General features: G+C 70.9%; 44 protein-coding genes (2 of these 44 cut by a window edge). 19 read left to right on the forward strand and 25 right to left on the reverse strand.

The features are described 5' to 3' along the window. The 8 genes from ACIGJO_RS20820 to ACIGJO_RS20855 all read left to right on the forward strand — a co-directional run. Window positions 1-134, forward strand: partial view of an exopolysaccharide biosynthesis polyprenyl glycosylphosphotransferase gene (locus tag ACIGJO_RS20820; protein ID WP_399960065.1) — the final stretch only. 1,357 nt of this gene lie to the left of the window's left edge; the window shows 134 of its 1,491 coding nt (coding positions 1,358-1,491); its start codon lies beyond the left edge, outside the window; its stop codon occupies window positions 132-134. Window positions 135-136: 2 nt separating this feature from the next. After that, window positions 137-1,495, forward strand: a complete 1,359-nt coding sequence (locus ACIGJO_RS20825; RefSeq protein ID WP_399960068.1) for an O-antigen ligase family protein — start codon at window positions 137-139, stop codon at window positions 1,493-1,495. Then, entirely contained in the window at window positions 1,492-3,273 is a 1,782-nt protein-coding gene (locus tag ACIGJO_RS20830) for a lipid II flippase MurJ (protein ID WP_399960070.1), read from the forward strand. The genes ACIGJO_RS20825 and ACIGJO_RS20830 overlap by 4 nt, the downstream gene beginning before the upstream one ends. Further along, the gene (locus ACIGJO_RS20835) at window positions 3,263-4,111 is read left to right on the forward strand and encodes a polysaccharide deacetylase family protein (protein WP_399960072.1); all 849 of its coding nucleotides are present in this window, start codon (window positions 3,263-3,265) and stop codon (window positions 4,109-4,111) included. Before ACIGJO_RS20830 ends, ACIGJO_RS20835 begins: the two co-directional genes overlap by 11 nt. Next, complete coding sequence (locus tag ACIGJO_RS20840; RefSeq protein ID WP_399960074.1) at window positions 4,108-5,244, forward strand: glycosyltransferase; 1,137 nt, start codon at window positions 4,108-4,110, stop codon at window positions 5,242-5,244. The genes ACIGJO_RS20835 and ACIGJO_RS20840 overlap by 4 nt, the downstream gene beginning before the upstream one ends. Further along, window positions 5,241-5,918 carry a lipopolysaccharide biosynthesis protein gene (locus tag ACIGJO_RS20845; protein ID WP_399960076.1) on the forward strand — a complete coding sequence of 226 codons (678 nt, stop codon included), beginning with the start codon at window positions 5,241-5,243 and terminating at the stop codon, window positions 5,916-5,918. The genes ACIGJO_RS20840 and ACIGJO_RS20845 overlap by 4 nt, the downstream gene beginning before the upstream one ends. Further along, complete coding sequence (locus ACIGJO_RS20850; RefSeq protein ID WP_399960078.1) at window positions 5,915-7,063, forward strand: GNAT family N-acetyltransferase; 1,149 nt, start codon at window positions 5,915-5,917, stop codon at window positions 7,061-7,063. The genes ACIGJO_RS20845 and ACIGJO_RS20850 overlap by 4 nt, the downstream gene beginning before the upstream one ends. A gap of 201 nt (window positions 7,064-7,264) precedes the next feature. Next, a complete protein-coding gene (locus ACIGJO_RS20855; RefSeq protein ID WP_399960080.1) occupies window positions 7,265-7,555 on the forward strand; it encodes a chaplin in 291 nt (96 codons plus the stop codon). Window positions 7,556-7,684: 129 nt separating this feature from the next. Here ACIGJO_RS20855 and ACIGJO_RS20860 read toward each other — a convergent pair whose 3' ends face one another. Beyond that, complete coding sequence (locus ACIGJO_RS20860; RefSeq protein ID WP_399960273.1) at window positions 7,685-8,545, reverse strand: tyrosinase family protein; 861 nt, start codon at window positions 8,543-8,545, stop codon at window positions 7,685-7,687. Between the two features lie 19 nt (window positions 8,546-8,564). Further along, window positions 8,565-9,113 carry a tyrosinase family oxidase copper chaperone gene (locus tag ACIGJO_RS20865; RefSeq protein ID WP_399960082.1) on the reverse strand — a complete coding sequence of 183 codons (549 nt, stop codon included), beginning with the start codon at window positions 9,111-9,113 and terminating at the stop codon, window positions 8,565-8,567. Between the two features lie 220 nt (window positions 9,114-9,333). Between ACIGJO_RS20865 and ACIGJO_RS20870 the strand changes: the two genes are divergently transcribed. The 3 genes from ACIGJO_RS20870 to ACIGJO_RS20880 all read left to right on the forward strand — a co-directional run bounded on the left by ACIGJO_RS20870 (window position 9,334) and on the right by ACIGJO_RS20880 (window position 14,540). Beyond that, entirely contained in the window at window positions 9,334-10,611 is a 1,278-nt protein-coding gene (locus ACIGJO_RS20870; RefSeq protein WP_399960084.1) for a cytochrome P450, read from the forward strand. Between the two features lie 162 nt (window positions 10,612-10,773). Next, the gene (locus tag ACIGJO_RS20875) at window positions 10,774-11,946 is read left to right on the forward strand and encodes a glycoside hydrolase family 26 protein (RefSeq protein ID WP_399960086.1); all 1,173 of its coding nucleotides are present in this window, start codon (window positions 10,774-10,776) and stop codon (window positions 11,944-11,946) included. 113 nt (window positions 11,947-12,059) lie between these two features. Beyond that, on the forward strand, window positions 12,060-14,540 hold the full coding sequence (locus ACIGJO_RS20880; RefSeq protein ID WP_399960088.1) for a SpoIIE family protein phosphatase: 2,481 nt from the start codon (window positions 12,060-12,062) through the stop codon (window positions 14,538-14,540). A gap of 46 nt (window positions 14,541-14,586) precedes the next feature. Here ACIGJO_RS20880 and ACIGJO_RS20885 read toward each other — a convergent pair whose 3' ends face one another. Further along, window positions 14,587-15,987, reverse strand: coding sequence for an MFS transporter (locus tag ACIGJO_RS20885; protein WP_399960090.1), 1,401 nt, complete (start codon window positions 15,985-15,987; stop codon window positions 14,587-14,589). A gap of 147 nt (window positions 15,988-16,134) precedes the next feature. Between ACIGJO_RS20885 and ACIGJO_RS20890 the strand changes: the two genes are divergently transcribed. Then, window positions 16,135-17,100 carry a helix-turn-helix domain-containing protein gene (locus ACIGJO_RS20890; RefSeq protein WP_399960092.1) on the forward strand — a complete coding sequence of 322 codons (966 nt, stop codon included), beginning with the start codon at window positions 16,135-16,137 and terminating at the stop codon, window positions 17,098-17,100. A 31-nt stretch (window positions 17,101-17,131) separates the two neighbouring features. On the opposite strand, the gene ACIGJO_RS20895 is transcribed toward ACIGJO_RS20890, so the two are convergent. Beyond that, a complete protein-coding gene (locus ACIGJO_RS20895) occupies window positions 17,132-18,592 on the reverse strand; it encodes an APC family permease (RefSeq protein ID WP_399960094.1) in 1,461 nt (486 codons plus the stop codon). Between the two features lie 252 nt (window positions 18,593-18,844). Between ACIGJO_RS20895 and ACIGJO_RS20900 the strand changes: the two genes are divergently transcribed. From ACIGJO_RS20900 to ACIGJO_RS20910, 3 genes are all read left to right on the forward strand, one after another. Beyond that, window positions 18,845-20,293, forward strand: a complete 1,449-nt coding sequence (locus ACIGJO_RS20900; RefSeq protein ID WP_399960097.1) for an aldehyde dehydrogenase family protein — start codon at window positions 18,845-18,847, stop codon at window positions 20,291-20,293. A 176-nt stretch (window positions 20,294-20,469) separates the two neighbouring features. Beyond that, window positions 20,470-21,900, forward strand: a complete 1,431-nt coding sequence (locus ACIGJO_RS20905; RefSeq protein WP_399960099.1) for an NAD(P)/FAD-dependent oxidoreductase — start codon at window positions 20,470-20,472, stop codon at window positions 21,898-21,900. 81 nt (window positions 21,901-21,981) lie between these two features. Beyond that, window positions 21,982-22,515 carry an Lrp/AsnC family transcriptional regulator gene (locus ACIGJO_RS20910; RefSeq protein WP_399960101.1) on the forward strand — a complete coding sequence of 178 codons (534 nt, stop codon included), beginning with the start codon at window positions 21,982-21,984 and terminating at the stop codon, window positions 22,513-22,515. Between the two features lie 23 nt (window positions 22,516-22,538). Here the strand turns inward: ACIGJO_RS20910 and ACIGJO_RS20915 are convergent, their stop codons facing one another. Next, the gene (locus ACIGJO_RS20915; protein ID WP_399960103.1) at window positions 22,539-23,270 is read right to left on the reverse strand and encodes a DUF6585 family protein; all 732 of its coding nucleotides are present in this window, start codon (window positions 23,268-23,270) and stop codon (window positions 22,539-22,541) included. Between the two features lie 154 nt (window positions 23,271-23,424). On the opposite strand from ACIGJO_RS20915, the gene ACIGJO_RS20920 reads away from it, so the two are divergent. Continuing rightward, window positions 23,425-24,336, forward strand: coding sequence for a LysR family transcriptional regulator (locus ACIGJO_RS20920; protein ID WP_399960275.1), 912 nt, complete (start codon window positions 23,425-23,427; stop codon window positions 24,334-24,336). Between the two features lie 112 nt (window positions 24,337-24,448). On the opposite strand, the gene ACIGJO_RS20925 is transcribed toward ACIGJO_RS20920, so the two are convergent. The 8 genes from ACIGJO_RS20925 to ACIGJO_RS20960 all read right to left on the reverse strand — a co-directional run bounded on the left by ACIGJO_RS20925 (window position 24,449) and on the right by ACIGJO_RS20960 (window position 41,866). Beyond that, window positions 24,449-24,940, reverse strand: coding sequence for a hypothetical protein (locus tag ACIGJO_RS20925; protein WP_399960105.1), 492 nt, complete (start codon window positions 24,938-24,940; stop codon window positions 24,449-24,451). Next, window positions 24,937-31,803 (reverse strand): RHS repeat-associated core domain-containing protein, encoded by a 6,867-nt coding sequence (locus ACIGJO_RS20930; RefSeq protein WP_399960107.1) that lies wholly within the window; start codon window positions 31,801-31,803, stop codon window positions 24,937-24,939. Before ACIGJO_RS20930 ends, ACIGJO_RS20925 begins: the two co-directional genes overlap by 4 nt. 122 nt (window positions 31,804-31,925) lie before the next feature. Continuing rightward, entirely contained in the window at window positions 31,926-35,567 is a 3,642-nt protein-coding gene (locus ACIGJO_RS20935) for a LamG domain-containing protein (protein ID WP_399960109.1), read from the reverse strand. A 23-nt stretch (window positions 35,568-35,590) separates the two neighbouring features. Then, the gene (locus ACIGJO_RS20940; protein ID WP_399960111.1) at window positions 35,591-37,105 is read right to left on the reverse strand and encodes an FG-GAP repeat domain-containing protein; all 1,515 of its coding nucleotides are present in this window, start codon (window positions 37,103-37,105) and stop codon (window positions 35,591-35,593) included. Between the two features lie 91 nt (window positions 37,106-37,196). Then, a complete protein-coding gene (locus tag ACIGJO_RS20945; RefSeq protein WP_399960113.1) occupies window positions 37,197-38,768 on the reverse strand; it encodes a VCBS repeat-containing protein in 1,572 nt (523 codons plus the stop codon). Between the two features lie 481 nt (window positions 38,769-39,249). Next, on the reverse strand, window positions 39,250-39,678 hold the full coding sequence (locus ACIGJO_RS20950) for a pyridoxamine 5'-phosphate oxidase family protein (protein ID WP_399960116.1): 429 nt from the start codon (window positions 39,676-39,678) through the stop codon (window positions 39,250-39,252). A 320-nt stretch (window positions 39,679-39,998) separates the two neighbouring features. Further along, window positions 39,999-40,748, reverse strand: a complete 750-nt coding sequence (locus tag ACIGJO_RS20955; RefSeq protein ID WP_399960118.1) for an NPP1 family protein — start codon at window positions 40,746-40,748, stop codon at window positions 39,999-40,001. A 464-nt stretch (window positions 40,749-41,212) separates the two neighbouring features. Continuing rightward, complete coding sequence (locus ACIGJO_RS20960; RefSeq protein ID WP_399960120.1) at window positions 41,213-41,866, reverse strand: TetR/AcrR family transcriptional regulator; 654 nt, start codon at window positions 41,864-41,866, stop codon at window positions 41,213-41,215. Between the two features lie 171 nt (window positions 41,867-42,037). Between ACIGJO_RS20960 and ACIGJO_RS20965 the strand changes: the two genes are divergently transcribed. Further along, window positions 42,038-43,072: a medium chain dehydrogenase/reductase family protein gene (locus ACIGJO_RS20965; RefSeq protein ID WP_399960122.1), complete on the forward strand. Its 1,035-nt coding sequence runs from the start codon at window positions 42,038-42,040 to the stop codon at window positions 43,070-43,072. Between the two features lie 54 nt (window positions 43,073-43,126). Here the strand turns inward: ACIGJO_RS20965 and ACIGJO_RS20970 are convergent, their stop codons facing one another. The 8 genes from ACIGJO_RS20970 to ACIGJO_RS21005 form a co-directional block, all read right to left on the reverse strand. Further along, window positions 43,127-43,777: an SGNH/GDSL hydrolase family protein gene (locus ACIGJO_RS20970; protein ID WP_399960124.1), complete on the reverse strand. Its 651-nt coding sequence runs from the start codon at window positions 43,775-43,777 to the stop codon at window positions 43,127-43,129. Between the two features lie 109 nt (window positions 43,778-43,886). Then, complete coding sequence (locus ACIGJO_RS20975) at window positions 43,887-44,738, reverse strand: sugar phosphate isomerase/epimerase family protein (protein ID WP_399960126.1); 852 nt, start codon at window positions 44,736-44,738, stop codon at window positions 43,887-43,889. A 253-nt stretch (window positions 44,739-44,991) separates the two neighbouring features. Next, on the reverse strand, window positions 44,992-46,419 hold the full coding sequence (locus tag ACIGJO_RS20980) for a chondroitinase-B domain-containing protein (protein WP_399960128.1): 1,428 nt from the start codon (window positions 46,417-46,419) through the stop codon (window positions 44,992-44,994). Between the two features lie 156 nt (window positions 46,420-46,575). Beyond that, window positions 46,576-48,009 (reverse strand): polysaccharide lyase 6 family protein, encoded by a 1,434-nt coding sequence (locus ACIGJO_RS20985; RefSeq protein WP_399960130.1) that lies wholly within the window; start codon window positions 48,007-48,009, stop codon window positions 46,576-46,578. A gap of 45 nt (window positions 48,010-48,054) precedes the next feature. Further along, window positions 48,055-49,410 carry an alpha-L-fucosidase gene (locus ACIGJO_RS20990; protein ID WP_399960132.1) on the reverse strand — a complete coding sequence of 452 codons (1,356 nt, stop codon included), beginning with the start codon at window positions 49,408-49,410 and terminating at the stop codon, window positions 48,055-48,057. Window positions 49,411-49,563: 153 nt separating this feature from the next. After that, complete coding sequence (locus tag ACIGJO_RS20995) at window positions 49,564-50,430, reverse strand: carbohydrate ABC transporter permease (RefSeq protein WP_399960134.1); 867 nt, start codon at window positions 50,428-50,430, stop codon at window positions 49,564-49,566. After that, window positions 50,427-51,401 carry a carbohydrate ABC transporter permease gene (locus ACIGJO_RS21000; protein WP_399960136.1) on the reverse strand — a complete coding sequence of 325 codons (975 nt, stop codon included), beginning with the start codon at window positions 51,399-51,401 and terminating at the stop codon, window positions 50,427-50,429. Before ACIGJO_RS21000 ends, ACIGJO_RS20995 begins: the two co-directional genes overlap by 4 nt. Next, window positions 51,398-52,726 (reverse strand): extracellular solute-binding protein, encoded by a 1,329-nt coding sequence (locus ACIGJO_RS21005; RefSeq protein ID WP_399960138.1) that lies wholly within the window; start codon window positions 52,724-52,726, stop codon window positions 51,398-51,400. The genes ACIGJO_RS21000 and ACIGJO_RS21005 overlap by 4 nt, the downstream gene beginning before the upstream one ends. Window positions 52,727-53,215: 489 nt before the next feature. Between ACIGJO_RS21005 and ACIGJO_RS21010 the strand changes: the two genes are divergently transcribed. Further along, window positions 53,216-54,226, forward strand: coding sequence for a hydroxyacid dehydrogenase (locus ACIGJO_RS21010; protein ID WP_399960140.1), 1,011 nt, complete (start codon window positions 53,216-53,218; stop codon window positions 54,224-54,226). A gap of 145 nt (window positions 54,227-54,371) precedes the next feature. Here the strand turns inward: ACIGJO_RS21010 and ACIGJO_RS21015 are convergent, their stop codons facing one another. From ACIGJO_RS21015 to ACIGJO_RS21030, 4 genes are read right to left on the reverse strand one after another with little or no spacing between them, the layout of a single operon-like run. Next, a complete protein-coding gene (locus ACIGJO_RS21015; RefSeq protein ID WP_399960142.1) occupies window positions 54,372-55,175 on the reverse strand; it encodes an SDR family NAD(P)-dependent oxidoreductase in 804 nt (267 codons plus the stop codon). A gap of 55 nt (window positions 55,176-55,230) precedes the next feature. Then, complete coding sequence (locus tag ACIGJO_RS21020) at window positions 55,231-56,013, reverse strand: SDR family NAD(P)-dependent oxidoreductase (protein WP_399960144.1); 783 nt, start codon at window positions 56,011-56,013, stop codon at window positions 55,231-55,233. Further along, window positions 55,970-56,734, reverse strand: coding sequence for a GntR family transcriptional regulator (locus ACIGJO_RS21025; RefSeq protein WP_399960147.1), 765 nt, complete (start codon window positions 56,732-56,734; stop codon window positions 55,970-55,972). The genes ACIGJO_RS21020 and ACIGJO_RS21025 overlap by 44 nt, the downstream gene beginning before the upstream one ends. Window positions 56,735-56,767: 33 nt before the next feature. Beyond that, window positions 56,768-57,322 carry a VOC family protein gene (locus ACIGJO_RS21030; RefSeq protein ID WP_399960149.1) on the reverse strand — a complete coding sequence of 185 codons (555 nt, stop codon included), beginning with the start codon at window positions 57,320-57,322 and terminating at the stop codon, window positions 56,768-56,770. 138 nt (window positions 57,323-57,460) lie between these two features. Between ACIGJO_RS21030 and ACIGJO_RS21035 the strand changes: the two genes are divergently transcribed. Further along, window positions 57,461-57,671 carry the beginning of a thiamine pyrophosphate-dependent enzyme gene (locus ACIGJO_RS21035; protein ID WP_399960151.1) on the forward strand. It continues 1,994 nt past the right edge of the window, so only the first 211 of its 2,205 coding nucleotides appear in the window; the start codon lies at window positions 57,461-57,463; the stop codon falls past the right edge of the window.

Below are 57,671 nucleotides of genomic sequence, written 5' to 3' on the forward strand. Positions count from 1 at the left end.
GTCTGCGCGGCGACACCTCGATCGAGGAGCGGGCTCGCTTCGACAACCGCTACATCGAGACCTGGTCGCTCTGGCAGGACGCGTGCGTGCTCGCCCGCACCGCCGGCTCCCTCTTCCGGCTCGGAGGCAGCTGATCATGGCCGTCGCGTACCCCTCGGCGCCCCCCGCGCCCACCGTCCCCCGCGCTGCCGCGGGCCGGTGGAGACACCAGTGGCCCCTGCTCCCGCTGGTCGCCACCGTGCTGCTGCCGGGCGTCCCGATGCCGGCCGCGGGACCGGCCGCCTGGCCGGACATCCCCCCGGCAGACATCGCGTCGGGCATCGCGGTACTCCTGTGCGTGGGACGACTGCTGTACCTCGGGCGGCGCCCCCTCACCGCGGCGGCGGCCCTGGTGCTGGGAATCCCCGCCCTCGGTTTCGCCGTGGCGACGGTCACCGCGGCGGACCCGTCGGCCGCGCTGCCCGGACTCGTGCGCTACCTCCAGGTCTTCGTCCTGGTGCCCGCCGCGGTGTTCCTCCTGATCAGGGACGCCCAGGGCTTCCGGGTCCTCACCGGCGCGCTCGTGCTGCTCGCCCTCGTCCAGGGCGTCACGGGAGTCCACCAGTACGTCACCGGCACCGGTGCCTCGTACCGGGGTGAGGAGATCCGGGCGGTGGGCACGTTCGGCCCCGGCGACATCATGGGAATGGCCACCGTCGTCGCCTACGGCCTGCTCGTGGCCTCCGCCCACGCGCTGCGCGCGCCCCGGGGCGCACCCTCCTGGCTCCGGCCGTGCGCCGGCTTCACCGCTGTCGCGCTGACCGTTCCGCTCGCGCTGTCCTTCAGCCGGGGCGTATGGATCGCGACAGCGGCGGCGGTCGTCGCGATCCTCGTGCTGACCGGCCGGCGGCAGGCCACCCGCTCCCTCGCCGTCCTGTGCGCGGCCGGGGTGGTACTCGTCGGAGGCCTCGGCATCGGCTCCGGGATGATCTCGCAGCGGCTCGACAGCGTCACCCGCGTGGCCTCGGACCCCGACCGGTCGGTCAGCGACCGGTACGCCCTGTGGGGAGCCGCGGCGGGGATGTGGCACGAGCAGCCCGCGACGGGGGTCGGCCTCAAGGGCTTCCCCGTACACCTCGACGGGCACGCCACGATCGGCCTGTCCGCGGGCAGCGACACCGAGGGCGCCGGCCAGGCCTACCGGAAGCAGGCACTGCTGTCGCCGCACAACATGTACCTGCTGGTGCTCGCCGAGCAGGGGCTGATCGGGCTCACCGCGGTGCTGGCCGGCTGGGGCGCGATCCTGGCCGGTGCCGTGCGCAGGCTGTTCCTCGCCCGGTCCCGGGGTCACGCGGCGGTGGACTGCGGGCTGGCCGCCGTCGGCCTGATGATCTGGCAGAGCGTCAACTTCCTGTACGCGGACATCGGCGGCCCGACGACCGTGCTCAGCGGAGTCGTTCTCGGGCTCGCCGCCTGGTGGGCACTGGCCGAACCGGAACAGGTGAGTGCCGCGTGAGCGATACCGGCACGGGAACGCAGGCCGGGCCGCGTCCCCTCGCGGAGAGCGCCCCCGGCACTCCCCCGCCACCCGAACGGCCGGCCGCACCCGGGCAGTCCGCCCTCCGGCGGGCCGATGTCTCCACCGGCCCGGCCGCCGCCACCGCTCCTGTCCGGACCGCGGGGAGTGCTCCCGGCACCGACGACGGGCCCCCCGGGCTGGGTTCCTTCCTGGCCAGGGCCGCCGCCGCCACCGCCGCGCTGACGGTTCTCGGCGCCCTGCTCGGGCTGGTCCGGGACCAGGCCATCGCCCGGTACTTCGGCGCGAGCGAGGCGAGCGACGCGTTCCTCATCGCCTGGACCGTGCCCGAGATGGCGGCGACCGTACTGATCGAGGACGGCATGGCCCTGCTCCTCGTCCCGGCCTTCAGCCTGGCCCTGGCCCTGCGCACGGCCGCACCCCGGGACGGCGTCCTTGCGGAGGACCCGGTACGGACACTGGTTGCCGGGACCCTTCCCCGGCTGTTCGCCCTGCTGGCCGGCGGCGCCGCGCTGCTGATCGCGGGCGCTCCCTGGGCCGTGGGCGTTCTGGCGCCCGGTCTGGACGACCCCCGGCTCGCGGTGGACTGCACCCGGATCACCTCCGTCACCGTGCTCACCTTCGGCATCACCGGCTACTTCAGCGCCGCGCTCCGCGCCCACCGCAGCTTCCTGCCGCCCGCCGGGGTCTACGCCGCGTACAACATCGGCATCATCGGCATGACCCTGGCGCTCCACTCGGCCTGGGGCGTCCGCGCCGTCGCGGCCGGGGTCGCCGTCGGCAGCCTGCTGATGATCCTGACGCAGCTGCCCGCCCTCCTCCGGCTGCTGCCGCGCCCGTGCCGCCGGAACCGTCCGTCCCGTGCCCGGCGTCCCCGCGTCACGAGGAGCGCCGTCCCGCCGCTGGGTGCCGCGGTCCTCGCCCCGGTCGTCCTGTTCGTGGTGAGCCGTCAGTCGCAGGTGCTCGTCGAGCGGGTCCTCGCCTCCACCCTGCCCGCCGGTGCCATCTCGCATCTGAACTACGCGCAGAAGGTCGCGCAGATGCCGATGGTGCTGTCCCTCATGATCTGCACGGTGACCTTTCCCGTGGTCGCGCGGGCCATGGCCGACGGGGACCGGGCCAGGGCCCGCCGCCGGGTCGAACGGGATCTCGCCCTGGCCGCGACGGTCGTGCTGCTCGGCACGGCGGTCGTCCTCGGGTACGCGCCCCTGATCATCGAAGTGCTCTTCCAGCGCGGCGCGTTCGGCCCCCGGGACACCGCGGCCACGGCCGAGGTCATGCGGGTCTACGCCGCGGGGCTGCTCGGCCACTGTCTCGTCGGCGCGCTGAGCAGGCCGTTCTTCTCCGCCGGCCGGCCCACCTGGTTCCCGGCCTTCGCCATGGTCACGGGGCTCCTGGTCACCACGGGCGCCGGGTACGCCCTGACGTTCCGTTTCGGCGTCAACGGCATCGCCGCGGCCAACGCCCTCGGCATCAGCACCGCGGCGCTGCTCCTGCTGACGGGGCTCGGTACCCGTGTGATCGCGATCCGGGTCCGGACGGTCGCCGCCTCCCTGGGCCGGCTGACATGCGCGGCCGCCGTGGCGGGGGCGGCGGGCTGGGCCGCCGCCCCCGCGGTGACCGGCCCCGTGCGGAGCCTGGCCACGGGCTGTGTTCTGGTCCCCGTCGTGTTCCTGCTGGCCGGGCTCGTCCTCCGGGCCCCCGAAGTGGTTCATCCGCTGGCTCTCATCCGACAGAGGTTCTTCCATGGCCGCTGACCCTCCGGCACCTCGCGCCGGCTCCCCTTTCTCCCGGCTCCGTCCGGCCGCCCGCGTCCAGCCGTGGATCCTCACCTACCACTCGGTGGGCGACCCGCGGCACGACCCGTACGGCATCACCGTCTCCCCCGGCCGGCTCGACCGGCAGCTGGCCTGGCTGCGCAGCAGGCGCCTGACCGGGGTCGGGGTCTCCGCCCTGCTGCGCGCGGACGCCGTCGCACGGCGGAGGCTGGTCGGGCTGACCTTCGACGACGGGTACGCGGACTTCGTCCAGGAGGCGCTGCCGGTGCTGCGCCGCTACGGGTGCACGGCGACGGTCTTCGTCCTGCCCGGCCGGCCGGGCGGCTCCAACGAATGGGATCCGCTGGGCCCGCGCAGGCCCCTGCTCACCGCGCGGGAGATCCGCCGCGTCGCCGACGCCGGTATGGAGATCGGCTCGCACGGCCTGTTCCACCGGCATCTGACGGCGCTGGCGGACGAGGAACTCCACGCGGAGACGCACCGCAGCCGGGAGCTGATCCACGAGATCACCGGCACGGCGCCGGAGGGCTTCTGCTATCCGTACGGCACGGTCGACCGGCGGGTGGCGGACGCGGTGCGCGACGCGGGCTACGGCTACGGCTGCGCGCTCGCCCCCGCCGCCCCGCTCGGCGCGCTCGCCCTGCCCCGTACGCACGTCAGCCACGCGGACCGGGGGCTCCGGCTCCGGGTGAAGGAGCTGCGGCATGCCTGGCGGTACAGCAGCGGGTACGGCCCGGAGAGCGGTCCGCGTCCCCGGACCGGCCCGCCCGCCGGCGACGGTGCCTCCCCGGCCGCTGCGACGGGCGGGCACCGGTGAGGGTCCTGCACATCATCACCGGGCTCGGGGTCGGGGGCGCCGAGCAGCAGCTGCGGCTGCTGCTGCGTCATCTGCCGGTCCACTGCGATGTCGTGACGCTCACCAATCCGGGTGCGGTCGCCGCGGGCCTGCGGGCGGACGGTGTGCGGGTGGCTCATCTGGGCATGGGCGGCAACCGCGACGTCACGGCCGTGGGCCGGCTGACCCGGTTCATCCGCGCGGGCGGGTACGACCTCGTCCATACGCATCTGTACCGCGCCTGCGTCTACGGGCGGATCGCCGCGCGTCTGGCCCGGACCCGCGCCGCGGTCGCCACCGAGCATTCGCTGGGACGGGCGGAGATCGAGGGCCGCCCGCTCACTCGCGGCACCCGCGCGCTCTACCTGGGGACCGAGCGGCTCGGGTCGGCGACGGTCGCCGTCTCCGCCACGGTCGCCGGACGGCTGCGGGACTGGGGCGTGCCCGCCGCGCGCATTCACCTCGTGCCCAACGGCATCGACGCGGACCGATTCCGCTTCGACGCCCGGGAACGGCGTACGACCCGGGCGCTGCTGGGCGTACCCGCCGACGCCTTCGTGGTCGGCGGGGTGGGCCGGCTGGTGCCGGGCAAACGCTTCGACGTGCTGGTCCGCGCGGTCGCCGCGCTGCCCGGCGCCCGGCTCCTGCTGGCCGGGGAGGGACCCGAGGCCGGGTCGCTGCGGGCGCTGGCCGGCCGGCTCGGCGCCCTGGACCGGATCCGCTTCCTCGGCGCGTGCGAGGCCGAGGGGTCCGGTCCCGCTCCCGGTGTCGCCGCGCTGCTGAGCGCCATGGACGTGTTCGTCTCGGCGTCCCGCGAGGAGTCCTTCGGTCTGGCGGCGGTCGAGGCGCTGGCGGCCGGGCTGCCCGTACTGCACGGGGCCTGCCCCGCGATCGATGACCTGCCCGCCCGCCTCGCCCCGGGAGCCACCCGCGTCACCGGCGGTGCCGGGGAACTGACGACGGCCCTGCGGCACCGGATACGGACCGCGTCCCACCGGCTGCCGCCGCCCCCGGCCGTCGCCCACTACGACATCAGGCGCAGCGGCGAACGCCTCATGGACATCTACACGCACGCCCTCGACACCGCCCCACCGACCTGGAGAGCACACTCATGACCGAGTCGCCCGAGAAGCAGCCGCCCGCCCCCGGCCCCGACCGCCGGCGGCGCGCCCTCCCGCGCCGGCCCCACTGGTGGCCCCTGCCCGTCTGCGTCGTGCTGGGCGCGGCATGCGGTCTCTCCTACGGCATGTTCAAGTCCCCCGAGTACGCCGCCACCAGTTATGCGCTGGCGGTGGCCGAGGAGGGCTCCGATCCGGCGGCGGCCATCGGCTACGCCCAGTCCTACGGCCGGCTCGCCACCAGTGACGCGACCCTCTCGTACGCCCATGGGGCCGCCGGGGAGCCCGCGGCGGTCCTCCGCTCCCGGGTGGCCTCGGAGACCTCGCCCGACTCGCCCATGATCGCGGTCACCGGAACATCGGCCGATCCGCGCCGGGCGGCCGACATCGCCAACGCCGTCATCGAGGCCCTCGTCGTCGGCAGTGATCACGTCGCGGCGGACACCGGGGTGAAGCTGATCAAGTTCACCCACGCCATGACACCGGACCGGGCGGTCTCCCCGTCCGTTCCGGTCGGCACGGCCGTGGGGGCGAGCGCGGGCGGACTGTCCGGCGGGCTCGTCCTCCTCGTACGGCCCCGCCGGAAGGGCTGGACCGTCTCCGCCCAGGTCCCCGGACCCGCGACCGCCGGTGAGCCCGTCACCCCGGGCGACCGCGAGCTCGTACGATGACCGCCCCCGAACCCGGTGGCCTCTGCGTCACGCTCTGCCGCGATCCCCGGGAGTTCGGCGTCCTCGCCGGCCAGTGGGACGCGCTGCACCGCCGCTGCGCCACGGCCACGCCCTTCCAGAGCCACGCCTGGCTGCACTCGTGGTGGCTCTCCTACGGTCAGGAGGGCCGGCTCCGGGTGGTCCTGGCACGCCGCGGCGGCCGGCTGGTCGGCGCGGCACCCCTGATGCTGGTGCACCGGCCGATGCCGCTGCTCGTGCCCATGGGCGGCGGCATCTCCGACTTCTTCGACGTCCTGGTCGACGAGGACGAGGCCGGCCGCGCTGTGTCGGCCCTGGCGCGCGGGCTCGACCGGGCCGCCCAGCACACGGTGATCGACCTGCGGGAGGTGCGGCCGGACGCGTCGGCGCAGCTTCTGTTCGGGATGTGGCCGGGGTCCAAGAGCCGGCTCACGGACTCGACGTGTCTGGAGCTGCCCGCCGTACCGGTCGACGCACTCGTCCGGCGCATGTCCAGCTCGCGCGCTCAGCGGGTGCGGGCCAAGCTCCGCAAGGCCGACGCGCTCGGGATCGTGTGCGAGCCGGTGCCCGAGCAGGGGGTGCCGGCCGCGGTCGGCCGTCTGCTGCGGCTGCACGAGCTCCAGTGGCGCGGACGGAACGTCAACCCGGAGCATCTCACGGCGCGCTTCCACTCCCATCTGGTGCGTGCCACCCGGCGGATGGTCCGGGACGGCGAGGCGTCCCTCACCCAGTTCCGGATGGGGGGCGAGGTGGTCGCGGTCAATATGGCACTGCACTCCGGCCGTCTGACGGGGGGCTACCTCTACGGGGCGCATCCCTCGCTCAGGGACCGGAAGGTGGACATGGCGTCCCTGCTGCTGCGCGATACGGCGGGGCAGGCCGCCGGTACCGGGCGCGATGTGCTGAGCCTGCTGCGCGGATCGGAGCAGTACAAGAGCCACTGGCAGCCGGTCGCCGTGGTCAATCAGCGGCTGCTGCTGGCCCGTTCCGCTCTGGATCCGCTGCTGCGGCTGCGCGCGTCGCAGGTGAGCGCGCGGGAACTGGCGGCACGGACCGTGCGGGCGCGCTTCCCCGCCGCCCGGGACTGGCACGCCCGGCTGACGGGCCTCGCCGCCGTCGGACGGTGACGCGGTCGCCGGGCCACCGGTGACGATGCCTGCGGCCGGCGTCCGGTGCAGGCACCCGGAGCGGGCCCGTCGGCAGGCATTCCGGGCAGGCCGGAGATATCACCTATGCGTTGATCCGTTACCGTCTGCCGACTTTCGCGTTGTCAGTGAATGCGGGGCCTCGCGCTCCGCGGTCAACCGCAATACCTACAAGGAGTACTGATGTCGCGTATGACCAAGGTTGCCGCCGTGATGGCGGGCACCGGTGCCCTGATCGCCGGCGGCGCCGGCCTGGCGTCCGCCGACGCCGGTGCGTCGGGCGTCGCCGCCCACTCCCCGGGCGTCATCTCGGGCAACGTCGTCCAGGTCCCCGTTCACGTGCCGATCAACCTCTGCGGCAACACGATCAACGTGGTCGGGCTGCTCAACCCGGCCTTCGGCAACACCTGCGTGAACGCGTCCGGGGAGCACCAGGAAAACGAGGACGACGGGGCATACGGCTACGGCCACTGATCTCCCCGCCGGAACGGCCGGTCTCCCTTCCGCCGGCGGAAGGGAGACCGGCCGTTCCCCGTGCCCCGTGCACCGCGCGCGGCCGGCGCCGGGGCGGTCCTCCCGGGCACCGGCTCCGGAGACCGGCCCTCACACGTAGTGGTAGAAGCGGGTGTGGTCCAGAAGCTGCGAGGGCGCGACATCCCACGGCGGCATCCGCTCGTCCAGGCCGAAGACCCGGCCGCGCTGCACCCCGGGGGACGCCGGCTTCCTGCCCGGCAGGTAGGCGGAGCCGGGATGCGCCTGCTGCCAGCGTGCCCAGAGCAGGTCGATGAAGGCGTGATGCAGCCAGAAGACCGGGTCGTCGGGCGAGGCGGCCCCGGCCATCGGACCACCGACCCACTGGTGCACCCGGTTGTGGTTCGCCACCGGGCGTGAGTTCCTGATGCCCCAGCCCTCGATCCGGTTCCGGAAGCCGGTCTCGCTGACGCTGTTCCACGGCTCCGCGTCATAGACCGGGTCGCTCATCGCCCGGTCCACGTCCTGCTTGCTGGGCAGCGTGATCGGGTTCTCGGGCCTGCCGAGGTTGCGGGAGAGGAAGCGGTCCTCGGTCGTGCCGCCGCTCGTGGGCCAGTTGCCCTGCGCGTACGCGAACGCGCCGGTCGTGACCTGCCGGTCACCGGCCCTGCCGCTGCCGCCGAGGAAGTCCTCCGCCCACAGGGAGGAACTCGGGGTGTTGTCCCGGGTCCAGTCCCAGTACGGCACCGACACCCCGGGATCGACCGACTGGAGGGCCCGTTCGAATTCCAGCAAGTACCTCCGGTGCCAGGGGAAGAAGGAAGGTGTCATGTGCGCGGGCCGGAGCCGGTTCTCGGTGTCGGACACATAGAACTCCTGGTGCATGACCACGAACTCGTCGTACCGCCCGGAACGTTTGAGCCGCAGGAGCGCGTCGACCAGCCGCCGCTTCTCCGTCCTGGTGAGATCGCGCTGGTTCTTCCGGTTGTACACCGTCACTCGTCCTCCTGGATCACATGCTGTGGGTGGAAGGCAGGGACAGCTGGGCGCGTCCCAGTTCATCGACCGCGGTGCGGGCCGTCTCGACCAGCGTCGGGAAGGACTCGTAGTGGTTGACGTGGCTCAGATAGGTCCCGTCTGCGCGAGTCATGATGTGCAGCGGTCTGCCGTCGATATGGACCTCGATGTCCTGCGGGCCTGCGACGGGATGACCCGCGTGCACCGGCGCCGCGGCGGCCTCCGCGGGCGCCCCGGCGGTCGTCGTCCCCCGGATCTCGCGGCCCCGGTACATCTCGGCGAACCGCTCCGCGCGCGGCCGGGCCTCCGGTTCCGGCCGTGCCGCTGTGACGGCGCCGGCCCGCGACACGGGCCCCGCCCCCGGTGCCGCCCCGGCGCCCGGCGCGGCACCGGCGCCAGGTGCCGGATCGCCGTCGATGACCGGCGCGAGCACGGCGGCCGTACCCGCGACCATGCCCACTGTGAACGCGGCACGCAGAACGATGCGACGGGTCGGGACGCGCTCCTGGGCCGGGGGGCCGCTCGGTTCCGTGGTCAAGGCCATGGATTGGCCACCTTCCTCTCGTTGGCTCTTCCGGGCGTCGCGGAAGTCGAAGCCGGCGGCGGGGAGCCGCCGGTGCGGTCGCCGTCCGGACACCGCGCGCCCGCCGGGTTCCGGCAATCGCGTGATGTGCCGGGGCGAGAACTCCCTGTCCTCCGCGTCGTTCGCGTGCCGGCGGGCCCTGGGCCGGAACATGGCCTGCGAACTCGTGGAGGTGGTGGGCATGAACGTTCCGGCACAGCTGTCCGGGGACCGGGTACCGCGCCTGGAGGAGGTGAATCCCGCCGATCCGCTCTTCTGGCGCCTGCCGCGCCCGGAGCGGCTGCGGGCATTCGCTCTGCTGCGGGAGCTCGACGCGCCGGTGGAGTTCACGCCCCGTCCGGGCGCCTCGCGCACCTTCGGCAGCGCCTTTTACGCGCTGGTGAAACACGCGGACGTACGGGCCGCCAGCCGCAATCCGCAGATCTTCGCCAGCGCGCCCGGCGTCACCACACCGGAGCCGGCGCGCTGGGCGCGCGCGGTGTTCGGGAACTCCATGGTCAACATGGACGGCGCCGAGCACGCGGCCATGCGCCGGATCATCTCCCGGTCCTTCACTCCGCGGCTGCTCGCGGCCGCCGAGGAGAACATCCACAGGGCAGCCCGGCGGCTGGTGGACGAGATGGCCCGCGAGTCCCCCGGGAACTTCATGCCGTCGGCCCCCTCCCGGCTGCCGCTGGAGGTCATCTGCGACCTGATGGGCATCCCCGGGCACTGCCGTCCGGGCATCGCCGAGCAGATCGATCACGCCTCGGAGCACGTCGGTGTCGAACGCCGGGGCCGCGCCCGGCTGCGCGTGCCGGGGCGCGGTCTGCGTTCCCTGGCCCGCATGCAGTTCGTGATGGCGAAACTCGCCCGTGAGCGCCGCCGCCGCCCCGAGGACGATCTCGTCTCCGCCCTGGTCCGTGCGGACATCGACGGCGAGGCACTGTCCTCGCGCCAGCTGGGGGCCTTCTTCTCGCTGCTGCTCGTGGCCGGTGTGGAGACCACCCGTAACGCCATCGCCCATGGACTGTCCCTGCTGACCCTTCATCCGGACCAACGCGAACTGCTGGAATCCGACTTCGACCGGCACATCGACAGCACCGTGGACGAAATTGTCAGGCATTCGACACCGATCATCCAGTTCCGCCGGACCGTCACGGCGGAATACACCCTGGGTGGACGCACATTCCTCCCCGGCGACAAGGTCGCCCTCTTCTACGCGTCGGCCAACCGCGACAGAACCGTATTCACCGACCCCGACACCTTCGATATCACCCGTTCTCCCAATCCCCACCTGGGATACGGCGGAGGCGGTCCTCATCACTGCCTCGGCGCACACCTGGCACGGCTGGAGATGAAAGCCCTGCTGCGAGAACTACTCACCAGGAAGAACGTCTTCCGACAGGTGGGAGACACGGAGCTCGTCGATTCGAATTTCGACAACCGGGTACGCCGCCTACCCTTCACCTTTCAGTAGCCAAACCCACCACCGAAACCCTTCCGCCAGGGATTCACTTGAATGGACCGGCCGAAACGCCAGAAATCATCAATGGCACATTCGCACCCTGTGGTAACCGATGATGAATCCTCGTATACCGGCCGGCCGGCCGGAGTTCCACCGGAGCCAGGAGGGGCGTTCATGCCCGCAAAGCGCCGTCTCATCAGCGCGTGTGTCGCGGCCGCAGTGCTCAGCGTCCTGGCCGGCGGCGGAATCGCCGGGCAGGTCCCGCCGGATCCCGACACGGTCGACGGTGCCGCCCCGGGCCCGGCGGGCACCGCGCGTACCGCGCACGGCGCGTATCTGGACTACGGACCGGCCGGGGTCCGGAGAATGGCGGGCCTGTCCCGCTGGCTCGGCGGAACGGAGCTGCGCGCGGGACACAGTTACCTGCCGGGCGATCTCTGGGTGAACATCGAGGGCCGTCCGGAATTCCTGCGTTCCTGGGCGGCCTGGCGGCAGGCGCAGGACGACCGGATGTTCGTACTGAACACACCCATGCTGGAGCGGAACGAGGACCGTGTTCCCGATTCCGAGGTCCGCACCATACTGCGCTCGGGGGCCGACGGGGACTACGACGGGCATTTCCGGAAGCTGGCGGAGCGGCTGGTCTCCCTGGGCATCCCGGACACCGTGATCGTGCTCGGCTGGGAGATGAACGGCACCACGTACACACATCGCTGCGCTCCCGATCCCCCGGCGTGGAAGGCGTACTGGAGAAGTATCGTCACCGCCATGCGCGAGGTACCGGGCCAGCGGTTCCGCTTCGATTTCGCGCCGAGCAGAGGACAGGACGCGGTCCCCTGGACCGACTGCTATCCCGGCGACGACGTGGTGGACATCATCGGCATGGACTCCTACGACCAGCCCCCCGGCGAATCGTTCGACGAGCAGGTCAATACCCCCTACGGACTGCGGAAGCACGTCGACTTCGCCGCGGAGCACGACAAGCCCATCTCCTATCCGGAGTGGGGGCTCTTCCGCAACGGCGACAATCCCGAATACATGCGCCGCATGCTCACCTGGATCGATGAGCACGACCCGGTGTACCAGACCGTCACGGATTACTGCCCGCACGGCGTGTGGCAGTGCGCGGGCAATCCCGAGTCGACGCGGGTGTACCGCTCCATGCTCGCCTCGATCGCCGGGCCACAGACCCCGGGCACCCCTGCTCCCACGCCCACCCCGGCCCCCGTTCGGCCCACACCCGCCGTGCCCGCCCCCGCCCTCGGGCGCAGATGGTGCATCACCCTTCCCTTCGGCGACTGGTTCGGCCACTGGCTCAGGGAACGCAGGATCTGCGTGCGCTACTGACCGGCCGGGGAAACGGCCCCGAGTACGCCGGCCGCGGGCCACCCCGCGGCCACGCTCGTGCACATTCCCGGGTGACGCGGGACCATGGAAGCCTAGAAACGGTGGTGAGGTGCATGGCAGCCGCCAGTGAGGAGCCCGGGGCGGGCTCCGGCGCCGCGCCCGCCACGGGGCCGCAGGCGCCCTTCGAGGCGTCCAACGACGCGACGGCGGTGCTCTCCGGGGACGGGACGGTCATCGGCTGGACCCGGGGGGCCGAAGACCTGCTCGGGTACCCGTCGGACGAGATGACCGGCCGGTCGGCGGCCGTGCTGCCGGCGGACGCCCCCGACCCGATCCGCACGGCCGCGATCGCCGAGCGGTGCCGGGCGGGGACCGGCTGGAGCGGGCTTATTCCCCTGCGCCACCGTGACGGCCGCCGGGTCGATGTGGAACTGCGGGTGTCCGCGTCCTTCCTGATCGGGGGGCGCGAGAGCTTCCTCGTCTCCGGGCGCGAGCGCAAGCCGCAGTGGACGATGCGCCAGTCCGTGCTGGAGGGGTTCCTGACGCGCTCGCCGGTCGGCATGGCGGTAATGGACACCGATCTCCGCTACATCTGGCTGAACGACACCCTGGAGCGTCTGGGCGGGGTCCCCCGTGAGGAGCGTCTGGGCCACCGCATGAGCGATGTGCTGCCGGGACTGAGGGCGGAGCGCATCGAGGAGGTGATGCGCGGGGTCGTGGAGACCGGTGTACCGGTCAACGACTACGAGTACCGGGGGTGGAGCTGGGCCGATCCGCATCGCCCGCACGCCTACTCGGCCTCGTTCTTCCCCCTGGTCGACGGGGACGGGACCGTCATCGGTGTCTCCTACCTCGTCCTCGATGTCACCGACCGGTGGAACGCCCGGCGGCTGCTGTCTCTCGTCAACGAGGGCGGGGCCCGTATCGGCAGCACCCTGGACGTCATGCGCACCGCTCAGGAACTCGCCGACTTCGCGGTGCCGCGCTTCGCGGACCTGGTCTTCGTCGACCTTCTGGAGCCGGCCGTCAGCACCGGGGACCCCGAGGCGTGGCGGTCCGGCGCACCGGGGCCGGAGTCCGGTCCACTGCTGCGGCGTGCCGGGATGCGTTCGGTGCGGGAAGGCTGCCCGGAGGCCGTCGCGCGGATCGGGGAGCGGGTGTACTTCGCCGCCCCGGCGCACGACCTGAGCTTCCTGGCCGAGGGGGAGCCGGTGCTCATCCCGGTGATCTCCCCGGGGAGCCGCCTGTGGGACGTGGGCCGGCCCGGGAGGACGGCGAAGATCCGCGAGTTCGGGCTGCACTCCCTGATCTGTGTACCGATGCGCGCGCGGGACACCGTGCTGGGCCTCACGACCTTTCTGCGGTCGCAGAACCAGGTCTCCTTCGCGGAGGAGGACGTGGCACCGGCCCGGGAACTGGTGGCGCGGGCGGCGGTCTCCCTGGACAACGCCCGCCGCTACACCCGGGAGCACACCGCGGCGCTCACCCTTCAGCACAGTCTGCTCCCGCACACCCTCCGCGGCGGAACGGCGCTGGAGGTGGCCTCCTCCTATCTGCCCGCGGACGCGAAGGACGGGGTCGGGGGCGACTGGTTCGATGTCATCCCGCTGTCCGGCGCCCGGGTCGGGCTCGTCATCGGCGATGTCGTGGGCCATGGCATCGGCGCCGCCGCGACCATGGGGCGGCTGCGCACGGCCGTGCAGACCCTGGCCGACATGGACCTGGCGCCCGACGAGCTGCTGGCCCGGCTCGACGATCTGGTGCTCACGCTGAGCCAGGAGGAGTCCGCCGACCAGGCCGCGGCCCCCGCCAGTACGACGGTGCTGGGCGCCACCTGTCTCTACGCCGTCTACGACCCGGTGACGCGGCGCTGCAGCATGGCCCGCGCGGGACATCCGCCTCCCGTGATCGTCACCCCGGACGGGGAGGTCAGCTTTCCCCAACTGCCCGCCGGTCCCCCGCTGGGACTGGGCGGGCTGCCCTTCGAGGCGATGGAGATCGAGCTGCCCGAGGGCAGCCTGCTCGGCCTGTACACCGACGGTCTGATCGCGGGAACCGACCGGGACGTCGAACACGGCATGTCCCGGCTCGGCCGAGCCATGGCACGGCGGGACCTGCCCCTGGACACCCTGTGCTCCACCACCGTCGAGCAGCTGCTGCCCGTGCCGCAGCCCGACGACATCGCGCTGCTGCTCGCGCGCACCCATGCCCTGAGCAGCGACCAGGTCGTCTCGTGGGACGTGCCCTCCGAACCGTCGGCCGTGGCCGGTACCCGAGCCCGCGCGGCCCGGCAGCTGGAGGCCTGGGGGCTGGGCGAGCTGGCGATGACGACCGAACTGATCGTCAGCGAACTGGTCACCAACGCGATCCGGTACACCTCCGGGCCCGTACGGCTGCGGCTGCTGCGCCAGTCCGTCCTGATCTGCGAGGTCTCCGACTCCGGCAGCACCTCGCCCCGTCTCCGGCACGCCCGCACGACGGACGAGGGGGGACGCGGTCTGTTCCTCGTCGCCCAGCTCTCCCGGCGGTGGGGCACCCGCTACACGCCTCACGGCAAGATCATCTGGGCCGAGCAGAACCTTCCGGAGGACTGAGGGCCCTCCACCGCCGGAGCACCCGTGGCCTTCCGGACGAAAGGGCCTACCCCCTGATCCGCCCGGCGGCCTTGATCCGGGCGGCCGCGGGCAGCCCGAGCAGCAGGACGACGCCCGCGGCCACGGCGTACGCGAGATGGTGTCCCGACAGCGAGGGGGTCCCGGATCCCGCGCTCGCGGCCACCCCGGCCAGGACCGCCGGGCCCACCGCGCTGCCGATCTGGAGGGCGGTGACCGTGACCGCCGACGCGGTGCCGTGGGCCGCCTCCCCGACCCCGCCCAGACCGGTGACGGTGATCGCGGGAAAGGCGAGTCCCTGTCCGGTCCCGGTGATGACGAGTCCGGCGAAGACCGGCCACCAGTAAGAGGAATGAGCACCGGTCAGGCACCAGAGCAGGACCCCGCCCGCGGTGGCCGTCAGGCCCACGGCCAGGACGGGGCGTGCGCCGAACCGCGGGATCAGCCGGCCGGACACCAGCGCCGCGCCGGTCACGGCCAGGCTCACCGGCAGCACCGCGAGCCCGGACGCGGCGGCCGTCATCCCCCGCACCTGCTGGAGATGGAGCGGCAGCAGGAACAGCGAACCACTCACGCAGAAGTAGAAGGCCGTCCCCACGAACGCGGCGGTGCGGACACCCGGGACGCGCAGCAGCGCCCGGTCCAGGAGAACCTCGTCGGCGGAGCGGGTGCGGCCGCGCCGCCACCACACGGCACCGGCCCCCGCGGCGGCACCGAAGGCGATCAGGAACAGTCCGTCACCCGGCCGCGTCGCCAGGTCCGCACCCAGCACGAGCAGGACGATCGCCACGACGAGGGCGCCGCCGCCGACCGGGTCCAGGCGGCGCGCCCGTTGCGCCGTGCCGGCCGGCAGCCACCGTACGGCTGCCGTCACGGTGATCACGGCGGCCGCCGCCTGCAGGGCGAACACCCCGCGCCAGCCCAGTGCGTCGGTGATCACACCGCCCAGGACGAGCCCGGCCCCGTAACAGCCGGCCTGCGCGGACGCGTAGATGCCGAGCGCCCTGGACCGGGCGGCACCCGCCGGGTACAGCCCGGTGACCAGGGCGGTGGCCGCGGGCATGGTGACCGCCGCGCCCGCACCCTGCACCACGCGGCCGACGGCGACCAGCCAGAAGGCCGGGGCGAGGAGGGCCAGCACGGCTCCGGCCGCCAGCATCAGCAGCCCCGCGGCCAGCACCCGGCGCCGCCGGAACCGGTCGGCCAGGGCACCGCCGCAGAGCAGCAGTCCGGCGAACGCGAGCGCGTAGCCGGTCACCGCCCAGGACAGGTTCTGCGCCGAGGTGCCGAATTCGGCGCCCAGGGACGGCAGTGCGCTGTTGAGGACGGCGACGCTTCCGGCATCGAGCCCGGCGGCGGCGCTGAGGACGAGCAGGGGCAGGTACCGCGGGGCCGCCGTCGGGCGGTCGAGTACGGGGGCAGTGGACATATGCGGGCTCCGGGAGGCACGGACGATGCTGACATCGCACAGTCTTCGCAGGCCGGAAGGGGTGGACCAGACACCGGTCGGGGGTAGCCCCGGCAGGGCCACCCTCGGGGCCTCCGCCGTCGCGCCGGAGGGGGACAATGGGGCGGTATGGATCTCGTACCCCCGGCGCCAAGCTCCCCGGACCCTGTGCCGGCACCGCATTCGACGACCCCGGCCGCGGCGCCCGCCCTGGGCCCCGTCCCGGCGCCGTCCGCTTCCGGCGTCGCTCCGTCGCCGCTTCCCGCGCTGGCGCACTTCCTTCGCTCGCGCCGGGCCCGGCTGACGCCGGAGAGCGTGGGCCTGCCGCGTTCCGGGGTGCGCCGGCTGCCCGGTCTTCGCCGGGCCGAGGTCGCGGTGCTGGCCGGGATCAGCCCCGAGTACTACACCCGGCTGGAACAGGGCCGCCAGCGTCATCCCTCGGCGGAGGTCCTGGACGCGCTGGCCTCGGCGCTGCGCCTGGACGCCGACGCCCGGCGCCATCTGCACCGCCTCACCGTCCGCGCGGCGCGGCGTACGGGACCGGGGGACGGCCCGGCCGGGGACTGCTCTCCCGTCCCCGGGGCGACGCTGCGCCTGTTGCGGGCGACCACGGTGTGGCCCGCCTATGTGATCAGTCCCGTGCGTGACGTGCTGGCCTGGAACGACGCGGCGGTCCGGCTGATCACCGACTTCGCCGCGCTGCCCGTCGCGCACCGGAATCTCGCCTGGTTCGCCTACGGCGACCCGCGCGCCAGGGAGCTCTTCGTGGACTGGGACGCCGTGGCCAGGGGCAACGCGCACCGGCTGCGCGATGCGCTGGCGGCGGATCCCCATGACGCGCGGGGCAATCGCCTGGTGGCCGAACTCACCGCGCACAGCCAGGAGTTCGCCGCCGCCTGGGAGGACCACGACGTACGCGGGCCGGGCACCGGCCACAAGGACCTCGACCATCCGTCGGCGGGCCGGCTGCGGCTGGACTACACGGTGTACGTGATCCCCGGCGCGCGGGCCCTCGAACTGGTCGTCATGACGGCCCCGGAGGGTTCGCCCTCGCACCGGGCGCTGGTGCGGAGCGCGGGCTCCGGACCGGGCTGAACGGGCTCGCCCGGTCCGGAGCCGCCCGGGGTCACTCCGGACGGCCGTCCGCGTCCCGCCGGTCCTGCACCTTGATCCGGTACAGCCACAGCAGGACGGCCGCCACCAGCACGGCGAGTGCCACCCCCAGCTCCGTGTAGCCGCCGTATCCGGTGATGGAGAAGCCGGTCGCGCCCACCACCAGCACCACGGTGAGGAATGCGGCGAGCGCCCAGGCCAGCGGGACGAAGAAGCGCGGCAGCCGGATGGGACGTACCGCGTCGGGACGGTCCTTGCGCAGCAGCGCGAACCCGGAGACCGCCAGCACATGGGTGAGGATGTAGCCCAGGTTGCCGGTGACGATGATGGCCAGCGGGGTCTGGAGCACCGTCAGCACGAAGACGTTGAGGACCAGGGCCACCAGCAGTGCCCTGGCGGGTACGCCGCGCCTGTTCAGCACGCCCACCTGCTTGACCGTGAGCCCGGACTTGCCCATCTCGTACAGGACCCGGGAGCCGTCGGCGAGCCCGGTGATCATGATGAGCAGCAGGGAGGCGATGAGGAAGACCACCATGAGGTCGGAGGCGCCGCCCACCAGGTCCTGGAAGGCGCCGATGTAGAAGGTGGTGGGCTCCTCGGCGATGGCCTTCTCACCCACGTACCCCGACAGGGTGAGCGGGAGCAGGATGAAGACGCCGAGCGAGAACAGCACACCGGCCCGCAGCGCCCGGGTGGTGTCGCGCACGGTGTCCTTGTACTCGGGCGCGAAGGTCGCGCACACCTCCACGCCGAACGAGGTCCAGGCCATCACGTAGAGCCAGACCAGCGCCTCGCGCAGACCCGCCGCGCCGTGCAGGTTCCAGTGCAGGCCCTCGGCGCTCCAGTCGCCGGAGAACAGCGGCAGGACGATGAAGACCGCGAGCGGGATGAGCAGGGCGCCGCCGGTGACGTAGACGACCCACATGGCGACGTGCAGGCCGATCATCGCCGCGCCGAACAGCAGGAGCATCACCGCCAGGCCCACCGCGATGGGGAAGTCGACCTTGAGCGGTCCGAAGTCGACGCTCCAGTCCTGGCCGGGGAACCACTGGGCCCGGACGAAGGAGCCGATGAGCCCGGAGTAGACGGCCAGCGCCGTGGTCCAGGGGAACCAGTAGCCGATGCTGGCGATCGGCCCCACCACGGGTGCCCGCTTCTTCCAGCCCTGCGTCGCGTAGTGGGCTATCCCGCCGGAGGACTCGGGGAACATCGCGGCCAGTTCGGTGTAGATCCAGTTGGTCGCGGTGGCGAGCGCCATCGAGACGGCCCACAGGGCGATCGCGCCCCAGGCGCCGAGGCCGCCGATGGAGGCACCGAGCGAGGCGATGAGCGCGGCCGGCATGGTCAGCGACATCGCGAAGCCGTCGAACCAGCTCATCTTCCGGGGCAGTGCGGTGGCGGCCGGGCCGTCCGTTCCCGGCTGTCCGGGCGATGGGGAGGCGGGTGGCGGCGGGTTCTTCGACTGGGCTGACATGGCGATCCCCTCAGGGTGGACGCAGACAGAAGTAGCGATGAGGCCTGGTTATAGGTCAAGCGAAAATCGCCTGTCAATACTCACGAACAAGCAATGTTTGACTTCTACATTTGCTGAATCAGCAGTCTTGACAGTTTCTGTTTGCTCAGAGAGTCTCCAGACATCGCTTCGCACCGGACCCTGGGCCGAGCGGCCCCGGGGCCCGTATCCCCGGCCCGCCCCCGGGCCCGCACAGGACTGAGAGGCCATCGCATGAGCACCCCGACCGCCGCCCGGCACCAGCTCTTCATCAACGGCTCCTACACCGACGGCTCCTCCGTGACCGACCACGAGGTCATCAGCCCCGCGACGGGCGGACTCGTCGGCACCTTCCCGCTGCCCGTCGCCGCCGATGTCGATGCCGCGGTGCGCGCCGCCAACCGGGCGCAGCCCGCGTGGGCCGCGACCAACGTGTGGAAGCGCGCGGAGCTCTGCCACCGCATCGGCGACGAGCTGAGCGGCCGGGTCGACGAACTCGCCCGCCTCCAGTCGCTGGAGCAGGGAAAGCCGCTCGCCGAGTCCGTCTCCGACATCGAGGAGGCGGCGAAGCTCTTCCATCTGCACGCCGAGGACGCCGTACGGCTGCACGGCGAGACGCTGCCGTCCACCGACAGCACCAAGCGGATGTTCACGTTCCATCGCCCGGTCGGTGTCTGGGGCATCATCACGCCGTGGAACTTCCCCCTGCTGATGCTCGCGGAGTTCGTCGCCCCCGGGCTCGCCACCGGCAACGCCCATGTCGTCAAGCCGCCGGCCAACACCCCGCTCACCGTCCTGCGGGCGATGGAGGCGTTCGTCGCCGCCGGGCTGCCCGACGGCCTCGTCAACATCGTCCCGGGCGAGGGGGAGACCGGCGACGCGCTGGTCCGTCACGAGGGCATCCACGCGATCGGCTTCATCGGGTCCACCGAGACCGGCGCGAAGATCCAGGCGGCCGCGGGACTCAAGCGCTCCATCATGGAGTGCTCGGGCAACGGTCCCCTCGTCGTCCTGGCCGACGCCGATGTCGAGGCCGCCGCGAAGGCCGCTGTGGACGGCGCCTACCCGTGCGCCGGACAGGTCTGCTGCGCCACCGAACGCGTCATCGTGCACGCCGGCATCCACGACGCCTTCGTGGAGGCAGTGCTGCGTGAGGCCCGGCGCATCACGTTGGGCGATCCGTTCGACCCGAAGACCGTGCTCGGACCGCTCAACAACGAGGGCGTCGCGGCCAAGATGGACCGCCACATGGCCGACGCCCGCGAGCGCGGCGCGCGTGTCCTGCTCGGCGGCAGGCGCGCCCCGGGCCACCCCACCGATCTGTACTACGAGTTCACCGTCGTGGACGGAGTGCCGGAGGACAGCCTGCTCTCCCGCGAGGAATCCTTCGGACCGGTCGTCCCGATCATCACCGGCCAGGACGAGGACGATCTGCTGCGCATCGCCAACGACGACAGGCTGGGTCTCCAGGGCGCCGTCTTCACCCGCAGCATGACCTCCGCCTTCCGCTTCATCGAGGAGATGGAGGTCGGCCAGGTCATCGTGAACGAGAGCAACAACTGGTGGGACATCAACATGCCCTTCGGCGGCGCCGGCAGCCGCTCCACCGGCTGGGGCCGCATCGGCGGCAAGTGGACGCTCATGGACATGACCGACACCCGTACCGGCGTCATCAGTCTCTGACCGGCCGGCGACGCCCGCCGTCCGGCCCGTCCGGACACCCCGGCGCCGCATCCGCCGCATCCGCCGCACCTTCGCGCGGCACATCTTCGCCGTCCAGCCCGCGCGGTCCGGCCCCACCCCCCGGTGGGGGCCGGCCCACGCCGCCCCCACCCCGCCGGCAACGAGGTACCCGCCCCATGACCACCGCCCTCCCGCACCCCGAGCGGCAGCAGCGCATCCGGCACCGCAGCCGTCTGCGCGACACCAAGGCCGCCGCCTACTGGCTCGACCGGCCCGAGCACCCCGGGCCGCTGCCCCGGCTGACCGCCGACACCACCTGCGATCTCGCGGTCGTCGGCGGCGGATACACCGGACTCTGGACCGCCCTGCTCGCCAAGCGCGCCCACCCCGAACGAGACGTCCTCGTCCTGGAACAGAGCACCTGCGGCCACGCCGCCAGCGGCCGCAACGGCGGTTTCTGCTCACCGAGCATCACCCACGGCCTCGCCAACGGCGTCGACCGCTGGCCCGCCGAGGCCGGTCTGCTGCACCGCCTGGGCATGGAGAACTTCGACGCCTTCCAGCGCGACCTGGACACCCACGGCATCGACTGCGGATTCGTCCGCAGCGGCAAGGTCACCGTCGCCGCGACGCCCTGGCAGGCCGAGGGGCTCAGCGGCGCCCACGCGCTCGCCCACCGCTACGGCGAACGGACCAGGCTGCTGGACCGCGAGGAACTGCGGCGCTACGTCGACTCCCCGCTCTGGACGGCGGGGCTCTGGTCCCCCGACTACGCGCTCCTCGACCCGGCACGGCTCGTCTGGGGGCTGCGCGCCGCCTGCCTCGATCTGGGAGTCCGGATCGCGGAGCACACCGAGGTCACCGCCCTGACCAGCCGTCAGCCCGGACGGGTCCGGCTCACCACCGCGTACGCCGACGTCGGCGCCCGGCAGGTCGCCCTCGCCACGAACGTCTACCGGCCGCTGCTCAAACGCCTCTCGCTCACCATGATCCCGGTCTACGACTACGCGCTGACCACCGAACCGCTCAGCGAGGAGCAGCTCGCCTCCATCGGCTGGAGCGGCGACCACGGAATCACCGACGCGGGCAATCAGTTCCACTACCTCCGCAAGACCGACGACAACCGCATCCTCTTCGGCGGCTACGACGCGGTCTACCACTACGGCAACCGCGTCGAGGAGCGCCTCACCCAGCGCCCGGCCACCTTCGACACGCTCGCCGCCCAGTTCGCCGAGACCTTCCCGGCCCTGGCCGATGTGCGCTTCTCCCACTCCTGGGGCGGTGTCATCGATTCCACGACCCGCTTCTGCATGTTCGCCGGCACCGCGGCGCACGGCCGGATCGCCTACGCCCTCGGCTTCACCGGACTCGGTGTCGGGGCCACCCGTTACGGTGCCCAGGTCATTCTGGATCTGCTCGCCGGTGAGCGCACGGAGCGGCTGCGGCCCGCCATGATCCGGCGGCCCCCGGTGCCCTTCCCCCCGGAACCGGTCCGCTATCTGGGGGTCGAGGCCACCCGGTGGTCGATGGCCCGCGAGGACGTGAACGGCCACCGGAACGCGTGGCTGCGCACCCTGGACCGGCTCGGTCTCGGCTTCGACTCCTGAGCCGGGCAGGATAGGCGCGTACGACCGAAGATCCAGGCCCGCGGGACCGCGCGGGCCGCACATGAGAGCCGGAGCGACAGCATGAGCACGCTGGGTGGCAGCCCCCTGGACGACACCGACCGCCAGATCATCGCCGCACTTCAAGCGGAAGGCCGCCGCCCGTACAGCCAGATCGCCGAGGAACTGGGCATCCCCGCCTCCTCCGTGCGCTACCGCGTCCAGCGCATGGAGGAGAACGGCACCCTCCAGATCGTCGGCATCGCCAACCCGCTGACCATCGGATTCGACCGGTTCGCGATGGTCGGCATCCGGGTCAGGCCGGGCACCGCCCAGGAGGTCTGCCGACGGCTGCGGGAGCTGCCGGAGACCTCCTACGTCATCATGACGGCGGGCACGTACGACGTGATGGCCGAGGTGATCTGCCGGGACACCGACCACTTCACCGATCTGATGAACCGCAGGCTCCAGCTGATCGACGGACTCCTTTCGACGGACTCCTTCTTCGTGCTGGAGGTGCACAAGCTGGCGTACGGCTGGGGCGTCGGCGAGGTGGACACCTCCCTGCTCGACGCCCCTCAGCCGCCGCTCGGAGCGGGCCTCGACCAGCTCGACTGAGCCCCCGGCCCATCGCCGGCGTCCTATCGCCCGCGGAGGCTCTCCGCGACGGTCAGGAAGACCTGGCAGTTGGGGACGTTCCAGACCGCGGTGGAGGCCCATGGCCTGGTCCGGCCGGACCGCCGGACGACCATCCTGCCCGCCGACACCCGGATCTCCCCGACCTGCCGCCAGGGAAGCAGCCCCTTCCTGGCGGTGGTGACGCCCCTCGCGCAGACCGTGAACCTGCCGAAGGTGACCCTCCGGCCGTCCCGGACGGCGTCCAGGACCGCCGGGGCCTGTGCCCGGGTGATGGCGTCGGGTATCCAGGAACCCCAGATCCCGGCGCCCTCGTACGCCTCGGTGATCTCCGCCCTGGCCCCGGCACGGGTGCGCAGCGAGTACCGGTAGGTCGTTCCCATGGACACGTCCTGGCTGACCATGTGGCGGGTGACGGCCTGATGGAGGGTGAGGGATCCCCAGCGTGCGACGACGACCCGGCCGCCGAACGTCGCGGGGGCGATCAGACCTTCCTCGAACAGGCAGAGACGCTTGGCGGCCTGCTTCCGGCTGAGGTTCGGGCTGCGGGTCGCCATCCAGATGAGGACCAGGCCGGGAAGGACGAAGACCGCCAGGCCGAGAAGAACGACGAGGGAGTAGGCGATGATGTCCTGGCGGTCGTAGCGCCGCAGGGCGTAGCTCGCCCGCAGCGGGCCCAGCCGGTGGCGTTCGGCCAGTGCGGCGGTCTCGGGCGGCAGTGGAGCCGGTTCAGTCATGTGTTCCTGCTTCGAAGGGGACGGCCGGCATCGGGCAGAATCCGAGGACGTCCGGCCTGCGCGACAAAGGTGTGGGGAACGTGGACGACGCTAGGGGGAAGGCCGGGCATTCCACCAGCGACCAGATCGCATGCGAGCCATGCGCGGGGGGAATGTGTTCGAGATCGACGCGTTGCGTCTCCTGGTGAAAGTGGCCGGCACCGGGTCGTTCACCAGGGCCGCCGCGGAGCTCAACTACACGCAGTCCGCGGTGTCGCGGCGGATCGCCGCACTCGAACAGGCCGCGGGCGGGCCGCTGTTCGAGCGGCTCGCCCGGGGTGTACGGCTGACCCCGGCGGGTCACGCGCTGCACCACCACGCGACGGAGGTACTGGACCGCCTGTCGCGGGCGCGGCACGAACTGTCCATGATTCACGCGGGCAGCGGCGGGACACTGCGGGCCGGTGCCTTCGCCACCGCGAACATCTCCCTGGCCCCGGCCGCGCTCCGCGCGTTCAAGGAGGCCGCTCCGGACGTCGAGGTCATCGTGACGGAGGGCCGGAGCGCCATGCTGACGCAGCGTGTCGCGGACGGAGCACTCGACCTCGCCGTGGTCAGCGACTACCCGTCCGGACTGCCCGCCTCCGACGGCGTCACCACGACCGTCCTGCTGAAGGACGAGTTGCTCGTCGCCCTGCCGCGTGGCCATCCCCTGGCGGGTACCGGCCAGGTCGAGCTGCGCGACCTGCGCGACGAGGTCTGGCTCCAGGACGCGCCCGCGTCCAGTCCCCCGGTCCTCGCGGACGCCTGGGCCGACGCGGGTTTCCGGCCGAGGAAGGTCATCAGGATCGCGGAGTGGGCGGGGAAGTTCGGCTATGCGAGCGCCGGGCTGGGCATCGCTCTGGTGCCCTCGCTCGCGGCCCGGGCGGTCCCCGGGGACCTCGTCCTGTGCCGGCTGGGCGGTCTGCCTCCCCACCGGACCGTCCATGTGGCGCTGCCCGCCGCCCCGTTGCCCGCCGCGCTGAAACTGCGGGAGCTGCTGCGTGAGGCGGTCGTCCGGTCCGTACAGCCCGAGGGCCGTCCCTGACCCCGCCGCCCCGGGTGCCGGCCTGGCCACGGCGCTCCGCCCGTGCGACGGGGCCCGGTCCGTGGGTACGGACCGGGCCCCGCCGAGGTGGAGCGCCGTCGGGCGGCCGGGCTCAGAGCGCCCGGGAGCCCGTCTGCGCGGGCCCGCCGAGGGCTGTCAGCAGACCGTGTGTCACGGCCTGCCGGAAGGCCCCGTCCTCCGGTGCCACCAGCGTGATCAGCTGGAGGCCCGTGCCGACGAGCCCGATCTCGTACGGCTCGTAACCGAATCCCGTACGGGTGTAGGGATCATCCAGCGCCAGCACGTTCAGGGACGTCCAGCCCGCCGGCTCGTACGCCAGGGAGAAGGGGCCCTCCTGGTGCGGATCGAGCACATAGCCGGAGTCGTCCCAGCCCGCCACCATGTCCTCGTCGCGGGCGACGAGCACCTGGCCGGATGCCTCGGGCAGCGTGAGCGCTCCCGGCTCCCAGGCGGAGAACTCCTCACCCTCGCCCGCGGACACCCGGAGCAGCGGCCATCTGCGCGACCAGTCGGCGAGGAAGCGTCCGACGGCCTCGGACACCGGGCCGCACGCGACGAACACGCTGTCGCTGCCTGTGATCATGGTGCCTTCCATCCTGTGGTGGGCCCGAAGTATCTGACCCTGGCCCGCGCGACCGTCACGCCCGCGGGAATCGCGAAGATGAATTTACCCCGGTCCCCCCGCAGCGGTACCAGAGCGCTCTGCGGCACCTGGAGCTCCATCACGTACTGCGACTTCTCGTTGGTGATTCCCAGCTTCTTGAACGCGCCGGGGGCGGTCAGGTCGGCCGGGCTGCGGGTGGTGAAGAACGGGCCCGCCCCGTTCTTCGAGTCGCCGGGCTTGATCTTGTAGGGGTTGCCCGCCCGGATGCCGTTGTACCCGGACTTGTTGGTGTAGTGGTAGACGGTGACCAGGCAGTTGTGGACGAGCAGAGGGGTCTCGCCGGCGTTCACGTAGTAGGCGTGGATGCCGTCGATCGTCAGGTCGTGCGTCCGCTGCCGCTGCTCGAAGTACCGGGCGGCGACGAGTGTGACCTTCTCGTCCGACGGAGTGCTGAGCTCCATGCCCGGACGCAGTTCGCCCGCGTCGATCCACTCGCCCTCGGAGGCGACCCAGAACGGGTGGGTCACCGTCGAGATGAGAGCCGAGGTACGGCTTTCGTCCCCGGTGCTCACCGTGAGGTCGACGAAGTCCTTGTCCGACTCCGTGACGATGGTGCCGACCACGGCCCGGGTGGTCTCACGGCCCGTCTCCGGGTCGGTCGTCGCTACCCGGTCGCCGATCCGGACGTCCTCGATGCGCTTCCTGCCGCCGTCCGCCAGGAGCACGGTCGTACTCGGCAGGAAGCTGTGCGTCTCGCACTCGTCATCGTCGTCGTCCTTCTTCTTTTTCTTCTTTCTCGCGGCTGCCTTGTCCTTGGCCTTGTCCAGCTTCTCCTCGGCCTTCTCCAGCTTGTCCTCCGCCTTCTTGATCTTCTTGATCGCCCGGTAGAGGTCGGGGACGAGGTCGAGCGCCTTGGCGATCCGCTTGGCCTTGAAGATGCCCTTGAGCACCGCCCCGCCGACGAAGTTCATCGCGATCTCGCCGGCGGCCTTGAGGCACTTGCCGACCGTCGGGTTGGACGCGCAGTCCTGGAGCGCGTTGATGCCGACGATGTCCTTGATCTGGTAGATGATCTCGTCGGCCACCTGCGTCACGACGCTGTCCGCCGACTTGGCGTTGGACTTGGCCTGGTCGACGCCCTGCTGGGCCTCTTCCACCTCCTTGTCGTCGTTGCCGAAGTTGCCGTCCAGCACACCGCACATCAGGCCCATGCAGAAGAGCAGTCCGCTGGGGTCGGAGAGGGTCACGGGCGAGTTGTTGGCGTACGCGTACGCGTTCATCTGCTGCGAGTTGAGGAAGTCGATCACCGGGTCGGGCGAGATGAACTTGCCCAGCAGTGGATCGTATTCACGGGCTCCCACGTTGGTCAGCCCGGTCGACTCGTCGATCGTGCCGCCGACGAACCCCTTCTCCCCCGGCCAGGCACCGTCCGCCGGCTGGTCGCCGCGCGGATTGCCGTACGGGTCGGATCTTCTGACCGTCACCGCGCCGGTCACGGCGTCGATCGCCAGCTGACCGGTGTCGTGATGGTCGGAGGCGAGGAACGAGACCTTGTTGTCGCTCGTCCGTACGGCGACCGTCTGGTCGGCGTAGGTGTAGTAGCGCGTCGCCTCGGGCTTGGTCGAGCCCGTGGGAAGGTGCAGTTCCATGCCGGGGAGGTAGATCGTCGTCCCGTCGGCGTCCTTGCGCTGGACCCGGGAGCCGTCCGCGTCGTAGAGGTAGCTCGTCTCCGACGACTCGTCGGTGCCCGCCGTGGTCGGGTCGTCCGGCGAGACGAACGACCGCAGCTTGCCGTTGCTGTCCCAGCCGAGGGTGTGCGTGTTGCCGCCGTCGGTACGGGTGTCCATCCGGCCCGCGTCGTCATACCCGTAGCGGGTCTCGTGGTTTCCGGTCGGGGTGTCCTCGACCACCTTGGTCACCGCGTGCGGGCCCGCGCCGTCGGCGCCGTAGGTGAAGGTCCTGGTGATGTCCTTGGCCGGGTCGAGCCCGATGTCGTGGGTGATGTCCTGCGTACGGTTGCCCGTGCTGTCCGTCGTGAACGACTTCCAGTACGGGGAGGGGCCGCCGAGCGGGCCGCTGCCGGGATCCGCCGTGCAGGCGGAGGGCATGGAGCCGTCGACCGGGGCCTTCGTTCCGGTGGTTCCGGAACCGCTCGCGCCGGCGGCGGTCGCCCCCGGGGTCCATACCTCGGAGAGCCTGCGGTTGCCGTCGTAACGGAAGCACTGCACATCGGGCTGTGCCGGAACGGCGACGTCCGAGACCGACAGGACGTTGCCCGCCTGGTCGTAGGAGTAGTTGGCCTCCTTCGCCGGGCCGGTGCCCGCCCCCAGGACGTCCACGACGGAACGGGTGAGCCGCTGGGTGCCGGTCTCGTAGTCGAACGTCTGAAGGGTCTTCTTGCCGCCCGTGCTCAGCTGCATCTGGAGCAGCTGGCTGGTCGGGGACCAGACCGACTCGGTGACGTAGGTGGAGATGCCGCTCATCGTGACCGGCCGCTGCATCTCGTCGTAGCCGTACGACAGCACCTCGGCCGCGAGTCCGCCGGCGGCGGGCAGGCCCGTGCTCTGCGGCGTGCCGTCACGGTTGTACACGGAGGTGAAGTCGTACGTGCCCGCGAGGGAACCCTGCGCCGCGGGCACCACGTACGAGGTCTTCACGGGCCGGTAGAAGTCGTCCACGCTCTGGATGACCGAGGCGAAGTACTCGGTGGCGCTCGTGTACCGCAGAGAGGCGTACGGCTGACCGATCATCCCGGCCCGGTCGTACCGCTGTTCCGTGAGCTTCTTGCCCGCGGCCACGGTGCCGTCGTAGGTGATGGTCGGCCGCCCGATGCCGTCGTAGGACGTCGAGACCGTCTCCGCGGTGGCGGTGTGGGTCGTCGAGATCATCCGGTCGGCCTCGTCGTAGGCCATCGTGGTGGTGCCCGCGTCGGGGTCCACCGCGGTGGTCTTGCGGCCCCGCTGGTCGTACTCGGCGGACCAGGTGTTGCCCGCCGAGTCCGTCACCTTCTCCAGTCCGCCGGCGGGCGTGTACCCGTACGACGTCCAGGAGTACGTGGGCGGACCGGTCAGGACCGGGACGTTGCCGGGGTACTGCCGCAGCTCGGTCAGCCTGCCGTTCGCGTCCCTGACCGATGTGGTGGCCAGCCCGCCGCTGGGCGCCGTGACGTGTTCCCGGTCGCCGTCGTACCGCGTGCTGGTGCGCCACTGCTCGACGCCGGAGACCGCGAAGACCTCGGCCGTGGTGCGGCCCATGTCGTCGTACTCGTAGTGGGTCTGCGCGCCGGCCTCGCCGTTGCGCACCACGAGCAGTTCGTCGGACGGGGCGCCCGCCGCGGTGTAGGTCTCGTACGACGTCTTGAGGTTGCCCCGGCTGTCGTAGAAGGTGTCCGCCATGAGCCGGGTGCCGCCGGGACCGTCGGCCTGCTTCTGCCGCGCCCGCATCAGGCTGTCGTAGAGGGTGTACTCGACGGCGTAGCCACCGCTGTTGTCGATCTTCTCGGACTTGATGGCGAGCGGCTTGTCCTTGCGCACCACGTAGGAGTGCTTGGAACTGGGGGTCTGCGTCGCCTTGACCCGGTCCTGGAGCCAGACCGAGGTCACCCGCCCCAGCCCGTCGAAGGCCACGTCGGTGCGCTTGCCGTTCGGGTCGGTCTGGCCGCGGCTCTGGCCCCACGCGGGGGCGTAGTCGGTGGTCACCGAGTGGTTGAGCTGATTGGTGCCCTTGACCGAGGTTGTCAGGCCGTTGGTCTCGGTGTAGGTGGTGGTGGTCTTGCCGGTGCCCGGGTTGGTGGTGGTCTTGACCCGGCCGAGCGCGTCGTAGGTGTTCTTGCTCGTCTCCTGGTACGAGGCGGTCGTGCCGTTGTGCGAGGCGAGACGCTCGGTGGAGCTGACGACACCGCGCGTGGGAGCGGCGCCGTAGGCCAGGTTGTCGTACAGCGTCCGGTCGTCGAGCACGACCTGTGTGGCGCGCTTGGGAGTGGCGCCGCAGTCCACGGACACCTTCTCGACCCGCTTGATCAGGCTGAGGAGGTTCGCGCTCCCCGTCGTGCTGTCCGCGTACCAGGTACGCGTGCAGGTGTCGTCCTTCGCGGCCGCGGCCTTGTCGGCGGCGCTCGCGGTGTCGGGGACGATGTGGCCGAAGTCCTCGACCTGGGTGACCCGCCCGGTGCCGGTCGGCGTGTCGTAGCTGGTGCGTGTCTTCGTCTCGCGCCAGCCGCCGGACGCCAGTGCCGTGAAGCCGTGTGCGATCTCCGGCTTGACCAGGGTCGCGTGGGTCGTGGCCCACGTCTTGGTCTGGGTGGCGGTGTGGTGCTTCCACGGCGTGTTGATCACCTTGGCGGAGACCTTGCCGCTGTTGTACGAGAGCGCTTCGAGTTCGAAGCCGGTGTAGTCCTCGTCGTCCGTGCGGCTCGTTCCGGTGGAGTCGGTCACCGTCGCGGAGCGGGTGCCGCCGCCCGGCTTCCGGTCACCGTCCAGGCCCTGGAAGTAGGTGTAGTCGATGCGGGTGCGCTGTGTGTCCTCGCCGCCGCTGGTGACCTTGACCTTGCCGTATCCCTGCCACTCGCCCCAGGTGAGGAACTTCTCCGGGGTGATGCCGTCCGGCTTGGAGTGCCGCCAGCCCGCCGGGCCCTCGTAGCCGTACCGGGTGACCATCTTGTCGCCGCCGCCGGTGCGGTCGGTCTCGACGATCTCGGCGACGACGTACTTGTGGAACCAGTCGTCGATGGGCTCGATGTGTCCGGGTGCCGCCCACTTGACCGGATAGCAGCGCTTGGTGGACTCGCCCGGCTTGGGCAGGGCGGAGGCCGTGCAGTCGGTGGGGGCGAAGTTGATGTCCAGCTGGGCACCGGTCTCGCTGACGACGGTGGCCAGCCGGTAGCGGTGGAACGGGGCGAGGTTGTCGCCCGTGGCGTCCACCCGGTTGGCGAGCTGCGTGCCGATCAGATCGAGGGAGGGCAGGTTCGCGGCGGTTCCGACACGGCCCTGGTGGTCGATCGCGGACAGCCACAGCGCCTTGGAGTCGTCACCGTTGTCGAGGAAGAGATGGGTGAACGACCAGGCGTCCACGTCCTGGTAGGACGTGGCGTCCTTGCGCATCTGGGTGACGACGGACTTCAGCCGCTTGGTGGTGAAGAAGGAGGCCGCTATCTGGTCCGAGCCGCACTTCGTGGACGCCTTGCACTCCTGGTCCACCGGGGTGTCGGGCCAGTGCGCGGCGTTGGCCTTCGTCCGCTTGGACTCCGCGCAGTCGAAGGTGTCACCGGGAAGGCAGCGCTCGGCCGCCTCGAAGGTGACACGGGCCGGGGCCTTGGCCGCGTACACCTGTCCGTCACGCTGGCCGTAGTCGATCCGCTTCAGATAGCCGCCCCGGTCGTACGCGGTGCCGTTGACGTCCGTCTTGGCGTTCAGGGCGTAGTGGTTGACCTCCTTCTCGTAGAAGTGGGACATCACGTTGCCGTGCCGGTCCTTGACGTAGTCGAGGTTCCAGCGCCATGCCTGCTTGCACGAGGCGTTGGCGAAGGTGGCGTTGTAGCAGGGCTCACCGGAGTCGTCGCCGAAGACGGGGGTGGTCCAGGTCGAGGCGGTCTCCTCGTTGCCCGTCGCCCAGCCCGGCAGCCGGTTCAGCCCGAAGTAGTACTCCGTGCCGTCCGGGGTGGTGATCTTCCAGTGCTCGCCGTCGTTGTCGCCGTTCGTGGCGCCGGTGAGCTTCTCGACCTTCGAACCGTCGGAGTTGGCGAGCCGCCACTGGCCGGTGTCGTCGTCCTTGATGATCTGGGAGGCGTTCCCCTTCAGCATCACCGTGGCGTTGTCGAAGGCCCAGCACTGCTCGGCGGAGAGGTCGTGGCCGTCATCCACGCAGGACTTGTAGCTGCGCTCGATGTAGTCCGCCTCGTAGCCGAAGCCCTCACCGATCCAGGAGCCCTGGTTGTTCGTGGCCGACGTACGGCCGTCGACCGACTGCGAGGTGTAGGAGAGGCCCACGGTGGGGGTGAGTCCGCCGGGCGTCGGGACGACGCGCAGCGGATAGGACCAGGTGAAGCCACCGGTCGACTGCGCCACGCTCCAGCTCGCGGACGGCGCCAGGGGGGTGGCTCCATAGGTGCCCTGCGAGGACGAGTTGCCCGCGGTCAGGGCGATCAGGGTCCCGGCCCGGACGGCCATCGCCGAGGGTCCGCCCGCTTCCGCCGCGCTCGCGGTCACCTCGGCCGTGGCCGTGTTGGACCGGGGGTCGTTCTCCGTGGCCAGCGGCTTGCCCGTACCGGGGCAGGCCTTGCTGCCCGGCTTCGCCACCGCCGCACAGGCGGGCAGCTCGACCAGGCGCAGCCGGGCTCCGTACGAGCCTCCGTAGGCCTCCTCGAAGGCCGAGTAGTCCACCGACAGGCGGACCTTCGCGTCCGCCTCGGCGTTGTCGCCGCGGCTCACCTTCAGGACGGCGCCCGCGCCGAGCTGCTTCGCGCGCTCGGCGGGCAGGACATCGACATCGACCGTGGCCGGGGCGGCGGCGGCCTTCGCCGAGCGGCCCGTACGGGTGCCGGCGGCCTCGACGGCGACCGGCAGACCGCCGACCTTCACCTCCACCGGATTCCTGGCCGCGACATCGATCGCGGCACTGCCCCCGGTGGGCCACAACGCCTTGTCGAGCCGGGTGACGGCGGACTTCGCGGCCTTGTCGACGGGGCGCGGGACGCCCTTCGCGCGGGCGCCCTCCACCGGGTCGCCGACGTCCTGGACGCGACGTCCGTCACGGCCCTTTTCCCCGGCCGGAACGGCGTGCACCGTACTTCCGGTCAGGGCGATCACCACGCCCAGGGCGGTCGCCGCGAGCAACCGTCCGGGCATGCGCCGGCTCAACAGCCGGCCATGAAATGTCATCACGTGTCTCCACACGTAGGAGAGGAAGGGTGGGAAATGCAGCCGGGTGTGCCGGTCCCGGTCCGGGACCGGCACACCCGGAGTGCGGATCACATGTCGGGCAGGGCCATCGGATTGGCGAGCTGCTGGATCGCGGTCCTGTCGGCCGCGCCGCTGTAGACACGGACCTCGTCGATCGCACCCGCGAAGTACTCGCTGCCGCCGCCGAGGGCCGAACGGCCCACCTGGAGACCGCCGGTGGCACCCCACAGGGTGTCGTCGGCGCCGTGCGCGACATCGGCGAGCATGCCGTTCACGTACAGCCGGATCTCGTTGGCGAAGGCGTCGTAGACGACCGCCAGGTGCTGACCGGCCATGTCGGTGTCCGGCAGTTCCTGGTCGTCGTGGAAGACCTTCTGGGCGGCTGTCGCCGAGTCACTGGTGGCGACGGCGAGTTCCCACATGGAGGGGGTCTCGGCGTCGGCTCCGGGCCGGTAGCGGACGGCGAGGCGGTTCGCCGCGCTGCCGGGCAGCGAGAGCACCGTCTGGGCCTTCTCCGGGTCCAGTGTGGTGAGCTGGGTGCGTGCCGTCACCGTGAAGCTCGACGCTCCGGTGACCGGGGAGGTGGCGGTGGACGCGTAGTCCCCGGCGCCGTCCAGGAGCAGGTGGCCGGCCCCGACCATGGGGAACGGGTCGGGCGACAGCGGGTCGGTCGGCGCGAGGATGATCTTCGCGTCGCCCGCGAGGGCGAGCGGCTGACCGCCGCCGGTCTCCGCGGCCTTGCGGCCCGCCTCCGCGTCGAGCTGCCAGTAGCCCTGGCGGCTCGGGCGCACGGTCATCAGCTCGGCGACCTGTGCCGCGGGCAGTACCCGGTCGAAGACCCGGACCTCGGCGACGTCACCGGTGAAGTGGTCCCGGTAGCCGCTCTTGGCCGTGGTGCGGCCGATCTGGAGCGGGCCGTACGACTTCCACACGGAACGGCGCTGCGAGACGCCCTTGGAGTCCTTGTTGATGTACAGCCGGAGTTCCGACTTGGCCGCGTCGTACACGCCGGTCAGCAGCACCCACTGGTCCTTGACCACGGTGATGCCGGTGGAAACGGCCTTCCACTTGCCGAGCGAGTCGACGTCGGTGACGGGTACGGAGAACGCCCAGGTGCCCGCGGTGTGGTCGTAGCCCAGGGTGAAGCCGGGCTCGCCGGTTCCGTCCTGGCTGACGACCGCCATGTCGCGGTCCAGGGCGGTCGGGCGGACCCAGGCGCTGACGCTGAAGCTCTCCGAGGAGTCCAGCACCGTCTCGTTGACGTCGGCGTAGGAGTCCGCGGTGCCGTCGAAGCGGGCCGCCGCGTCGACCTTGCCGCCGGGGCCCTCGACACCGAAGGTGACGCCGCTGCCGGTGTCCGCGGAGAACACACCCGTCTCGTCATGGGCCTGGCCGCTGCCGGGCTCGTCGGCGAGGTTCCACTGGGCGGCGACGGGTGCGCCGTCGGTCACGAGGAACTCGTAGTGCGCCTTGGTACTGGGGTTCTCGGCCTTGTCGACCGCGATGACGTCCACCCAGTGCCGGCCGGCGCGGGTCGGCATCCAGGTCACGGTCGCGGGCCCGCCGGGCTTGGAGGCGTTGACGGTGGTGGCCGGGGTGGCCGTGCCGTCGAACGCGTACCGGTACTTCACGACGTCGGTGTCCGGCACCGAGTCGTTCGGGTTCGGCGAGAAGGTGAAGGAGCCGTAGGTGCCGACGCCGTCGTGGTAGACGGTGTCGGACGGGTACTCCTTGGAGAGCACGTTCGGCTTGCCCGGCAGTGTCTTGTCGTACATGAACTCGCAGCGGACCGTGGTGCCGTCATAGCTCCACGGGCCGTAGCCGTCCCCGTCGTAGGCCCGGGCGCTCCAGTAGATGACGGTGTTCTGCGGGATCGTGGACTTCACCGTGTGGGTGAATCTGGTGCTGGAGGTCGGTGCGAGCCAGGAGGGGGTGAGGTAGGTGTACGACTTCGCCTCCTTGCTCACCGGGTCCGTCCAGTCCACCTTGAACTCGACCTTGACCTTGTCGGTCTGGCCGTTGCCGTGGTCGGGGTCGCTCGCCACGGCCTGGAGCTGGGGCGGGACCTCGGCGTACGGACGCCCGGCGCCCGAGGTGCACACACCGCCCGGGTTCTGGGACAGCGTGGTGATCTTGCGCGGCAGGTTGTTGTAGCTGATCGACAGGTACGCGTTGCCGCAGATCCGCTTCCACTCGGGGAACCGGCTCTCGTCGGTGGCCCGCAGGCCCAGCGTCATCGAGGACCAGCCCTCGCTCGCCGCCGTCCTCACCTCGGTGGTGAGCTCACCGGAGGAGCCGCCCTCGAAGTGCAGGTTGGCCTGGCTCGAACAGCTCGTCGGCGAGATGGCCTTGTCGACGGTGCCGATGTGATCGGTCCAGTCGTCCGAGGTGTTGGACCAGTTGCTGGAGGAGGTGATGCTGTAGTTCTTGCCGCCGATGCGGTAGAGCCGGATCGGCTCCGCGGTCGGGGACGCGCTGTAGATGTGGGCGACCCGGGCGGAGAACGTCGCGCCGAGGATCTGCTTGCCCTTGTAGAACGACATCGGCATGGTGAACAGCAGCCGGCGTACGCCGACCCCGTTGCAGGACACCGGGTTGTAGTCGGTGGGGCACTTGCCGACACCGGCACTGTCGGAGTACTTCCAGTCCTGCTCGCTCGGCATGCCCGACATCACACCGGTCCACGCGGTACGCGAAGTGGTGCGCTGGATCGGGTCGATGACGACCGGGAAGACGGTGTCCTTCGAGGTGAGCAGCTTCCGGTCGGGGACGAGCGAGAGCTTGCCCCCGCCCACCTCCATGCCCAGGGGCGCGGTCCGGCCGCCGCCGCCGGGGCCGTCGAGCGCGGGCTCGGGCGCCACGGAAGGGGCCGGGGTCCCGGCCGCGGAGGCCTGGGCGAGCGCCTTGGAGACGGCCTGCGGCCCCCTCTTCCTCGCCTCGGCCTCCTTGACGGCGGCCGAGTCCCACATGACCGGCCTGCCGGACTCGAAGACGGTGCCGCCCACTGCGGCGTCCTCGGCCTTGAGAGCACCGGAGGCGTCCTGGCCGACCTTGAGACCGTGGGTGTTCAGCCCGAGGTCCAGCTTGGCGAGCCTCGGATCGGCGGCGGCCTCCGGTGTCCTGACGACCAGGAGATGTCCGAAGCCGTCCGACTCCGCCCGTACGGTGAGATCGACGCCGGGCAGCGCGTCCTTGTACGTGGCGCTCCCGCCGTCGAGTTCCGGAGCGGGCAGCTTCCCGTACGGCCAGGTCAGGGAGAGCTCGCGGCCCGCCTGCCGCATCGTGACGAACGGCTTGCCCGCCTCACCGCTGGAGAAGGACAGGGCCACGGCCGTGGCCCTGGGCACCACGGTGCCGTCCGCGCGCCGCACCAGGGTCGTGTCGATGTCGACCCAGCTGCCGTCCTGGAAGGTGCGGATGGGATCGGTGTACTCGCGGGCGGTGAAGGTTCCGTCGGGCTCGGCGTAGATCTCCCGGCGCGCGCCGCGCATGCCGAGGACCTCGACCTCCTTGCCGCTCTTCCTGGCGGCGGCGAGCGCCTGCTGTTCGGTCTGTACGGGCTTGTCGGAAGCGACGGTCTCCCGTTCGGGCCGCCCGCGCTCGGCGGGGGCTTCCGGCAGCGCGTTGAAGCCACCGGTCAGTACGGCTCCCGCCACCAGCGCGGCGAGGGCGCCACGCAGCACGGGGCCGCGTGCTGTTCTTCTGGACATGCGTCCGTTCTCCATGTCGTTCATCAGCGTGCCACCGCTCCGAAAGCGACGTCACCTGCGGGAATGCCGTTCTCGCCGGGCTTGAAGGTCTGTCTGGGGGCGCCGCCCGACGCCACGTTCCAGTCGAAGGCGTGCACCGCGTGGCCCGCCGCGGGGCCGTAGGGCATGCCCACGTACAGCCCGGACGGGGTCGCCGCGAGGCTCATTCCGGCGAGCTGCCGGGGCGCGGGCTCTCCGGGTATGCCCCAGCCCGGGTCGATCCAGGCGTCGGAGGCACCCGGGGCGCCGACGAGCGGGAAGATCTGTACCCCGCCCTTCTCCTGGTGCTCCTCGGAGGACTCCTCACCCGGCACGCCGACCGCCAGCCGGGTGGTGGTGGCCGAAGCCACCGTGTTGGGCGAGGTGTTGACCGCGGCGAGGCGCTGTCCGAAGAAGTCGCCCGGTTCGGTCTCCTCCTCGGCGTTGGCCGAGTTCTGGTCGATCCAGTTGACCTCGGTGAAGCTCCCGGAGGCGGTGATACGGAAGACCTGGACGGCCCCCGCGTCGACCGTGGTGGCCAGGTCCTCGCCCGGAATGCCCACCGCCAGAAGGGACTCCGTGGTCGAGGTGGCGCCGGCGGGCCGGTGGGGGACCATGGCCAGCGCAGTGCCGAAGGCGTCTCCCGCCTCCTCGGCACCCAGGATCGCGTCCTGGTCCTGCGCCAGTCCGACCAGCGGTTTGGGCAGTCCGGAGACGAGGGTGTGGCTGAAGACCGCGACCCCTCCGGCGAACGGCACCGTACCGATCGCCTCCCCCGGTGTGCCGACGGCGAAGTGCGTGGGCGTGGCCGCGAACGACGCGCCGAAGCGGTCGTCCACCTCGGGGTCGCCGGGAACCGCGCCGGCGGTGGTGGTGCCCTGGTTGATGCCGACCGCGGTCGCCGCGTCGGCGGAGATGTAGTAGAAGACGCCCATGTCCTCGACCGTGCCGATGGCCTCACCGGGAGCGCCGATCAGCAGGTACGAGGTGCCTGCGGCGGTCTTGCCGCCGGCCAGCGCGTAGCCGGTCCAGTCGCCGTCCTCCGCACCGCCGCCGAGGGAGGCGGTGGAGCCCTGGTGGTGCTCCTTGACGGCCTTGCCCCCGCCGAGTCCGGCCGGGGAGCCGTAGACGATCTGGACCAGGCCCGCGTCGGGGACGACGTCCAGGTCCTCGTACGGAATCCCGACGGCCAGATCGGCGCATCCGTCGGCGTTGGCGTCATAGGCGGCCAGGGCGAAGCCGTACTGGTCACCCGGCTCGGCGGCGCCCGGAACTCCGGCGGTTTCCTGCGAAAGGGCCAGGTTTCCCTTGCCGCCGCCGTAGACGATGTGGACGAGACCCGCCCGCGGCACACCGTTGACCGTGGCCTCGGGGTCGGCGATCGCCGTGTCCGCGATGCCGTCCCCGTTGAAGTCGGAGTCCACGCCCGAGCAGCCGGCGGCCAGTGCCGCGGCGGGCGGCGCGAGGGGTGCTCCGGGGCCGAACCCGAACGCCATGGCGGCCAGGGTGACCGTGCTCACCCACAGGGCTGTGGGTCTTCGTGGCGCACGCCGCGGCGCGCGCACAGGTGTTCTCACTGAAGTGGTTCCTCTCCCTGTCGTTCCCGCGCGATCAGCGCGCGGAGGTCCCGAATGCGACGTTCTCCGGCGGGATTCCGCCTTCACCGGGCTTCCAGCTCTGTGCGGGCGCACCGCCGTCCGGCGTGTTCCAGGCGAAGGCGTGCACGGCCCGCGACGCGGCCGGCCCGTAGGGAACGCCCACATAGAGCGAGTCCGGGGCGGCGCCGAGGCCCATGCCGGTGAGCATGCGGGGCGCGCGGGCTGCCGGAATGCCGTTGCCGGGCGAGATCCAGCTGTCGGAGTCGCCGGGTGCGCCGAGCAGCGAGAAGAGCTGCACTCCACCCTCCTCCGGGTACTCCTCGGTGGATTCCTCGCCCGGTACGCCCACGGCGAAGCGCATGGTCGCCGCGGTGCTGACGACGTTGGTCGCCGTATTCACGGCGGCGATCCGCTGCCCGAAGAAGTCACCGGCCTCCGCCTCGCCCGCGACATCGGGCAGGTTCTGGTCGACCCAGTTCAGGAGCTGGACGGTGCCGTCCGCCTTCATGTGGTACGTGTGCACGGCTCCGGCGTCGACGGTGGTGGACAGGTCCTCGCCGGGCACACCCACGGCGAGCACGGCGTCGGTCGTCGTCGCGGCACCGGCGGGCCGGTAGGGGGCCATCGCCAGTGCGGAGCCGTACTGGTCCCCGGCCTGCGCGGCGGTGTCCGCGGAGCCGCTGCGCCCCTGTCCCATGCCGAAAACGGGAGCCGGGATTCCGTTGGTGTTGACCGAGGAGCGGAACGCGATGACACCGCCTGCGAACTCGATGTTCTTTCCGGAGGAGTTGACCAGGGACTCGCCGGGGGCACCGACGACGAAGTACCGGTCGGTGGCGGCGATCGTCGCGCCGAAGCGGTCGTTCGGCTCGGGATCCTCCCAGACTCCGGTGGAGTCCTGGGCGACATGCGCGACGTCGTAGTTGATGCCGTAGACGTAGTGGAACATGCCCATGTCGGCCCCTTCCCCGCCGTCCTCACCGGGGGCGCCGATGACCAGGAAAGGGATGCCGGTCGCGGACTTCCCGGCGGCGACGGCGTAGCCGACCCAGTCCTCGGCCTCGTAGCCGCCGCCGAGCTTTCCGTCGGAGCCCTGGCGGAAGCCGTAGGTGCCGAGCGTGCCGGCGGCCATGCCGGCCGGTGAGCCGTAGACCAGTTGGACGAGCCCGGCGTCCTTGACCGTCGAGTCGACCAGATTGATGTCCTCGAACGGGATACCGACGGCGATGTCGCTGCAGCCGTCGAGGTTGGCGTCGTACACGGCGAAGGAGAACCCGAACTGGTCACCGGTCTCGGCGCTGTCGGAGACGCCCGCGGAGTCCTGCGACAGTTCGGCGGTGCCCTTTCCGCCGCCGTAGACGATGTGCACGAGACCGGCCCGTGCCTTGCCCGAGACGGTGGCCTCCGGGTCGGTGATGACGGCGTCGCGGATGCCGTCGCCGTTGAAGTCGGACTGGGCTCCCGCGCATCCCTCGGCGAGCGGCGCCCGCGGCACGGCCGCCGCTCCCTGCACCGTCGCGGACAGGACCGCCGCGAGAACGAACGCGACGGCCCCCCGCCCGGCGCGCCTGCTGACAAGCGACATCTCTCTCCCACCCCGCACTTTTCGCGCCGGGCCCAGGAGCCGGCGAGATCTCTGACAACAGATCAGGGCAGCGCCGGTCACATGCCGTTCGACACCCTCGCCCTCGTACAGAAGTGCGGGAAAGGCGAAGACGCAGTGAAGATCGAAAAGGACATGACGGCACACGGCACGCCGAACATCCTGGTTTGAGTGACTCTCCCCCTGCGCCCCTCCGCCGACAAGCCCCACCCTGCGACCACGAGAAGCGGAGCCGAACTATTCCACGAGGCTCTGACCTGGACAAGAACGCAAGTCCGACATGATCCACTGCGCGGCAAACACGAGTTGGTCACATGTGCCACACACTCGCGTCACGGTGTGCAGGCCCGCTCGCCACCGGGCCGCGACGGGGCTCCCGCCGCTCACGCGAGCCGGGAAACGACAGGGCCGCCCCCCGGGCCCCGCCGGCGATCGGCGGGAAGGGGACGGCCCGTGCGAGAAATCAGACCTGGCCGAGATCCGAGCTGAGCCAGTGCTCCGGCCGCATCCGGATCACCACCTGCTCGCCGTGGTTCTTCGAGGCGAACTCGACGTATCCGGGGACCTTCTCCGCGGGGAGATAGCGCGCCGAGACCACTTCCAGGTCATTGAGCGTCGCCGCGCGGGTCTCGATGACGGGGCCCTCGACGGAGACATAACGGATCGTCGGCTCCGTCCGGTCCACCAGCAGCGAGAACCGGCCCGCCGCTCCGATCAGTTCGGCCTTGCGCGAGGTGCGGCCGGTCAGGATCACGAGGTCACCGCCCGGCTCGTACCGGTACCAGATGGGCACGTTGAGCGGGGCCCGGTCGCCGTCCGCCGCCGCTACGGCCAGTGCGGCGATATGGGGTTCGGCGAGGAACCGTTCGCGCTCTTCACGTGTGAGGGGCACAGCGCTCTCCTTCGTCGGGGGTACGGGAGCTGCCCAGTGTGCCCGGCGGCCGGGCACGAGCCACGCAGCCTCGCCCACGGCAACGGCGTGACATCGACCCTTCACGGCCCTTCGCGAGCAGCCCGAGAAGCGGCTTCCCGGCACCGGCCGCCTGTCGGCGCCGGGGTTGCCTGTGAGGCGTTGGGGCCGCCGGTCAGGTATGGGGCCAGCCGCTTGTCATGCGTTGGGGCCGCTCGTCAGGAGTTGGGCGGTCGCTTGTCACGCGTTGGGGTCACTCGTCACGCGTTGGGGTCGCTCGTCACGAGTTGGGCGGTCGCTCGTCACGCGTTGGGGTCGAAGGGGATGCCGACGGGCTTCGCCTTGGCCAGGTGGTAGGCGAAGTTGCCGTCCTTGAGACCGAAGACGGCACTGCCGAAGTCGGCCTGCGACAGCTTGTCCCGCAGGCCCTCGGGATAGCCGTTCCAGCCGACCAGCCGGGGGAACTGCCATGCGCGGTGGTGGTTCTCCGGTGGTTCGTCGCCGGAGCCGGCGGGCCGGAAACAGTGCGTGCTCACACCGTCCTTGTGGTAAACGATCTTGGGATGGGTGCCGTCCCAGCGGATCCGCTCACTGCCGTGGATGCCGAAGTCGCCGTGGGCGGAGGTGGAGACGTACCGGGCCTCGTTGTCCTTCACCCACACCACGACATGCTCCCAGTCGTGTCGGTGCCCGCCGAGGCCACTGCCCGCCACGGCCTGGTCCTTCTCGAAGTAGAGGCCGTACATGATGGCGCACCAGCCGTTGTTGCACTTGTACCGCGCGTATCCGTTGGTGTTGTCCAGGTCCTCCGCGTCGTGGCAACTGCCGTTGACGGCCCCTGTGGTGTTGAGACCGGGAGCGATGGTTCCGTCGGTGCCGATGGCGGGTGTGGAATAGCAGCCGTCGCCGTCGTAGTCGTAGGCGGGCTGGAAGGTCTGCTCCAGCGCGTCCGCGTTCGCGGGCAGGGCGGTGGGCGGGGCGGCGAGAGCACTGCCCGCCGAAGCCATGACCAGGACCACGGCGGCACCGAGGACGAGTGAGGCTCGGCGCATACGTGCAACTCCACCTCGGCGCACGCCTGCTCTGTTCTGCACTGCTTCCTCCAGGTCGGACCGCGTCGGGCGACAGGGGCGCAATGGGCATGCCCATGACAACGATGGCGAAACCTCGTGACCTCGTCCGGCACTGCCGGCGGCGGACGACGGAAGGCCGGCCAACACCGGGGACCGGCGGGCGGGTTCGGACGGGAGTCTCCCCTGTACGGCGACGGCCCGGCCCCGATCGGCGACGGCTGACTCCCCCGGCCCCTACGACGCTCCGGGCTCCCGGGCTCTCGGAGGTTCCCGCGGTTCTTCCGAAGTGAGCGAGCGGCGTCACGGGGACAGCCGTACGGGCATGAACGCACGAATGCGCCTTCCCAGGCATGGCGCCATGGGAGCGGCGCGGCAGACGCGGCCGCCAGGCAGGGAGGGCAGGGCCCCCCGCCGCTCAGTGGGGAGGGCCGAGCACTTCCGCCTCAGTCGGGGAGCAGCGCGTCCACCTCGGCCACGAAGAGCAGTTCCACGTCCAGGTCCATTCCGTCGAAGTGGCCCGCGAGCTCCAGGGAGAGCAGGCCGTGGAGGCGAGTCCAGAAGGACAGGGCCCGGCGCAGTTCCGCGGGCCGGGCTGCCGGGTGACCGGCGGCCCAGTGGCGGTGCTCCTCCAGATACGCGTCGAGATTTCCCGCAGCGGCGGCCGGGGGCTCCCCCGGACCGGCGGCGACACTCGCGTCCAGCAGCACCGACATGATCTCCGACGAGATCGCTGTGGTGTCCTGCGGCGCGTGATACCCGGGCACCGGAGTGCCGTACACGAGGAAGTAGCGCTGCGGGTCCTCAAGGGCCCAGCCGCGCAGCGCCCGCGCCAGCCCCGGGAGATCACGGGGGCCGGCGCTCCGGACGGTGTCGGCGAGGCTCCGGTAGGCGTCCCGGATGAGTGCGGTGATCAGCTCGTCCCGGCTGGCGAAGTACCGGTACAGGGCCGGTCCGCTCATACCCATCCGCTTGGCGATCGCGTTGAGGGACAGCGCCGACGCGCCGGCGCCCGCGATCTGCTCCCGGGCCAGCTGCTTGACCTCCGCGCGCACCTGCTCCCGATACCGCTCGCGGGGGGTCGCCGAAGTCCCGGCCATGGTTGCCACCTCTCACTTCTCATCATCACGCCAGCAGCCGGTTAGAGGCTATCAATACCGGCACAACTGCTCACGATCAACCCTTCACCCCTACTTGACATCGACGCTACGGCGACTCACTCTAGTTATAGCTTCTAACGAGCATGAGAAAGCATCACTGCGGAGGTCGGGATGAACACTGTCGAGCGCGTCGAGGTCGTGCTGCCGGGCAAGGTCGAGCCGGAGGGACTGGAGATCCGCTACGGGCAGCCGGTTCCGGTGCCTGACGCGGGGCAGGCCCTGATCGGGATGGAGGCGACCGGGGTGTCCTTCGCCGAGCAGCAGATGCGCCGCGGCCGCTACTACGACCAGCCGCCGTTCCCCTTCGTCCCCGGGTATGACCTGGTCGGCACTGTGCTGGCGGTCGGTGAGGGCGTCGGCCGTGACCTGCTGGGCAAGCGGGTGGCCGCCATGACCAAGACCGGCGGCTGGGCCAGCCATGTGGTGGTCGACGCCGACGACGCGGTCGAGGTGCCGGAGGGCGTGAGCCCCGCGGAGGCCGAGACCGCGGTCGTCAACGGCATCACCGCCTGGCAGATGCTGCACCGCAAGGCGCGGGTGCGTGCCGGTCACACGGTCCTTGTCCACGGCGCCAACGGCGGAGTCGGTTCGATACTCGTCCAACTGGCGCTCGCCGCCGGCGCCGAGGTCATCGGCACGGCCTCCGCCCGTCACCACGACGCACTGCGCGCGCTGGGGGTGACCCCCGTCGACTATCGCGGCGCCGATGTTCCCGCTCGTGTGAGGGAGCTGGCCCCCGGCGGCGTGGACGCCGTGTTCGATCATGTCGGCGGCCGCAGTGTCACGCACTCCTGGCGCCTCCTCGCCCCCGGCGGCACCGTCGTCTCCTACGGCAGCGCGTCCACCCGCGACGACGAGGGATCGGGACTGTGGCCCGTACTCCGGCTCCTGGGCCGGGTATGGCTGTGGAACTGGCTGCCCAACGGACGTCATGCGTACTTCTTCAATGTCTGGGCCGGCCGCACCCTCTCCAGGAACCGCTTCCGGGCCCGGCTGCGCACCGATCTGACCCAGGTGTTCGCGGCGTTGCAGCGCGGCGAGATAGCGGCCCGGGTCGCCGCCGAGATACCCCTGGCCCGCGCCTGCGAAGCGATGCGCCTGGCGGAGTCGGGCACGGTCGCCGGAAAGGTGGTGCTCGTTCCGTAGACCTGTCCCCGCCCGCCTCCGCCTGCCTTTCGCCTTTCGCCTTTCGTCTTTCGCCTACGCGCCTGGGTGCGGGTCGGCCGCGGGGTCGACCTCGGCGAACCAGGCATCGGCGATCAGTCTGTGGCCGAGGGGCGTCGGATGGACCCCGTCCGGGGCCAGCTCAGCCGTCTCTCTCTCCTCCGCGGCACGGCTCATCTCGAGATCCGCGCGAACCACCTGGGCCTCGTGGGCCAGCGCGGCCCGGAGAACGGCGTCGGTACGGGGCGACAAGTCCTCGAACCACTCCCGCTGTTCCGAGGAGACCGGGAGCAGGAAGGGGGTGATGACGACGAGCCGGGCGGACAGCAGCCGCGCGGTGTCCGCGAGGAGGCTGCCCAGACAGGCCTCGAACTCGTCGACCGGGCTGAGAAGTCCCTGGTCGTAGCGCCGCCAGGTGTCGTTGACACCGATCTTCACCGTGACCGTCGTGGGCCGGTGATCGATGACGTCGGCGGTCCAGCGGGATGCGAGGTCGTACACGCGGTTTCCGTTGAGGCCCTTGTTGATGACGGTGGGGCCTGGGCCGGGCCCCCGCCGGGCACGCAGCGTCTGCGCGATCTCCCGGACGTATCCATTGCCGAGCGATGCGGAATCCGAACGGTCGCGGCCCGCGTCGGTGATGGAGTCGCCGATGAACAGGAGCGTGTCCTGCTCCGTGATGTGCATGTCTAGCCTCCTGGCACAGGGGTGGCGGGATGAAAGGTGCTCGTCGAGGAAGCCGCGAACGTTCCGGCCGTCGCACGGCGAGGGTGACGGACCGCGCCGGACAGGTCCTTCACGGACGCTCTTCCTCAGGCCTCCCAGGAGGAGTCCCTGTCCTTCCTGGTGTCCCGGGTCTCCCGGGAGTCCTCGTCCTCCCTGGCGTCCCGGGTGTGAGCGCCGCGGCGCGCCGCAGTGTCGTGGCCTCGCGCGTCAGCACGTCCGGATCGTCTCCGGGCACGAACTCCAGGAGTGCCTCCACCGGGGTGCTCCGCCGCTCCAGCAGGTCGAAGACCCCGGACCACAGGTCCTCCCGGTCCGCCAACGGCAGTCTGTGGTTGGCCGGCCACCACGAGAACACATGCACCGCGCTCACGCGGTCGCCGAGTTCCATGAGCCCTGCCAGCGCCTCCCCGTCGGGGACGTCGAGCGGTGGCTGCCAGTAGGTGCGGAGATTGTCCGCACCCACCTCGTCCAGGAGTCGAAGGGTGGAGACAACAGTGTCGGTGAGAGTCCTCGTATGGAACTCCAGCGCCAGTTCCAGGCCGTGGTCCGCGGCGATCCGGGCGGCCTCGCGCAGGCAGGCCACGGTCTCGCTCCGCTCCCGCGGCGCAGCGGCCCGCGAGCCGGCACCGCCCGCCCAGACCCGCACCCGCGGCGCCCCGAGGAGCACCGCGGCACGGGCGATCGCCGGGAACGCGTCGAGTTCGCCCGGGGTGGCGCGGAAGTACGAACCGTACGAACAGCAGTCGAGCCCGTACGAGTCGGAAGCGTCGCGGACCGCGCGGACCGCATCGGTGTCATCCGGGGGCGCGTGCACGTCGGCTCCCCACTCGACCACCTCCAGGCCGGCCTCCGCCGCGCGGCGTGCCACCTCGGTGGCGGGCAGTTGCCGGAAGGTGACCGAGCACAGCCCCGTCCTGGTCACGGCGTCACCCGGCCCGGCCCGTGGACGGCCCGCGATGCGGTGCGCGGCACCACGTCTCTTCTCCTCACGGTCACGGCATTCCTTTCCTGCGGTCGCCCTGCGGCGGCTCCGCTGTGCACATTCTCGGGGCCGCGGGTCCTGCTGCCTCCGCCCCGCGTGGGCGGTCGGCGGAGGAGGCGGTCCGTCCCGGGCGGACGGACGGACCGCCTCACCGGCGCCCTCTCACCGGCTCGTTGCCACGGGTGAGCGAAGCTCAGGCCGCGTTCGGACCCACGTCGGCGGTCGTGAGGGGGTGACGGAGCGCGGGTGCTGTCGAGTACTCGTCGGCACCGACGTCACGTGCGCTGCCGCGTGCGTCGCCGTCGATGTCGTCGGTCACGGTGGGAGCGGCCAGCGTGGCCGCGCCGATCGCCGGACTGCCCGCCGACAGCCGGGCGATGCCGTCCGGGCCGGTCACCAGTTTCGGGTCGACGCGGGTGTAACCGCCGGAAGGCGCGTTGCCGTTGGACGCGGTGCCCCACAGGATGTTGCTCTGCCAGGTGAAGGCGGTGGTCGTTCCCATCGCGACGAGGCTGCCGGAGGAACCGACGAGGAGGTTGTCGGCGATGACGGCGTTCCGCGGCTCGTACGCCCGCGTCTCGCCGGACAGGGTGCTGGAGTTGTTGAACAGCGTGTTGTGCACGATCACCGCGCGGTCGCAGGCGTCGTTGCCCCGCCTCTCCTCCGTCGTCTCGCCCGAGTTGTGGTCACGGGTGGTGCCGCTGCCGATCACCAGGGCCCGGCCCGACAGCCCGCCCAGGTAGTTGTTGACGATGAGGTGGTCGTTGCCGTACAGGCGCAGTCCGTCCGTGCCGCCGAGCAGGAAATTGCCCTCCACCCTGGAACGGTTGCCGTGCCGCAGCACGATTCCGCCGAGGCTGTCGCGGATGGTGTTGTACCGGATGATGTTGTCGGAGGACTTCACCGAGATGGTCTCGGGGTCGCCGTCGCACCGCTCGAACAGGTTGTACTCCACGACCGCGTTGGCGCCGGACAGCGCCCGCCCGCTGACGCCGAGCCGGATCGGCTCGCCGCCGTTGGCGCCGCCGAAGCTGTGGTCGGAGAAGTGGTTCCTGAAGATGTGCAGCCGCTGGGCCATGGCGGTCGAGCCGGGGCCGTCGACCACGATGAAGATGCCCGCGGTGGTCTTGTCGTGGAAGTGGTTGCGGTCGATCTTCGCGTCGTCCGCCCGCACGACGACCCAGTACAGCCCTTCGATGTCGGCGAAGCCGAAGTCGTTGCGGGTCAGGCGGATCCGCGAGCAGTTCGCCGGGAGTTCGAGCGAGGTGCTCTGGCGGAAGGCGAAGCCGCTGACGGTGATGTTGCTGGAGTTGTTGAAGACGAAGCTGCGCTCGCCCTGGAGCACCACGCCGCCACGGGTCTCCGAGACGATGGTGATCGGTGCGTCCGTGGTGCCGTTCTTGCCCGAAACACTGATGGAGCCGCCGGACGGGACGGTGTAGGTGCCGTCCGCCAGGACGATCCGGTCACCCGGTGCGGCGGCGTTGATCGCGCTCTGGAGGGCGGCCAGAGATGTGACCGGCGCCGCGGCCTCCGCCGCGCCGGCCGAGGGCAGTTGACCGAGCGGCACGGCGGCCAGTGCTGCCACCGCGGTGCCTCTGAGGAACGTGCGTCGTTGCATGATGCCTCCTGCTGGGACAAGAAGGTGCCGGGTAGGTCGAGAAGGTGCCGGGCCGCGCCGTACGGCCCCCGCGGCCGGACGTGCTGTGGACCAGCTGTGGCGGGCGGTGGGACGGCCGGTCGCGAAGCGGACCGGCCGTCCCACCCGGGCAGGTGCTCAGCGGGAGCGGGGGCCCACATCGGCCGGGGACAGCGGCCGGTGCCTGGGGGGCCTGCGAGAGTATTCGTGCGCACCCACGTCCCGGGCCCGCCCGCGCGGATTTCCGTCGATGTCGTGGGTGACGGGCGGCCGCCTGAGCGTCCCCGCGTCGATCACCGGGCTGTCCGCGGCCGGTCTGGAGATGCCGTCGTGTCCGGTCACCGTCCTCGGATCGATGCGGGTGTATCCGGCGGCCGGGATGTTGCCGTCAGCGGCGGCACCCCACACGATGTTGCCCGACCAGGTGAACCGTACGGTGTTCGCCATAGAAACCAGTTCCCCGGAGTCGGCGACGAACAGATTGTCGGCGACGGTCACGTCCTGCGGCGCGTGGGGACGGTGGCTCTCGCCGGAGAGTGTGCCCGCGTTGTTCACCAGGGTGTTGTAGGCGATCAGGACCCGGTCGGGCGCGTCATTGCCGCGTCGCGCGTCGGCCGGCTCGCCGGGCAGGTGGTCGCGGGCGGACCCGCTGCCGATCACCAGGGCCCGCCCGGAGAGGCCGGCGAGGTAGTTGTTGACGATCACATGGTCGTCGCCGTAGACCCGGAGGCCGTCCGTGCCGCCGATGAGGTGGTTGCCCTCCACCCTGGTGCGGTTGCCGTGCCGCAGCACGATCCCACCGAGGCTGTCGCGGACCGTGTTGTGCCGGATGGTGTTGTCCGAGCTCTTGACGGAGATCGCCTCGGGGTCGCCGTCGGCGCGCTCGAACAGGTTGTACTCCACCACCGCGTGAGCACTGGAGAGCGCTCTGGGGCTGACACCGAGCCGGATCGGCTCACCGCCGTTGGACCCGGCGAAGCTGTGGTCGGAGAAGTAGTTCCTGAACACATGGACGCGCTGGGCCATTTTCTCCGTACCCGCGCCCTCGATACCGAGGTAGATGCCGAGCGTGGACTTGCCGTGGAAGTGGTTGTGGTCGACCTTGCTGTCGTCCGCGCGCACCATCACCCAGTGCACGCCCTCGATGTCGGCGAGCTGGAAGTCGTTGCGGGTCAGCCTGATGTGCGAGCAGCTCTCCGGGATCTCCAGGGTGCCGCTCTGGCGGAACGAGAAGCCGCTGAGGGTGATGTGGCTGGAGGTGTCGAAGACGAAGCTGTGTGCGCCGTGGAGGACGACGCCGCCGAGGGACTGGGCCGCGATGGTGACGGGGGCGCGCCCGGTCCCCCGCTTGTTCCGGATAATGAGGGGACTGTCCGGAGCAATGGTGTAGCTGCCGTCGGCGACGACGATCCGCTCACCCGGCCGTGCCCGGTCGATCGCGGCCTGGAGCTCGGCCGGCGAGCCGACCACCGTCGACGCCGCGACGGCGCTGCCGGTCAGGAGACTGCCGGTGGGGGCGGCGACGAGAGCGGCCCCGGCCGCTGTGCCCATGAGGAACGTGCGGCGTTGCATGATGCCTCCGAGAGTGTGGTGGTGGACAAAGGGGAGCCGGCCTTCTCAGCCGCCGGTCCGGTCGGCCGGAGCGTCCAGGAACAGCTCGATGACGGGCACGGGGGTGTCGGGGCGCTGTACGGGGATCTGAAGGGTGAGCGTCCCTTCGGGCTGCCCGCCCATCTCGGTGTTGAGCGCGGGCCGGTCCGGGGCGATCTGGATCCGGGTGATCTCGGAGGCGTCGTTGAGCAGTTGGGCGTACCGGACCCGGCCGGCGAGTCCCGGAAGATGCAGATGGCGCAGCGGCCAGGCGAACAGGTGGACATAGAGCCGGTTGCCCCGCTGGGTGTACCGGCACTCGGAGGGGGCCGGGTAGGGGGACGGACCGCAGCCGCGGATCGACCGCTCGTGCAGGTCCATCCAGCGGCCGATCTCCCCGAGGACGGCGACGGCACGCGGTTCGAGGTCGCCGCGCCCGGTCGGGCCGACGTTGAGCAGCAGGTTGCCGCCCTTGGACACCCCGTCGACGAGCATGCGGATCAGCAGGTCGGCGCTCTTGTGGTCGAGGTTGTCACGGTCGTAGCCCCAGCTTCCGTTGAGCGTCTGGCAGGCCTCCCACAGCACGGGCTGCCCGTCCTTGGTCATGGGACCGGAGGGCTGGTACTGCTCGGGCGTGACGAAGTCGCCGGGAAGGCCGGTCCGGTCGTTGACGAGGATGTGCGGCTGGAGTTCGCGGACGGTCTCCAGGAGCTTGGGGGAATCCCAGTCGTCCGGGCCCTTGCCGCCCCACCAGGTGCGGCCCGCGTACGAGAAGTCGAAGAACAGGTAGTCGACGCGTCCGAACGACGTCAGCAGTTCCCGGACCTGGCCGTGCAGATAGCGCTGGTACTCGCGGATGTCCCGGTCGGCGTTCGCCGCCTTGAACTCCTCGTCGTCGCGCTGCGGGTGGGTGCCGTCCACGGGGAAGGAGGGGTGGTGCCAGTCGATCAGGGAGTAGTAGAGGCCGACCTTGAGCCCCTCGGCGCGGCAGGCCTCGACGAACGGCCCGACGAGGTCGCGGCCGTGCGGGGTGTTGGTGACCTTGTAGTCGGTGAGGGCGCTGTCCCACAGGCAGAAGCCGTCGTGGTGCTTGGCGGTCAGGACGACGTAGCGCATCCCCGCCGCCTTCGCCGCCCTGGCCCACTGGGCGGGGTCGTAGCGGTCGGGGTCGAAGTGGTCGAAGTAGACCTGGTACTGCTCGTCGGTCAGCTTCTCCTGGTTCTTGACCCACTCGTGCCGGGCGGCGAGGGAGTACAGGCCCCAGTGGATGAACATGCCGAACCGGTCCGCGGTGAACCAGGCGGTGTCCGGTGCCGGTGCGGGCGCCTGGACGGCGGCGGGCGCGTGCGGGGCCGCCGATGGGGTGTCAGCGCTCGGGGTCATGGGGCATCGCTCCTTGTCATCGGCGTCCGGTCCCGCTGTCCGGGGCGCGGTCGGCGCTCCGGGCGGCGGGACCGGACAGGCTGGTTGTGCGTGCGGGGGCCGGGCCGTGGTGGGCGCGGGAGGTGTTCGGAAGCTGCCGGACCGACTGCCGGGTCAGCCCTTCAGGGCGCCGGAGGTCAGACCGTGCACGAAGGAGCGCTGGAAGAACAGGAACACGACCACCGAGGGCAGCAGCGCCAGCAGGGAGGCGGCCATCACCACTCCGGGGGTGACGGCGGGGTCGATCCGCAGGGTGCGCAGCGCCAGCGGCAGCGTGTACGAGGAGGAGTCGGTGGAGACGAGGAGGGGCAGCAGGTACTGGTCCCAGATCATGGTGAACCCGAAGACTCCGATGACCCCGAGCGCCGGCTTGCACATCGGCATGATGATCTGGGCGAAGATGCGCAGATCCCCCGCGCCGTCGATCCGGGCGGCCTCTTCGAGTTCCCTCGGTACGTCCTTCATGAACTCGGTCATCACCAGGATGGAGAATCCCCAGGCGCCCAGGGGAACGATCATTCCGGCCAGGGTGCCGATGAGGTTGAAGTGCACCACCGGCAGGTCGGCGAGGATCAGGGAGAGCGGCAGCGCCAGGATCTCCTCGGGCAGCATCAGGGTCGCCAGGATGGCGACGAGCGCCAGCGTCATCCCGGGGAAGACCTTCCTGGCCAGCGCGTAGCCGGCCAGGACGGAGACCGCCACCTGGAGCAGCAGTCCGAAGCCGACGACGAAGAACGAGTTCAGCAGATAGCCGAGCACGCCCTGGTCGAAGGCGATCCTGAAGTTCTCCAGGGTGGTGCCGGAGGGGATGACGCTCAGCTGGGTCGGGTCCTTGACCTGGCTGAAGGCACTGACCAGCAGAGCCAGCAGGGGCCCGGCGAAGACGATCAGGACCAGCAGGTAGGTGACGGCCTTCAGGATCCGCCCGCCCGGACTCCTGCTCTCGGCCAGGCCCAGCGCGGTCTCGGTCGGCGCGTTCACTTGCTCTCCCTCCGTCGCAGCAGTTGCACGACGATTGTCAGGATCAGCGTCGCGAGGAACAGCAGAACGGCTCCCGCCGCGCCGACACCGAGTCGGTTCTGCTCCAGCCCGAGCTTGTAGATCAGGGTCATCACGACTTCGGTGGAGCCGTCGGGCCCGCCGTTGGTGAGCAGGAACACCTCGGTGAACACGCGCAGTCCGCGGATCGCGGCGAGGATGAACAGGATCGAGAACACCGACCGCAGTCCGGGCACGGTCACATGCCACACCCGCTGTGCTCTGGAGGCGCCGTCGACCTTGGCGGCCTCGTACAGACCGCGGTCCACGCTCGTCAGCCCGGCGAGGAAGATCATCATGTCGTAGGGGGCGCCCCGCCAGATACCGGTGACCATGATGGAGGCCATCGATGTGTCGGGGTCGTTGATGAATCCCGAGGGGCCCAATCCCACCAGGCCGAGGATGCCGTTGAGCATGCCGTCCTCGGTCGGGTGGTACATGATCCGCCACAGTTCGGCGACGACGGCGATCGGTACCACGACCGGCAGGAACGCCGCGGAGCGGATGAATCCCAGCCGGCGGCCCTGCCCTTCCATCAGCAGCGCGAGCGCGAGGCCGAGCGCCATCGAGCCGGCCGTCTGACCGGCGGCGAGGACGACGGTGTGCCACGCGGCCTCGCGGAAGCCTTCGGACTGGAGCACCGTGGAGTAGTTCTCGGTGCCGACCCAGCTGCTGCCGAGATAGGGCTGGACGTCCTGGAAGGACATGGTCAGCGCGTTGGCCATGGGGATGAACTTGAAGTACAGGAAGAGGAGCAGTGCCGGGGCCAGGAACAGCCACGGTGTCCACCACCGGCCCGCCCGGCGGTTGCTCCGGCGGCGGCCGGCGGCGCCCCCTCCGGCCTGCCCGCCCGTTTTCGGGGCGGCGGGGCCGGCCGCCGCCGGGGCGGCCGGATCCGCCTGGTCAAGACTCATGACGCGGCGATTCCCTGCTCCTTGAGGATGTCGGCGAGCTGCTTGTCGAGTTCGCCCAGCTTGGCCTCGGTGTCCAGATCGCAGTCGGCCATCAGCGCGTTGACGGTCTCCGCCGTCGTCTGCCGCACCGGGGTCCAGTTGGGGATGGACGGCGCGTACCGGCCGGAGTCCCGGTAGGCATCCGCATAGGTGTTCCAGCGGGCGTCGGGGCGGACCTCGGAGATGTCCACGGTCTTGTTGACAGGCAGTTGCACGGTGAAGCCGGTGTCGCCCTGCATCCCGATCTTCTGTCCCTCGGCGGAGACGGCGAAGTCGGCGAAGGAGTCCTGGCCCGCCCGGTTCTCGGAGCCGGCCATCAGATAGACCGAGGCACCCTCGGCGAGCACGGTCGCGTCCTTGGGCCCCTTGGGCATCGGTACGACCTCGTACTTGTCCTTGCCGAGTGTCCCGTCGAAGCGGGGCAGCAGATAGGGGCCGACGACGAACATGCCGGTCCGGCCCGCCTCGAACGTCTCATTCGTCGGCGGGGTCTCCATGGTCACGGCACCGGGCTGGATGACCTTGTTCTCGCAGCCGAGATCACGGAACCACTGCATGGCCTCCAGCGATGCCTTCGTGGTCATCGCGGGCTTGTACGTGCCGTTGCCCGACTCGGTGATGAAGTCACCGCCCGCCGCCCAGAGGAAGTTGGAAAAGTACCAGGAGGCGTATCCCCGCTTGGTGGAGAGAGGAGCCGCGAGGCCGAAGGTGTTCTTCTTGCCGTCACCGTCCGGGTCCTTGGTGGTGAAGGCGGAGGCCATCGCCGAGAAGTCGTCCCAGCTCTGCGGAACCTCCAGCTTGAGTTTCTCGCGCCAGTCCTTGCGGATCAGCAGCGCGGACGCCTGCGCCGAGTACGGCAGACCGAACTGCTTGCCGTCGACGCTCTTACCGGAGTCCAGCCCCTGGCCGATGAGCTGATCGGCGCTCTTGATCCGGTCCAGGTCGATCTCCCGGAGCAGGCCCTGGCTGTGCATGGCTCCGAGCTGTGTCACATCGTTCATGACGATGTCGGGAAGGTTCTTCTGCGCGGCCCGCTGCTGCAGCTTGGTCTCGAAGTCGTCGAAGATCGCGGTGACCTTCACCTTGAAGCCCGTGGCCTTCTCGAAGGCGGCGGCGAGCTTCAGCGTGCCCTTCTCCCCCGGTCCGCCCGGCGTCGTCCTGGTCCACAGTTCGAGCGGTGCCTTGGAGTTCTGCTTGGCGTCCACTCCCGCAGGCCCTGATGTACAGCTGGTGAGGACCAGCGCCGAGGCAAGGAACCCGGCACCGATCCAGTGCGATCTCTGCATGACAACTCCTGTTTCGCCGCATCACAGCTGGCCTGGAAAGCGCTTGCTGGGGACGCTAATGGGGTCCGAATCCGTGGTCAATAGTCCGATGAATACAAAAATTTTGCGACGGCTCGCCGGAGCCCCGGCAGGCAGCCCCCCTCCACAGCCCCTTGTCACCCAGAGCCTCCACAAGAGGAATGCCGACCCCCAGATACCGCTTGACGGAACGGAGGACCAGCCACTCAGAGGCACCGATCGCTGCGCTTCGCAACATCGCGCATGGCTCCGACGGCAGCCGGGGCAGCACCGACAAGGTAACTCAGCCTCACCTGGGGGCTTTTCCAGTCATCCGATGTATCGTGCTGCACGTCGCGCCGATCAAGGCGCCGAACAAGCCACGCCAATCCGCGACATCCGGTCAGACAATTCCCCACATGCCCCACCAGACACGGGCAGTACGGGTCCCCTGACGGATCGCCAGTCGAGGTGCTGAGGAGCGCAACCCGCATGAACGAGCCGGCAGCCCGACCGACCGCACTGTTGGTCATGGAGGAAGAACGCAGGGCGGACGTCTATCCCCGCGAGGTTCTGGCCGGAGTCGACCGGATCGTGGAGCTGCAGGCGCCGGCCCTCACCCGGCAGCAGCTCGCCGAGGACCCCGAGGCGCTGCGCGGGGTCGACATCCTGCTCACGGGCTGGGGGGCGCCCGTCCTGGACGCCGAACTCCTGTCCCGGGCACCCCGGCTGCGGGCCGTCCTCGTCGCGGCGGGATCCGTGCGGCACCTGACCACGCCCGCGTTCTGGTCACGCGGGATCCCGATCGTCTCCGCCGCAGCGGCCAACGCCGTCCCGGTGGCGGAGTTCACGCTGGCCCAGGTGCTCCTCGGGCTGAAGCAGGTGCACCGCATCACCCGTGAGGTGGCGAACAGCCGTCGCTTCCCGCACAACCCCCAGGTCCCGGGCGCCTACCGGTCATGCGTGGGCCTGCTGGGGCTCGGGCACATCGGCCGGCTCGTCGCCTCCCACCTCGGCCGGTTCGACATCGAGGTCCTCGCGGCCGACCCCGTCGCCTCCCCGGACACCGCGCTGCGGGCGGGGGTCCGGCTCGTCGGTGTGGAGGAACTCTTCGCCACCTGCCATGTCGTCAGTCTCCACGCACCACTGCTGCCCGAGACCCGGGGCATGATCGGGACGCGGCTGCTGAACTCGCTGGGGCCGGGCGCGACGCTGATCAACACCGCGCGCGGCGCGCTCATCGACGAGCACGCGGCGACGGAGGTCCTGCGTGCGAGGCCCGACCTGACCGCCGTACTCGATGTCACCCACCCGGAGCCCCCGGCCGAGGACTCGCCGCTGTTCACCCTGCCCAACGTGGTCCTGACACCCCACCTCGGCGGTGCGCTGGGCGCCGAACGCCACCGTCTCGGCGAACTCGTGCTCGACGAGCTCCGCCGCTTCACCGGGGGCCTGCCGCTCCAGTACGCCATCGACCCGGCCCACGCCGCGTCGCTGGCCTGACCCCTGCGGAATCCGTGCGGCGGTGCTCCGCCGCCACGGCCCAGGCGGAGCAGTCGGCCCACGCGGAGCGGGCGGCCCAGGCAGAGCGGGCGGCGCGCGGGCCGGCCGGCTGACCGGGCAGCCCGCGCCAGTCAGTCCGCGCCGGTCAGCCCGGCGTCACCGCGTAGCCGTCCGCCGTCCAGCCCCCGTCGCTGACCATCACCTGGCCCGTGATGTTCGAGGACACCGCTGAGGACAGGAACAGGGCGAGGTGCGCGATGTCCTGCGGGCTGCCGAGCCGGCCGCGCGGGGTGCGGCGGCGCAGCGCCTCCGTGTCCAGCCGCCCGGCGGCCGACAGCCCGGCCAGCAGGTCGGTCTCGACATATCCGGGCGCGAGCGCATTGACCCGGATGCCGTGCGGGGCCCATTCGACGGCGAGCACCTTGGTGAGAGCGGCGACGGCGGCCTTGGTCGCGCAGTACGCGGCGCGCTCGGGCCCGGCGGTCACCCCGTACATCGACGAGGTGGTGAGGATGACGCCTCCGTCACCCTCACGCATGACGCGTGCGGCGGCGCGCGCGCAGACGAAGACGCCGGTGAGGTTGACGTCCAGCGCGGTGTTCCAGCGGTCGAGCCCGAGGCCGAGGGAGGGGGCGTTGGCCGACACCCCGGCGTTGGCGACCATGACGGACAGTTCCCCCGTTCGGGCCGTGAAGCCGGTGAGCGCCTCGGTCACGGCGTCCTCGTCGCTCACCGGAGCCGTGGCCGTCCTGATCACCCGGTCCCGCCGGCGCGCCGCCAGTACGGGCAGTACCCGGTCCAGTTCGGCGCCGTCGATGTCGAGCAGCAGCACATGGCAGCCGGCTCGCACGAAGGCCTCTGCCATGGCCAGCCCCAGGCCGCGCGCGGCACCTGTGACGCACACGGACCCGCCCTCCAGGTCGGGGTAGACCGCTGCTTCCATCGTCATGTTCTCTTCCGCTCCCGCTCTCTCCACCGCTTGCTCACCGCCGCTCCCGGTGCGGTCAGATCATGTGCATGCCGCCGTTGACATGGATGACCTCGCCCTGCACGAAGCTCGCAGCGGGCGAGCAGAGGAAGGTGACGACGGAGGCCACTTCCTCCGGCCTGCCCAGACGGCCGAGGGGGGTGGCGGAGAGCGCGGTGTCACCGCGGGAGGCCACGTAGTCGCGGGTCATGGGGGTCTCGATGATTCCGGGCGAGACCATGTTGATCCGGGCCCTGGACCCGAGCTCCCAGGCGAGGCTGCGGGAGAAGGCGAGCAGCGCGCCCTTGGTCGCCGCGTAGTGCGCGTGCCGGACACTGCCCCGGTGACCGGCCATGGATGTCAGATTGACGATGCTGCCGCCCTCGTTGAGGTGGGGCAGAACGGCGCGCGTGAGGTAGAAGACACCGTTGAGGTTGACCGAGATCACCGTGTTCCACTGTTCGTCGGTCATGTCGGCGACGGCCTGTTCCGGGTAGATCCCGGCGGCGGGTACGAGGAAGTCGACCGAGCCGAAGGTCTCGACCGCGGCGGCGGCGAACGCGTTGTTGCTCTCCGGCGAGGCCGCGTCCAGGCTGCGGGTGATCACGGTCCCGCCGGTGGGGTCGAGCGTCGCGGCGAACTCCTCCAGGGCGGCGGCGTTCAGATCGCCGAGCACCAGACGGGCACCGGCGGCATGGAACTGCCGGGCCACCTCGCGGGCGATGCCGCCGCCCGCTCCCGACAGGAGAAGGGTCCGGCCCTCGAAGGGCCGGGCGTCAGTCCGCGGAGCCTGCTGCGTCTGCTGTGTCGTCGGTGTCATGGTCATCCTCGTTGAACAGTTCGGGGTGTTGGGTCAGCTCCAGCCGGGTGCGGCGGATGTGACCGGTGAGAAAGCGTTCGGCGTCGACGGTGTCGGCTCGCTTGATCGCCTCGATGATCAGGCGGTGTTCGGCGTGGATCAGCTCCCAGCCGCTGTCGCCCGCGAGCCGGGCGAAGGCGCGCCGGTAGTGCTGTGTGGTGTTCCAGAACCGGTCGACCATGGCGTTGATCTGGTCGACCCGGCATCCGGCGTAGGTGAGCAGGTGAAGACGGCGGTCGAGGTCCAGGAAGCGGTCCACGTCGGTGGTGAGCTCGATCTGCCGCGCGATCGTCTCCAGTTCGGCGATCTGTCCGGCGGTCAGGTTCGGGACGCTCTCGATCAGGGCGAGCGGTTCCAGCCGTTCGCGGATCTTGTAGACGCCCTCGCACTCCGCCATGTCCATCCTGGAGACCCAGGCGCCGCTGTTGGACTTCACGACGGTCAGGCCCTCGGCCGCCAGTATCCGCAGGGCCTCGCGCACCGGGAGCCGGCTCGCGCCGAGCTGCGCGGCGACCTGCTCCTGCATGATCCGTGCGCCGGGGCGCAGTTCACCGCTCAGGATGGCGGCCCGCAGATGGTCCGCGACGCGCTGGCTGGCGACGGCGGCACTGGGCCCCGGGGTGCTGGACGCGGATGTGCCGGATCCGGGGGCATCGGATCCGACGGGCGGCTTGCGTGACATGGCTCTCCCTGGTGCGGTGTCGCGGCGGCGTGTTCAGACGGAAGGCTGCCACAGCGGCACCGGCGCCCCGTCCTCGTACCGCTTGCCACCCGGGGAGGAGACCAGTTCCAGCTGCATCCCCCAGGGAGCGAGGAAGTAGACCCACCGCTGTCCCTCGCTGGGGCCAGAGCTGGCCGTGGGCCCGCCCAGGATCCGTACGCCGTGCCGCCGCAGATGCGCGACGGCGGCGTCGAGGTCGGCGACGTAGAAGGCGAGGTGGTGGCCGCCGACGTCGCTGTTGCGCGGCGGGCGGGTCTCCTGCCCGGGGGCCTCGTACTCGAAGATCTCGAAGTTCGGGCCGCCGGCGCAGCGGAAGAAGCGCAGCTCGCGCATGACGGCGCGTGGGTGGACACCGAGGTGGTCGCTCATCCAGGTGCCGTCGGAGCGGAACGGCCCGAGCGAGTAGACGTGCTCGCAGCCGATCACCTCGACGAAGAACCGGGTGGCCTCCTCCAGGTCGGGAACCGTGAAGCCGATGTGCTCGACACCGGCCAGCCCGGGAAGTCCCCGCTCCCGGTCACCTTTGGAATGGATCCATTCATCCGCCATGGCTCCCACAGTGCGCCACCTCAGGCGCCACCGTCAATGGATATTCCCGAAATCTGAACGTAACGTTCCAGTAACGAGGTATTGGCTATGGATCCATTGACTGCGACAGTGCTCACCGAATCACACAGGAGAGTGCTCATGCCCACACACCGGAAACTGGCCCCCGCCTCACCGTGGACCGAGGTGCGCGCGACCAAGAAGGACTGGCACGGCGCGGATCCGCGGCTGCTGACCTCGATGTTCACCCAGACCCTGCTGATCCGGACGTTCGAGGAGTACGTCCTCGACCTCGCGGGCCAGGGGCTGGTCCACGGCCCGGCCCACTCCAGCATCGGCCAGGAGGGCGGCG

It is taken from the genome of Streptomyces sp. NPDC079020 (assembly GCF_044542225.1).
In the GTDB taxonomy this organism is placed as follows: domain Bacteria; phylum Actinomycetota; class Actinomycetes; order Streptomycetales; family Streptomycetaceae; genus Streptomyces.

Bases quoted from the DNA above. Each gene is read 5' to 3' on its own strand.
- ACIGJO_RS20825 (WP_399960068.1), top strand. From the start codon at position 137: ATGGCCGTCGCGTACCCCTCGGCGCCCCCCGCGCCCACCGTCCCCCGC.
- ACIGJO_RS20835 (WP_399960072.1), top strand. From the start codon at position 3,263: ATGGCCGCTGACCCTCCGGCACCTCGCGCCGGCTCCCCTTTCTCCCGG.
- ACIGJO_RS20845 (WP_399960076.1), top strand. From the start codon at position 5,241: ATGACCGAGTCGCCCGAGAAGCAGCCGCCCGCCCCCGGCCCCGACCGC.
- ACIGJO_RS20850 (WP_399960078.1), top strand. From the start codon at position 5,915: ATGACCGCCCCCGAACCCGGTGGCCTCTGCGTCACGCTCTGCCGCGAT.
- ACIGJO_RS20855 (WP_399960080.1), top strand. From the start codon at position 7,265: ATGTCGCGTATGACCAAGGTTGCCGCCGTGATGGCGGGCACCGGTGCC.
- ACIGJO_RS20865 (WP_399960082.1), bottom strand. From the start codon at position 9,113: ATGGCCTTGACCACGGAACCGAGCGGCCCCCCGGCCCAGGAGCGCGTC.
- ACIGJO_RS20870 (WP_399960084.1), top strand. From the start codon at position 9,334: ATGAACGTTCCGGCACAGCTGTCCGGGGACCGGGTACCGCGCCTGGAG.
- ACIGJO_RS20875 (WP_399960086.1), top strand. From the start codon at position 10,774: ATGCCCGCAAAGCGCCGTCTCATCAGCGCGTGTGTCGCGGCCGCAGTG.
- ACIGJO_RS20880 (WP_399960088.1), top strand. From the start codon at position 12,060: ATGGCAGCCGCCAGTGAGGAGCCCGGGGCGGGCTCCGGCGCCGCGCCC.
- ACIGJO_RS20885 (WP_399960090.1), bottom strand. From the start codon at position 15,987: ATGTCCACTGCCCCCGTACTCGACCGCCCGACGGCGGCCCCGCGGTAC.
- ACIGJO_RS20890 (WP_399960092.1), top strand. From the start codon at position 16,135: ATGGATCTCGTACCCCCGGCGCCAAGCTCCCCGGACCCTGTGCCGGCA.
- ACIGJO_RS20895 (WP_399960094.1), bottom strand. From the start codon at position 18,592: ATGTCAGCCCAGTCGAAGAACCCGCCGCCACCCGCCTCCCCATCGCCC.
- ACIGJO_RS20900 (WP_399960097.1), top strand. From the start codon at position 18,845: ATGAGCACCCCGACCGCCGCCCGGCACCAGCTCTTCATCAACGGCTCC.
- ACIGJO_RS20905 (WP_399960099.1), top strand. From the start codon at position 20,470: ATGACCACCGCCCTCCCGCACCCCGAGCGGCAGCAGCGCATCCGGCAC.
- ACIGJO_RS20910 (WP_399960101.1), top strand. From the start codon at position 21,982: ATGAGCACGCTGGGTGGCAGCCCCCTGGACGACACCGACCGCCAGATC.
- ACIGJO_RS20915 (WP_399960103.1), bottom strand. From the start codon at position 23,270: ATGACTGAACCGGCTCCACTGCCGCCCGAGACCGCCGCACTGGCCGAA.
- ACIGJO_RS20925 (WP_399960105.1), bottom strand. From the start codon at position 24,940: ATGATCACAGGCAGCGACAGCGTGTTCGTCGCGTGCGGCCCGGTGTCC.
- ACIGJO_RS20930 (WP_399960107.1), bottom strand. From the start codon at position 31,803: ATGCCCGGACGGTTGCTCGCGGCGACCGCCCTGGGCGTGGTGATCGCC.
- ACIGJO_RS20935 (WP_399960109.1), bottom strand. From the start codon at position 35,567: ATGTCCAGAAGAACAGCACGCGGCCCCGTGCTGCGTGGCGCCCTCGCC.
- ACIGJO_RS20945 (WP_399960113.1), bottom strand. From the start codon at position 38,768: ATGTCGCTTGTCAGCAGGCGCGCCGGGCGGGGGGCCGTCGCGTTCGTT.
- ACIGJO_RS20955 (WP_399960118.1), bottom strand. From the start codon at position 40,748: ATGCGCCGAGCCTCACTCGTCCTCGGTGCCGCCGTGGTCCTGGTCATG.
- ACIGJO_RS20960 (WP_399960120.1), bottom strand. From the start codon at position 41,866: ATGGCCGGGACTTCGGCGACCCCCCGCGAGCGGTATCGGGAGCAGGTG.
- ACIGJO_RS20965 (WP_399960122.1), top strand. From the start codon at position 42,038: ATGAACACTGTCGAGCGCGTCGAGGTCGTGCTGCCGGGCAAGGTCGAG.
- ACIGJO_RS20970 (WP_399960124.1), bottom strand. From the start codon at position 43,777: ATGCACATCACGGAGCAGGACACGCTCCTGTTCATCGGCGACTCCATC.
- ACIGJO_RS20980 (WP_399960128.1), bottom strand. From the start codon at position 46,419: ATGCAACGACGCACGTTCCTCAGAGGCACCGCGGTGGCAGCACTGGCC.
- ACIGJO_RS20985 (WP_399960130.1), bottom strand. From the start codon at position 48,009: ATGCAACGCCGCACGTTCCTCATGGGCACAGCGGCCGGGGCCGCTCTC.
- ACIGJO_RS20990 (WP_399960132.1), bottom strand. From the start codon at position 49,410: ATGACCCCGAGCGCTGACACCCCATCGGCGGCCCCGCACGCGCCCGCC.
- ACIGJO_RS21000 (WP_399960136.1), bottom strand. From the start codon at position 51,401: ATGAGTCTTGACCAGGCGGATCCGGCCGCCCCGGCGGCGGCCGGCCCC.
- ACIGJO_RS21005 (WP_399960138.1), bottom strand. From the start codon at position 52,726: ATGCAGAGATCGCACTGGATCGGTGCCGGGTTCCTTGCCTCGGCGCTG.
- ACIGJO_RS21010 (WP_399960140.1), top strand. From the start codon at position 53,216: ATGAACGAGCCGGCAGCCCGACCGACCGCACTGTTGGTCATGGAGGAA.
- ACIGJO_RS21015 (WP_399960142.1), bottom strand. From the start codon at position 55,175: ATGACGATGGAAGCAGCGGTCTACCCCGACCTGGAGGGCGGGTCCGTG.
- ACIGJO_RS21020 (WP_399960144.1), bottom strand. From the start codon at position 56,013: ATGACACCGACGACACAGCAGACGCAGCAGGCTCCGCGGACTGACGCC.
- ACIGJO_RS21025 (WP_399960147.1), bottom strand. From the start codon at position 56,734: ATGTCACGCAAGCCGCCCGTCGGATCCGATGCCCCCGGATCCGGCACA.
- ACIGJO_RS21030 (WP_399960149.1), bottom strand. From the start codon at position 57,322: ATGGCGGATGAATGGATCCATTCCAAAGGTGACCGGGAGCGGGGACTT.